The sequence below is a fragment of the Lysobacter antibioticus genome (assembly GCF_000731095.1).
Lineage (GTDB): Bacteria > Pseudomonadota > Gammaproteobacteria > Xanthomonadales > Xanthomonadaceae > Lysobacter > Lysobacter antibioticus_B.
Map to the genome: position 1 here is coordinate 57,672 of NZ_JMTZ01000018.1, position 57,105 is coordinate 114,776.

General features: G+C 68.4%; 48 protein-coding genes and 1 pseudogene (2 of these 49 running past the window's edge). 20 read left to right on the forward strand and 29 right to left on the reverse strand.

Annotation, left to right across the window (positions count from 1 at the left end; all coding sequences use genetic code 11):
• Window positions 1-542, reverse strand: the 5' portion of a protein-coding gene (gene tyrS / locus EX88_RS0107180) for a tyrosine--tRNA ligase (RefSeq protein ID WP_031371319.1). The gene continues 688 nt to the left of window position 1, outside the view; only the first 542 of its 1,230 coding nucleotides appear in the window; the start codon lies at window positions 540-542; its stop codon lies off the left edge, out of view.
• Window positions 543-734: 192 nt separating this feature from the next.
• Between tyrS and EX88_RS0107185 the strand changes: the two genes are divergently transcribed.
• Both EX88_RS0107185 and EX88_RS0107190 read left to right on the forward strand, forming a co-directional pair.
• Window positions 735-2,189, forward strand: a complete 1,455-nt coding sequence (locus EX88_RS0107185) for a M23 family metallopeptidase (protein WP_051884662.1) — start codon at window positions 735-737, stop codon at window positions 2,187-2,189.
• Between the two features lie 399 nt (window positions 2,190-2,588).
• Window positions 2,589-3,767, forward strand: a complete 1,179-nt coding sequence (locus tag EX88_RS0107190) for an anhydro-N-acetylmuramic acid kinase (RefSeq protein ID WP_051884664.1) — start codon at window positions 2,589-2,591, stop codon at window positions 3,765-3,767.
• Window positions 3,768-3,795: 28 nt separating this feature from the next.
• Here EX88_RS0107190 and EX88_RS26765 read toward each other — a convergent pair whose 3' ends face one another.
• The 3 genes from EX88_RS26765 to EX88_RS0107205 form a co-directional block, all read right to left on the reverse strand.
• Window positions 3,796-4,125, reverse strand: coding sequence for a hypothetical protein (locus tag EX88_RS26765; RefSeq protein WP_200875809.1), 330 nt, complete (start codon window positions 4,123-4,125; stop codon window positions 3,796-3,798).
• 117 nt (window positions 4,126-4,242) lie between these two features.
• Entirely contained in the window at window positions 4,243-5,646 is a 1,404-nt protein-coding gene (locus EX88_RS0107200) for an MFS transporter (RefSeq protein WP_031371323.1), read from the reverse strand.
• On the reverse strand, window positions 5,636-6,409 hold the full coding sequence (locus EX88_RS0107205) for an exodeoxyribonuclease III (RefSeq protein ID WP_031371324.1): 774 nt from the start codon (window positions 6,407-6,409) through the stop codon (window positions 5,636-5,638). Before EX88_RS0107205 ends, EX88_RS0107200 begins: the two co-directional genes overlap by 11 nt.
• A 55-nt stretch (window positions 6,410-6,464) precedes the next feature.
• Here EX88_RS0107205 and EX88_RS23580 point away from each other — a divergent pair, with 55 nt between their 5' ends.
• The 3 genes from EX88_RS23580 (at window position 6,465) to EX88_RS0107220 (ending at window position 8,480) form a co-directional block, all read left to right on the forward strand.
• Window positions 6,465-7,019, forward strand: coding sequence for a GNAT family N-acetyltransferase (locus EX88_RS23580; RefSeq protein WP_051884667.1), 555 nt, complete (start codon window positions 6,465-6,467; stop codon window positions 7,017-7,019).
• The gene (gene pyrE, locus EX88_RS0107215; protein ID WP_031371326.1) at window positions 7,016-7,678 is read left to right on the forward strand and encodes an orotate phosphoribosyltransferase; all 663 of its coding nucleotides are present in this window, start codon (window positions 7,016-7,018) and stop codon (window positions 7,676-7,678) included. The genes EX88_RS23580 and pyrE overlap by 4 nt, the downstream gene beginning before the upstream one ends.
• A 145-nt stretch (window positions 7,679-7,823) precedes the next feature.
• A complete protein-coding gene (locus EX88_RS0107220) occupies window positions 7,824-8,480 on the forward strand; it encodes a hypothetical protein (RefSeq protein WP_051884669.1) in 657 nt (218 codons plus the stop codon).
• A gap of 147 nt (window positions 8,481-8,627) precedes the next feature.
• Here EX88_RS0107220 and EX88_RS0107225 read toward each other — a convergent pair whose 3' ends face one another.
• The 3 genes and pseudogenes from EX88_RS0107225 to coaBC form a co-directional block, all read right to left on the reverse strand.
• Window positions 8,628-10,943 (reverse strand): phosphomannomutase/phosphoglucomutase, encoded by a 2,316-nt coding sequence (locus tag EX88_RS0107225; protein WP_031371328.1) that lies wholly within the window; start codon window positions 10,941-10,943, stop codon window positions 8,628-8,630.
• A 147-nt stretch (window positions 10,944-11,090) separates the two neighbouring features.
• The gene (gene dut / locus EX88_RS0107230) at window positions 11,091-11,549 is read right to left on the reverse strand and encodes a dUTP diphosphatase (RefSeq protein ID WP_031371329.1); all 459 of its coding nucleotides are present in this window, start codon (window positions 11,547-11,549) and stop codon (window positions 11,091-11,093) included.
• 47 nt (window positions 11,550-11,596) lie between these two features.
• Window positions 11,597-12,813: pseudogene (gene coaBC / locus EX88_RS23585) on the reverse strand (bifunctional phosphopantothenoylcysteine decarboxylase/phosphopantothenate--cysteine ligase CoaBC).
• 170 nt (window positions 12,814-12,983) lie between these two features.
• On the opposite strand from coaBC, the gene radC reads away from it, so the two are divergent.
• The 4 genes from radC to EX88_RS25800 all read left to right on the forward strand — a co-directional run bounded on the left by radC (window position 12,984) and on the right by EX88_RS25800 (window position 17,270).
• Window positions 12,984-13,658 carry a RadC family protein gene (gene radC / locus EX88_RS0107240; protein ID WP_031371330.1) on the forward strand — a complete coding sequence of 225 codons (675 nt, stop codon included), beginning with the start codon at window positions 12,984-12,986 and terminating at the stop codon, window positions 13,656-13,658.
• A 175-nt stretch (window positions 13,659-13,833) separates the two neighbouring features.
• A complete protein-coding gene (argS, locus tag EX88_RS0107245) occupies window positions 13,834-15,522 on the forward strand; it encodes an arginine--tRNA ligase (protein WP_031371331.1) in 1,689 nt (562 codons plus the stop codon).
• Window positions 15,523-16,467 carry an SPOR domain-containing protein gene (locus EX88_RS0107250; RefSeq protein ID WP_031371332.1) on the forward strand — a complete coding sequence of 315 codons (945 nt, stop codon included), beginning with the start codon at window positions 15,523-15,525 and terminating at the stop codon, window positions 16,465-16,467.
• A gap of 80 nt (window positions 16,468-16,547) precedes the next feature.
• Complete coding sequence (locus EX88_RS25800; protein WP_152566145.1) at window positions 16,548-17,270, forward strand: hypothetical protein; 723 nt, start codon at window positions 16,548-16,550, stop codon at window positions 17,268-17,270.
• Window positions 17,271-17,444: 174 nt separating this feature from the next.
• Here EX88_RS25800 and EX88_RS0107260 read toward each other — a convergent pair whose 3' ends face one another.
• The 3 genes from EX88_RS0107260 to speA form a co-directional block, all read right to left on the reverse strand.
• Entirely contained in the window at window positions 17,445-18,359 is a 915-nt protein-coding gene (locus EX88_RS0107260; protein ID WP_051884671.1) for an NAD(P)-dependent oxidoreductase, read from the reverse strand.
• 242 nt (window positions 18,360-18,601) lie between these two features.
• A complete protein-coding gene (locus tag EX88_RS0107265; RefSeq protein WP_031371335.1) occupies window positions 18,602-18,853 on the reverse strand; it encodes a YciI family protein in 252 nt (83 codons plus the stop codon).
• A gap of 9 nt (window positions 18,854-18,862) precedes the next feature.
• A complete protein-coding gene (gene speA, locus EX88_RS0107270; RefSeq protein WP_031371336.1) occupies window positions 18,863-20,752 on the reverse strand; it encodes an arginine decarboxylase in 1,890 nt (629 codons plus the stop codon).
• Between the two features lie 292 nt (window positions 20,753-21,044).
• On the opposite strand from speA, the gene speE reads away from it, so the two are divergent.
• The gene (speE, locus tag EX88_RS0107275; protein ID WP_031371337.1) at window positions 21,045-21,896 is read left to right on the forward strand and encodes a polyamine aminopropyltransferase; all 852 of its coding nucleotides are present in this window, start codon (window positions 21,045-21,047) and stop codon (window positions 21,894-21,896) included.
• A 230-nt stretch (window positions 21,897-22,126) separates the two neighbouring features.
• Here the strand turns inward: speE and EX88_RS0107280 are convergent, their stop codons facing one another.
• Both EX88_RS0107280 and EX88_RS0107285 read right to left on the reverse strand, forming a co-directional pair.
• Window positions 22,127-22,861: a tetratricopeptide repeat protein gene (locus EX88_RS0107280; protein ID WP_152566146.1), complete on the reverse strand. Its 735-nt coding sequence runs from the start codon at window positions 22,859-22,861 to the stop codon at window positions 22,127-22,129.
• A complete protein-coding gene (locus EX88_RS0107285) occupies window positions 22,848-23,876 on the reverse strand; it encodes a YeiH family protein (RefSeq protein ID WP_268745601.1) in 1,029 nt (342 codons plus the stop codon). Before EX88_RS0107285 ends, EX88_RS0107280 begins: the two co-directional genes overlap by 14 nt.
• A 145-nt stretch (window positions 23,877-24,021) precedes the next feature.
• Here EX88_RS0107285 and EX88_RS0107290 point away from each other — a divergent pair, with 145 nt between their 5' ends.
• Complete coding sequence (locus EX88_RS0107290; RefSeq protein WP_036148256.1) at window positions 24,022-24,963, forward strand: LysR family transcriptional regulator; 942 nt, start codon at window positions 24,022-24,024, stop codon at window positions 24,961-24,963.
• Between the two features lie 97 nt (window positions 24,964-25,060).
• Here EX88_RS0107290 and EX88_RS0107300 read toward each other — a convergent pair whose 3' ends face one another.
• Entirely contained in the window at window positions 25,061-25,399 is a 339-nt protein-coding gene (locus EX88_RS0107300) for a P-II family nitrogen regulator (protein WP_031371341.1), read from the reverse strand.
• Between the two features lie 276 nt (window positions 25,400-25,675).
• Between EX88_RS0107300 and ubiK the strand changes: the two genes are divergently transcribed.
• Both ubiK and EX88_RS0107310 read left to right on the forward strand, forming a co-directional pair.
• The gene (gene ubiK / locus EX88_RS0107305; RefSeq protein ID WP_031371342.1) at window positions 25,676-25,942 is read left to right on the forward strand and encodes a ubiquinone biosynthesis accessory factor UbiK; all 267 of its coding nucleotides are present in this window, start codon (window positions 25,676-25,678) and stop codon (window positions 25,940-25,942) included.
• 8 nt (window positions 25,943-25,950) lie between these two features.
• A complete protein-coding gene (locus tag EX88_RS0107310) occupies window positions 25,951-27,468 on the forward strand; it encodes a YifB family Mg chelatase-like AAA ATPase (RefSeq protein ID WP_031371343.1) in 1,518 nt (505 codons plus the stop codon).
• 248 nt (window positions 27,469-27,716) lie between these two features.
• Here the strand turns inward: EX88_RS0107310 and EX88_RS0107315 are convergent, their stop codons facing one another.
• The 5 genes from EX88_RS0107315 to EX88_RS0107335 form a co-directional block, all read right to left on the reverse strand.
• Complete coding sequence (locus EX88_RS0107315) at window positions 27,717-28,943, reverse strand: nuclear transport factor 2 family protein (RefSeq protein ID WP_051884673.1); 1,227 nt, start codon at window positions 28,941-28,943, stop codon at window positions 27,717-27,719.
• 276 nt (window positions 28,944-29,219) lie between these two features.
• Window positions 29,220-31,691, reverse strand: a complete 2,472-nt coding sequence (locus EX88_RS0107320; protein ID WP_235186213.1) for an ATP-binding cassette domain-containing protein — start codon at window positions 31,689-31,691, stop codon at window positions 29,220-29,222.
• 127 nt (window positions 31,692-31,818) lie between these two features.
• Window positions 31,819-32,046: a hypothetical protein gene (locus tag EX88_RS0107325; protein WP_031371346.1), complete on the reverse strand. Its 228-nt coding sequence runs from the start codon at window positions 32,044-32,046 to the stop codon at window positions 31,819-31,821.
• 239 nt (window positions 32,047-32,285) lie between these two features.
• Window positions 32,286-32,732: a VOC family protein gene (locus EX88_RS0107330; RefSeq protein ID WP_318025801.1), complete on the reverse strand. Its 447-nt coding sequence runs from the start codon at window positions 32,730-32,732 to the stop codon at window positions 32,286-32,288.
• Between the two features lie 487 nt (window positions 32,733-33,219).
• Window positions 33,220-33,870, reverse strand: a complete 651-nt coding sequence (locus EX88_RS0107335; RefSeq protein WP_031371348.1) for a hypothetical protein — start codon at window positions 33,868-33,870, stop codon at window positions 33,220-33,222.
• Between the two features lie 398 nt (window positions 33,871-34,268).
• Between EX88_RS0107335 and EX88_RS0107340 the strand changes: the two genes are divergently transcribed.
• A complete protein-coding gene (locus EX88_RS0107340; RefSeq protein WP_031371349.1) occupies window positions 34,269-34,646 on the forward strand; it encodes a hypothetical protein in 378 nt (125 codons plus the stop codon).
• A 62-nt stretch (window positions 34,647-34,708) separates the two neighbouring features.
• On the opposite strand, the gene EX88_RS0107345 is transcribed toward EX88_RS0107340, so the two are convergent.
• The 3 genes from EX88_RS0107345 to EX88_RS0107355 form a co-directional block, all read right to left on the reverse strand.
• Complete coding sequence (locus EX88_RS0107345) at window positions 34,709-36,895, reverse strand: tetratricopeptide repeat protein (protein ID WP_031371350.1); 2,187 nt, start codon at window positions 36,893-36,895, stop codon at window positions 34,709-34,711.
• Window positions 36,896-37,244: 349 nt separating this feature from the next.
• A complete protein-coding gene (locus EX88_RS0107350) occupies window positions 37,245-38,318 on the reverse strand; it encodes an NAD(P)H-dependent flavin oxidoreductase (protein ID WP_031371351.1) in 1,074 nt (357 codons plus the stop codon).
• Window positions 38,319-38,415: 97 nt separating this feature from the next.
• A complete protein-coding gene (locus tag EX88_RS0107355; protein WP_031371352.1) occupies window positions 38,416-39,612 on the reverse strand; it encodes a putative peptide maturation dehydrogenase in 1,197 nt (398 codons plus the stop codon).
• Between the two features lie 297 nt (window positions 39,613-39,909).
• Between EX88_RS0107355 and EX88_RS0107360 the strand changes: the two genes are divergently transcribed.
• Window positions 39,910-40,263, forward strand: a complete 354-nt coding sequence (locus EX88_RS0107360) for an NHLP-related RiPP peptide (protein WP_031371353.1) — start codon at window positions 39,910-39,912, stop codon at window positions 40,261-40,263.
• Between the two features lie 169 nt (window positions 40,264-40,432).
• On the opposite strand, the gene EX88_RS0107365 is transcribed toward EX88_RS0107360, so the two are convergent.
• The 4 genes from EX88_RS0107365 to aceB all read right to left on the reverse strand — a co-directional run bounded on the left by EX88_RS0107365 (window position 40,433) and on the right by aceB (window position 47,645).
• The gene (locus tag EX88_RS0107365) at window positions 40,433-42,973 is read right to left on the reverse strand and encodes a putative peptide modification system cyclase (RefSeq protein WP_036148280.1); all 2,541 of its coding nucleotides are present in this window, start codon (window positions 42,971-42,973) and stop codon (window positions 40,433-40,435) included.
• Window positions 42,974-42,996: 23 nt separating this feature from the next.
• Window positions 42,997-44,019, reverse strand: a complete 1,023-nt coding sequence (locus EX88_RS0107370; RefSeq protein ID WP_430536897.1) for a GGDEF domain-containing protein — start codon at window positions 44,017-44,019, stop codon at window positions 42,997-42,999.
• 547 nt (window positions 44,020-44,566) lie between these two features.
• Window positions 44,567-45,868: an isocitrate lyase gene (gene aceA / locus EX88_RS0107375; RefSeq protein ID WP_031371356.1), complete on the reverse strand. Its 1,302-nt coding sequence runs from the start codon at window positions 45,866-45,868 to the stop codon at window positions 44,567-44,569.
• Between the two features lie 142 nt (window positions 45,869-46,010).
• Window positions 46,011-47,645: a malate synthase A gene (gene aceB / locus EX88_RS0107380; protein WP_031371357.1), complete on the reverse strand. Its 1,635-nt coding sequence runs from the start codon at window positions 47,643-47,645 to the stop codon at window positions 46,011-46,013.
• Between the two features lie 150 nt (window positions 47,646-47,795).
• Here aceB and EX88_RS0107385 point away from each other — a divergent pair, with 150 nt between their 5' ends.
• Window positions 47,796-48,764 (forward strand): LysR family transcriptional regulator, encoded by a 969-nt coding sequence (locus EX88_RS0107385; protein WP_031371358.1) that lies wholly within the window; start codon window positions 47,796-47,798, stop codon window positions 48,762-48,764.
• Between the two features lie 130 nt (window positions 48,765-48,894).
• On the opposite strand, the gene EX88_RS23590 is transcribed toward EX88_RS0107385, so the two are convergent.
• Window positions 48,895-51,846: a collagenase gene (locus EX88_RS23590; protein WP_081930700.1), complete on the reverse strand. Its 2,952-nt coding sequence runs from the start codon at window positions 51,844-51,846 to the stop codon at window positions 48,895-48,897.
• 677 nt (window positions 51,847-52,523) lie between these two features.
• On the opposite strand from EX88_RS23590, the gene EX88_RS0107395 reads away from it, so the two are divergent.
• A complete protein-coding gene (locus EX88_RS0107395) occupies window positions 52,524-53,252 on the forward strand; it encodes a GntR family transcriptional regulator (RefSeq protein WP_081930702.1) in 729 nt (242 codons plus the stop codon).
• A 41-nt stretch (window positions 53,253-53,293) separates the two neighbouring features.
• Here EX88_RS0107395 and EX88_RS0107400 read toward each other — a convergent pair whose 3' ends face one another.
• Together EX88_RS0107400 and arfB are read right to left on the reverse strand one after the other, a co-directional pair.
• Entirely contained in the window at window positions 53,294-53,905 is a 612-nt protein-coding gene (locus EX88_RS0107400) for a 1-acyl-sn-glycerol-3-phosphate acyltransferase (RefSeq protein ID WP_031371361.1), read from the reverse strand.
• A 10-nt stretch (window positions 53,906-53,915) separates the two neighbouring features.
• On the reverse strand, window positions 53,916-54,329 hold the full coding sequence (arfB, locus tag EX88_RS0107405) for an alternative ribosome rescue aminoacyl-tRNA hydrolase ArfB (RefSeq protein WP_031371362.1): 414 nt from the start codon (window positions 54,327-54,329) through the stop codon (window positions 53,916-53,918).
• A 248-nt stretch (window positions 54,330-54,577) separates the two neighbouring features.
• Here arfB and EX88_RS0107410 point away from each other — a divergent pair, with 248 nt between their 5' ends.
• Window positions 54,578-55,162: a hypothetical protein gene (locus tag EX88_RS0107410; RefSeq protein WP_031371363.1), complete on the forward strand. Its 585-nt coding sequence runs from the start codon at window positions 54,578-54,580 to the stop codon at window positions 55,160-55,162.
• Window positions 55,163-55,267: 105 nt separating this feature from the next.
• Entirely contained in the window at window positions 55,268-55,846 is a 579-nt protein-coding gene (locus EX88_RS0107415) for a DUF2059 domain-containing protein (protein WP_031371364.1), read from the forward strand.
• 87 nt (window positions 55,847-55,933) lie between these two features.
• Here the strand turns inward: EX88_RS0107415 and EX88_RS0107420 are convergent, their stop codons facing one another.
• Window positions 55,934-56,695 carry a pseudouridine synthase gene (locus EX88_RS0107420; RefSeq protein ID WP_081930703.1) on the reverse strand — a complete coding sequence of 254 codons (762 nt, stop codon included), beginning with the start codon at window positions 56,693-56,695 and terminating at the stop codon, window positions 55,934-55,936.
• A gap of 173 nt (window positions 56,696-56,868) precedes the next feature.
• Here EX88_RS0107420 and EX88_RS0107425 point away from each other — a divergent pair, with 173 nt between their 5' ends.
• Window positions 56,869-57,105, forward strand: partial view of a M16 family metallopeptidase gene (locus EX88_RS0107425; RefSeq protein ID WP_031371366.1) — the start only. Its footprint extends 2,559 nt past the window's final position; 237 of the gene's 2,796 nt are visible here — the first part of the coding sequence; its start codon is at window positions 56,869-56,871; its stop codon lies beyond the right edge, outside the window.

Consider the following 57,105-nt stretch of genomic DNA (forward strand, 5'->3'; position numbering starts at 1 on the left):
TAGCCCTGAACCAGCGGATACAGGAATTCGTGGATCGCGATCGGCTGCTGGGCGGCGTAGCGCTTGGCGAAATCGTCGCGTTCGAGCATGCGCGCGACCGTGTGCTGGGCGGCGAGCTTGATCATGTCGGCCGAACTCATCTGGCCGAACCATTCGGAATTGAAGCGGACCTCGGTGCGCTCCTTGTCCAGCACCTTGAACACCTGGTCGGCATAGGTCTGGGCGTTGGCGAGCACGTCTTCGCGGGTCAGCGGCTTGCGGGTGACGTTCTTGCCGGTCGGGTCGCCGATCATTCCGGTGAAGTCGCCGATCAGGAAGATCACCTGATGGCCCAGGTCCTGGAACTGCCGCATCTTGTTGAGCAGCACGGTGTGGCCGATGTGCAGGTCGGGCGCGGTCGGGTCGAACCCGGCCTTGATCCGCAGCGGGCGGCCCCCGGCCTTCATGGATGCGGTGAGGCGGGCTTCGAGCTCCTCGCGCTTGAGGATTTCGTCGGCGCCGCGGGCGATCAGGTCGAGGGCTTCTTGTACGGATGAGGACACGTGGGGACTCGCTCGGCGGCCACGCCCCGGAGTGCGAACGCGGTCACGGATTCAGGTTAATTGGGAGTTAAACGAAACTGGGCCGGCTGGAGACAAAAACCCCATTCAGCTCAAGGGTTTGACGCGTACTACTCGTGTGACTATGGTAACGCCGCTACGCGGCCTTCACACCTCACGCGAGGGATTCATCCAATGACAGTACCCGAGCAGGCTTCCAGTGTAGGCGCGCAACGCCGCGAACGACTGAAAGCACTGCGTGAAGCCGCCTTGCGCCGCCCCGTGTTGGCGCGTCATCTTTCCGATGGATTCAACGGTCGCTGGTCGGGCCGCCAGTGGGTGCAGGCCGGTCTGTTCGCGACCCTGGGCATGATGGTCGCAGCCATCGTGCCGGGTTTCAGCCAGTCGACCGCCTCGGTGCGCGTGCACGAACCGCGCCAATCCCTGGCCTTGGCCCTGCCGCCGCTGCCGATCGCCCGCGTACGCGGCGAACACGGCGACAGCTGGCAGTTGGTGCGGATCAATCGCGGCGAGACCCTGGGCTCGGTGTTCAAGGACCTGGACATCCCGGCCTCGACGATGCACAAGATCCTCGAACAGCCCGGCGCCAAGGAAGCCCTGAAGCGCATGAAGCCCGGCACCGAGCTCGGGTTCGACATGCCGGTCAACGGCAGCCTGCGCACCTTCCGCTACGACCGCGACGACAGTCACCGCATCGAGCTGAGCCTCGCCGGCGACAAGATCACCCAGAAGATCATCACCCGACCGACCGAGAGCCGCACCGTGGTCCTCAGCGGCAAGGTCGGCAAGTCGTTGTTCCGCTCGGCGCGCAAGGTCGGGCTGACGCCGGCCAACATCAATACGCTGACCGACGACATCTTCAAGTACGACATCGACTTCAACGAAGACGTAGGCGCCGAAGACCGTTTCAGCGTCGTGGTCGAACAGACCTGGCGCGAAGGCGAACTGCTCAGCACCGGTCCGGTGCTTGCGGCGACCTTCACCAGCGAAGGCCGCCTGCATACGGGCTTCCGCTTCGAGCGCGGCGGCAAGGCCGAGTACTTCACCGGCGACGGCCGCCCGCTCAAGAAGAGCTTCATCCGCATGCCGATTCCGTATGCGCGTCTGACCTCGGGCTTCGGTTCGCGCCGCCATCCGGTGCTGGGCCGCATCCGCATGCACACCGGCGTCGATTACGGCGCGGGCACCGGCACGCCGATCATGGCCGCGGGCGACGCGCGCGTGCAGTTCGTCGGCTGGAAGGGCGGTTACGGCCGCGCGGTGATCCTCGACCACGGCCGCGGCTACACCACGCTGTACGGGCACATGTCGAACTTCGGCCGCATCCGGCCCGGCCAGCACGTCGGCCAGGGCACGGTGATCGGCTATGTCGGCAGCTCCGGCCTGGCGACCGGCCCGCACCTGCACTACGAATTCCGCATCAACGGCGTGCACCGCAACCCGCTGTCGGTGACGATGCCGCCGCCGGAGCCGCTGAGCGGCATGGCGCTGGCCCAGTTCCGCACCCAGACCGGCGTGGCTCTGGCGCGGATCCGCCAGGTCGAGAACATCATCTACGCCGATGCGGGCCCCGCTCCGGCAGCGACGCCAGCCAAGGCGAACGTGAAGAAGAAGACGACCAAGGCCTGATCGGGCCGCGGCAAGCGAAAGGCCTCTTCGGAGGCCTTTGTGCTTTTTGGGGATGGCGTCATGGATGCCATGCAAGGGCGGGAGGCGTTACCGTGGGGCGCTATACCGCATAGGAAACTCGTCGTGATTGGGAATTCGGCTACTTCAGGCCTTGGGAGCCCTCGTCGTGATTGAGAATTCTTCGGTCCCGACGGCCACTCGCGTCGTCTCCCTCACAGGAATCTTCACCATGGTCCCGGCTGCTGTTGGCGTCGCCAACTTCCATAGGAACCTTCGTCGTGATTGAGAATTCTTCGGTCCCGGCGGCCACTCGCGTTGTCTCCCTCACAGGAATCTTCACCATGGTCCCGGCTGCTGTTGGCACCGCTACGCCTGTTTCAGGCCTTTTGGAGCTCCGTCGTGGTTGAGAACTCTTCGGTCCCGCCTGCTGTTGGCACCGCTACGCCTGTTTCAGGCCTTTATCTTGGACTGATCTCCGGGACCAGCGCGGACGGCATCGACGCCGCGCTGGTGCGCTTCGCAGACGGCGCCGCGCCGACCCGCTGCGAACTGGTGCTCGGCCGCACCTACCCCTGGCAGCAGGCGCTGCGCGAGCGCCTGGTCGCGCTCGGCCAGGGCGGCGACGCGCGTTCGCTGGAAGAACTGGGCACGCTCGACGTGCAAGTCGCCGAAGCCTTCGCCGACGCGGCGCTGAGCCTGATCGGCGAGGCCGGCGTGGCCGTATCCGAGGTCGCCGCGATCGGCTCGCACGGCCAGACCGTGCGTCATCGCCCGGCCGGCGCCGGCTACGACGGCCGCCACCCTTTCACCTGGCAGATCGGCGACGGCGCGGTCATCGCCGAACGCAGCGGCATCGCCACGGTGGCCGATTTCCGCCGCCGCGACGTCGCCGCCGGCGGCCACGGCGCGCCGCTGATGCCGGCCTTCCACGCTGCCCTGCTGCATTCCGACGCCGAGGACCGGGCCGCGCTCAATCTCGGCGGAATCGCCAACTTCACCCTGTTGCCGGCGCACGGCGACGTGCGCGGTTTCGACACCGGGCCGGCCAATTGCCTGATGGACGCCTGGGCGCTGCGCCACCTGGGCACGGCGTTCGACGCCGACGGCGCCTTCGCCGCGCGCGGCACGGTCGATGCGGACCTGCTTGCGCGCCTGCTCGACGAGCCCTGGTTCGCCCTGCCGCCGCCGAAGAGCACCGGACGCGAGCAATTCCACCTGGCCTGGGTCGAGGCCCGCCTGAGCGGCGCGGAGGCGCCACAGGACGTGCAGGCGACCCTGCTGGAACTCAGCGCGATCACCACCGCCGATGCCTTGCGCGCGCACCAGCCGGCGACGAAGCGGGTGCTGGCCTGCGGAGGCGGCGTGCGCAATAGCGCCCTGCTCGAGCGGATCGCCGCGCATCTGCCCGGGGTCGCGGTCGAGTCGACCGTGCCTTACGGCCTGGACCCGGATTTCGTCGAGGCGATGGGCTTCGCCTGGCTGGCGCGGCAAACCTTGAGCGGACTGCCGGGCAACCTGCCCAGCGTCACCGGCGCGCGCGGTCCGCGCGTACTCGGTACGGTGCACCCCTCCGCCTGACCGCGGCCGCTGTCGGCGCGACCCGGCTTCAGGCCGAGTCGGTGTTGATGCGGAACTCTTCGAGCAGTTCCAGGCTGCTGAAATCCGGACCGCTCGGCTTGGGCTCGGCCGGTTCGGCGCGGCCGATCAGGGAGAACCCCGGGTCGCTGGGGATATGCTCCAACGCCGCGATCGCTTCCTGCAACGCCGAAGCGTCGGTGTCGCTGAAACGCCCGACCATCTCGGCCTCGACCGCGAACAGCCCGCTCTCGATCAGGTGCAGCGCGGTGCGCTGCAGACTCCAGCCACGCGTCTCCGCGACCCGGCGAATGCGGTCGGCCAGGATGGCGTCCAGGTTGTGCAGGATGATGTCGGCCACAGACGAGCAAAGTGCCATCGTTGCCGTATCGATAGCAACACGAAGTTGCTGGATTCGCGTTCAGGAACTCGACTGCACCGACGGTCGGCGCCTGCCGGCGGATACGAGGCGCCGCGATCAGGCCGTGGTTTGTACCGCCGTCGGCGGTTTGCGCGCCACCAGCACGATGCACAGCAGCAGGGCCGGGATGCCGACCAGCGCGGTACCGACGAAGAACAGCGAGTAGGCCTCGAGCAGGCTGCGATCGATCGCCAGGTGCTCTACGGCGACGCCGGACAAGCCCTTCAACACCTTGCCCAGCAGGGCGTAGAACGAGCTCAGCAAGGCGTACTGGGTGGCGGTATAGCCGACGTTGGTCAGGCTGGACATGTAGCCGACCAGGGCCACGCCGGCATAGCCGTTGCAGAAGTTGTCGATCACCATCGCCGCGGTGAACACGCCCGGGTCGTTGCCGTGCAGGGCCAGGTAGGCGAAGGCCAGGTTCGAGCCCGGGCCGAGCACCGCGCCGGCGAGCAGGGTCTGAATGAAGCCGAAGCGCACCGCGGTCAGGCCGGCCGCGGCGACCCCGGCGATGGTCGCGACCAGGCCGAACGAGCCACGCACCGCGCCGACGGTTTCCTTGGCCATGCCGAGGTCGGCGTAGAACGGATTGGCCATCGGCCCGAACAGGAAATCCGGCAGCCGGTACAGGCTGATGGTCAGCAGCATCAACAGCGCCCATTGGCCGTGCTGGCGGAAGAAGGCCACGAACGGGCCGACCAGGGCGTCGAACAAGCCTCGAGCGGAGAACAGCGCCGGGTGCGGGCTCGCCGCGGCGAGCACCGAAGCGGCCGGCTCGCGCGCCGACAGCGTCGCCAGCACGCCGACCCCCATCAACGCCGCCATCGCACCGTAGGACAGCGACCAGCCGGCCTGCGCGGCGAGGATCAGGATCAACGAATCTGTGACCAGCAGGGCGCCGCGATAGCCCAGGGTCGAGGTCGAGGTCAGCAGCCCCTGCTGCTCGGGGCTGGATGCGCTTTCGATGCGCCAGGCGTCGATGACGATGTCCTGGGTCGCCGAGGCGAAGGCCACCACCAGCGCCAGCGCGCCGAACACCAGCAAGTGGTTCAAAGCGACTCCGCCGAGCAGCAACTGGCCCTGGCGCGGTTCGACCAGGGCCATGCCGACCAGGGCCGCGCCGACGACCAGTTGCGATAGCAGCATCCAGCCGCGGCGCCGGCCGAGCCAGCGCCCCAGCACCGGCGCGTCGAGCTTGTCGACCAGCGGCGCCCACAGGAATTTCAGCGAATAGGCCAGCCCGACCCAGGACAGGAAGCCGATGGTCGACAACTCGATGCCGTTCTCGCGCATCCAGAAGCCGAGGGTGTTGCCGACCAGGTAGATCGGGATGCCCGAGCTGAACCCGAGCAACAGCATGACCAGGACCTTGGGCTCGCGCAGGTTGGCGAGCACCAGCCGCCAGCCCTTGCGCGCGGGCGGCGCCGCGCGCGCGGCCGCGGCGCCGGTCTCAGAGGTCATAGTCGACGCTGAAAGGCGCGTGGTCGGAGAAGCGCGGTTCCTTCAGGATCGAGCAGCCGCGCAGCCGGTCGCGCAGGCTCGGGGTGGCGAACTGGTAGTCGATGCGCCAACCGACGTCGTTGGCGCGCGCGGCGCCGCGGTTGCTCCACCAGGTGTAGTCCTGGCCCTCGGCGTTCAAGCTACGGTAGGCATCGACCCAGCCGCTTTCGTCCATGCACACGCCGTTGAGCCAGTCGCGCTCGGGCGGCAGGCAGCCGGAGTTCTTCTGGTTCGAGGTCCAGTTCTTGATGTCCAGGCGGGTGCGGACGATATTCCAGTCGCCGCACAGGACGTAGTCGCGGCCGCTCGCCAGCCATTGGTCGAGAATGGGCTTCAGCCATTCCATAACCTCGAACTTGAAGCCCTGGCGCAGCTCGCCCGACGAACCGGACGGGATGTAGAACGAGACCACGCTGAGGTTGCCGAAACGCGCCTCGATGTAGCGGCCTTCCTCGTCGAACGGCGCCCAGCCCAGGGCCGTGCGGACCTCGTCGGGCTCGCGCCGGCTGTAGATCGCCACGCCGCTGTAGCCCTTCTTGGTGGTGGCGTCGCGGAAATAGGCGCGGTAGCCGTCGGGCAGGAAGGCCGGCCCGGCCAACTGGTGTTCCTGGGCCTTGGTCTCCTGGACGCAAAGCACGTCCGCGTTCTGGGTCTTGAACCAGTCGAAGAAGCCCTTGGTCGTGGCCGAGCGCAGACCGTTGGCGTTGAAGCTGATGATGCGCATGCGCGCTCCACATCCGAAGTGCGCACGATCATAGCAACGGCCGGGCACGGGTATCATGTCGGCCATGACCGTGGCGACCTCCGTTTTCAGCGATTCCGCGGCCGCCGTGCGCGTGCTGCCGGTGAACGAGGCGCTGGCGCCCGCGGTGCGCGCGCTGCAGGTCGCCCCCGAGCAACTGCCCTTCGTCGGCGACACCGCGTTCAACCTGGCCGACACCTGGCGCGACCCGAACAGCGAGGCGATGGCGGTGCTGGCCGGCGACCGCGTGGTCGGCTTCTACCGGCTCGACTTCAGCGTCCAGGCCATCGCCGGGCGCTCGCTCGGCGAGCCCGGCGTGGGCCTGCGCGCCTATATGATCGACCGCACCCAGCAAGGCCGCGGCTACGGCACGCGCGCCATCGCCGCCTGCCGCGACGACCTGCGCCTGCGTCATCCGCAGCGCCGCCTGCTCGCCCTGACCGTCAACGTGCGCAACCGCCCGGCGATCTCGGCCTACCTCAAGGCCGGCTTCGTCGACACCGGCGAGCTGTTCCACGGCGGCAACGCCGGCCCGCAGCACCTGATGCTGTTGCGCCTGATTCCTTCTTCCCCCGACCCGACCCCGCCATGACCGACCATCGCCATCGCTTCCTCCAGCTCGCCCTGAACGCCGACGCCCTGCGCTTCGGCGAGTTCACCCTCAAGTCGGGCCGGGTCAGTCCCTATTTCTTCAATGCCGGCCGCTTCGACTCGGGCGCGGCATTGGCCGGGTTGGCGAGTTGCTATGCCGATGCGATCCAGGCCGCGGGCCTGGAGTTCGACCTGTTGTTCGGCCCGGCCTACAAGGGCATTCCGCTGGCGACCGCGCTCGGCTGCGAATACGCACGCCGCGGCCGCGACCTGCCGCTGGCCTTCAACCGCAAGGAAGCCAAGGCCCACGGCGAAGGCGGCATGCTGATCGGCGCGCCCCTGGCGGGCCGCCGCGTGCTGATCGTCGACGACGTCATCACCGCCGGCACCGCGATCCGCGAAGCGCTCGGCCTGATCGCCGAGGCCGGCGGCAGCGTCGCCGGCATCGTCATCGCGCTCGACCGCCAGGAAGCCGTGGACCCCGCACAATCCCGACGCTCGGCGGCAGAAACTGTCGCAATCGAACACGCTCTGCCGGTGGTCGCGATCGCCACCCTCGACGACCTCCTCGCCTTCACGGGCGAGAGCGCAGAGTTCGCCTCGCAGCGCGAGCGCCTGCTGGCCTACCGCAGCGCTTACGGCCGTAGCGCGGAAACCTGATCGCCGGACGGCGGCGCAGGAGACGGCGGCCGGCGTTGGACGACGCCCGCACTGTGATCGCAGGCACGAAAGAGGAGACCGACATGGCCCGACTCTTGCTTGGTTCTTTGCCGATTGGCCGACCGTTCGACGGCACGAGGGCGACATGAACCGACTCCATACCCTGCTGGCCAGCGCGCTGCTGCTGATGCTCGCTGCGCCACTGGCCAACGCCCAAGCGGACGCGGGAAGCCCGGCCAAGAAGCTTTACTGCTGGAACGAAGGCGGCCGCAAGGTCTGTGGCGACGCCCTGCCCGCGCATGCCGTCGACAGCGCGCGCACCGAGATCAGCGCACGCAGCGGCCTGCGGACCGGCCAGGTCGATCGCGCCCTGACCCCGGAAGAGCGCGTGCTTGCCGATCAGGCCGCTCGCGCCGCCCGCAGCGCCGCCATGGCCGAAGAGGCGCGCAAGCGCCGCGACCACGCCATGGCCGAGTCCTATGCGACCGAGCAGGAGCTGCGCGACTCGTTCCAGGAGCGGATCATCCTGCTCGACGAGACCGTCAAGGCCTCGCAGCTCGGCATCGACGGCCGTCGCCAGACCCTGTTGAGCCTGCTGCGCCGCGCCGGCGAAGCCGAGCTCGGCACCAAGCCGGTGAGCAAGACCCTGGCCGACAACATCCGTCACCAGCACGAAGAGCTGATGCACCAGCAGGAGATGCTCAAGCAGCAGTTGGCCGAGCGCAGCGTCGCCGACGACGACCTCGCCGCGGCTCTGGAGCGCTATCACACGATGAAGGCGCGCCGGCCCAACCAGGGCTGAGCCCGGCTGGTCCGGCGGCCGTAGCGAGCGGTCGCGGCAAGCAAGCCCATACAAGCACGCCCATGAACGAAAACGCCGCGGCAAGCCGCGGCGTTTTGGTGTGCGTTGTCGGCGATGCCGGTCCGGCCGGCGTCGCTTCGGTGCGGCTTAGAACGGCAGCTTCAGGTCCGGCTTCAGCGCCAGCAACTGGGCGCGGAACGCGTCCTGGATCCGCACCAGCGCCTCGTGAGTGTCGGCGTCGAAGCGCATGACCAGGATCGGCGTGGTGTTGGATGCGCGCACCAGGCCCCAGCCGTCGGCGAAGTCCACGCGCAGGCCGTCGATGGTCGACAGACGCGCGCCCTCGAACGAAGCCTCGGCGACGAAACGCTCGACGAAGCTGTGCGGGTCGCCGTCGGGCGCGTCGACCTTGATCTCGGCGGTGGCGACGCCGCTGGGCAGCGCGTTGAGGGTGTCGCTCGGGCTTTGCGGCTGTGCCGACAGGATCTCCAGCAAGCGCGCCGCCGAGTAGATGCCGTCGTCGAAGCCGTACCAGCGCTCCTTGAAGAAGAAGTGGCCGCTCATCTCGCCGGCCAGTTCGGCGTCGGTCTCGCGCATCTTGGCCTTGATCAGCGAGTGGCCGGTCTTCCACATGAGCGGGCTGCCGCCGTGGCGCAGGATGTGGCCCGGCAAGCGGCCGGTGCACTTGACGTCGTAGATGATCATCGCGCCCGGGTTGCGTTCGAGCACGTCGGCCGCGAACAGCATCAGCAGCCGGTCCGGGAAGATGTTCTGGCCGTCGCGGGTGACCACGCCGAGGCGGTCGCCGTCGCCGTCGAAGGCGATGCCGAGATCGGCGTTCAGGCGCTCGACCATCTTGATCAGGTCGACCAGGTTGTGCGGCTCGCTCGGGTCCGGGTGATGGTTCGGGAACTCGCCGTCGATCTCGCAGTACAGCGGCGTGACCTCGGCGCCGATCGCGGCGAGCACGCGCGGACCGACGTCGCCGGCGACGCCGTTGCCGGCATCGACGACCACCTTGAGCGGACGATCGATCTGGATATCGGAGGCGATGCGCTGGACGTAGTCCTCGGAGATGTCGCGCTGCGACAGCGTGCCGGGCTCGGCCGCGGTGTGCAGACGGCCTCCGACGATGCGCTGGTACAGGTCGGTGATCGTCGCGCCCGACAGGGTCTCGCCGCCGACCACGACCTTGAAGCCGTTGTAGTCCGGCGGGTTATGGCTGCCGGTGACCGAGACGCAGGAACCCGCGCGCAGGTGATAGGCACCGAAGTAGACCAGCGGGGTCGGCGCCAGGCCGATGTCGACGACGTTGCGGCCGGCCTTGCGCAGGCCGGCGATCAAGCCTTCGATCATCGCCGGGCCGGACAGGCGGCCGTCGCGGCCGACGACGATCTCGGTCAGGCCCTGGTCGTGCATCACCGAGCCGATAGCGTGGCCGATCATCTGGGCGACGCCGGGGTCCAGGGTCTGGCCGATCACGCCGCGGATGTCGTAAGCGCGGAAGATTCCGCCATCGATGGCCACGGCCTTGGGCGCGGCGGAGTTCTGGCTTTCGGTCACGTTGGCATCGGTCGCTTCGAGCGGAGAGACCGACATGGTCTCAGCCAAAGTCTGAACCGGGCCTTCGTCTTCGACCGGCACCGTGCGGTAGGCACGTTGACGCAGGCGCATCAGCACGAACGCCAGCAGGCCGAACACCACCGCGGCAATGAAGCAGCTCAGTGCCCCGAGCCCCAGCGGGCCGCCGGGCACGTCCGGCACCGCCGCGGCCAGGCGCAGGTCGCTGCCGGGGATCTTGGCCGCCATCGCCTCGGCGCCGTTGCCGAGCGAGGTGTCGCCGCGTTCGATCACGCTGAAACCGCCCTGGCGCAGGGCCAGGTAGCTGCTGCCGTCGACGTCGGCCTTTTCGATGCCGTCGCTGATGCGCTGCAAGGGCAACTGCAGATAGGCCACGCCGACCAATTGCTCGCCGGCGCGCGCCGGCGCAGCCAGCGCCAGCACCGGCTTGCCGCCGTCGCGCACGATCGCCGCGGTCGGCTTGTCGGCGACGATCGCCGCTTCCATCGCCGCGAGCCGGCCGTAGCCGCTCTTCGGCAGTTGCGCGTAGTCGCCGGCCAGGTCGGGCGGCAACACCGCGCCGGCCTTGGCACCGGGCCAGCTCTGGGTCAGCAGGGTCGCGGCGCGCTGCAGGTCGCCGGCTTGCAGCGCAGCCTGCATCTCCGGAGCCGCCATGCGCTCGCGCAGGCGCTTGTGCTCGATGCCGAGGGCGTCGTGGGCGGCGCTGACCGCCTTGTCGCGCGCACTGACCAGATCGGCCCGACGCGAGGCGTCCCGATGTTGCTGGATGCCGCTCCAGCCGAACCACAGGGTCAGCAGCAGGCAGACGAACGCCGCCGGCAGCAGCACGGGCTTGATTTGCGCCAGCGACAGCTGCGGCTTTTCCATTTTCACATCGACCATTGCCAGAACCTTTCCCCTGTCTGTGCCTTGCGCGGGCGATACCCCAGTCTGCACCGGGGCCGCGGATCATTCCGTCGACTGTGCCTCGTGGCGCGGTCGCTCCCGTGGTTGTCTAGCACGATGTGTGCCATGGCACCCGTTATTCGCTCAGCGCACCCCGGTATGGCCGAAACCGCCGCCCCCGCGCGCGCTGCTTTCGAACTCGTCGACCACCTGCAGGCTGGCCCGCACGATCGGCAGGACCACCAACTGGGCGATCCGATCCCCCGGCTGCATCGTAAAAGTCTCGCGGCCCCGGTTCCACACGCTGATCAGCAGCGGGCCCTGGTAGTCGGCGTCGATCAGGCCGGTGCCGTTGCCGAGCACGATGCCGTTCTTATGGCCCAGCCCCGACCGCGGCAGGATCACCGCGCACAAGGTCGGGTCGCCGAGATGGATGGCCAGGCCCGACGGCACCAGCGCGGTGTCGCCCGAGTGCAGGATCAGCGGCTCGTCGAGCGCCGCACGCAGGTCGAGGCCGGCGCTGGCCGGGGTCGCATAGCTCGGCAAGGGCCATTCGTGGCCATGCCGCGCGTCGAGGATCTTGAGTTCGAGCGTGTGGTTCATCGATTTGGAAGTCCGGACAGGGAGGGCGCCGCCGCGGCGCGCAAGGCTTAGGCCGGCCAGCGCGCGAGGATCAGGTCGAGCAGTTCGTCGGCGAGTTGGGTCTTCGGCGCCGGGCCCAGGGCGCGGGCGCCGTCGCGCCAGTAGACGGTGAGCGCGTTGTCGTCGCTTTCGAAACCGCTGCCGGCCACGCCGACGCGATTGGCCGCGATCAGGTCGACCCGCTTCTTTTCCAGCTTGCCGCGGGCGTAGAACTCGACGTCGTGGGTCTCGGCGGCGAAGCCGACGACCAGGGTCGGGCGCTGCGGATGCGCGGCGACCTCGGCCAGGATGTCGGGCGTGCGCACCAGCTCGAGGGTGAGCTGCTCGTCTTTCTTCTTGATCTTGCCGGACGCGACCTGCGCCGGCGCGTAGTCGGCCACGGCGGCGGCGCCGACGTAGGCATCGGCCGGCAAGGCCCCGATCACCGCCTCGCGCATCTGCCGGGCCGAACGCACGTCGATCCGCTCGACCCCTGCCGGGGTCGCCAGGGCGACCGGGCCGGCGACCAGCACCACCCGGGCGCCGCGCCGCGCCGCGGCCTCGGCGATCGCGAAGCCCATCTTGCCGCTGCTGCGGTTGCCGATGAAGCGGACCGGGTCGATGTCTTCGAAGGTCGGGCCGGCGCTGACGACGAGGCGCCGGCCGGCGAGGCTGGCGCCGCTCATGCCATCGCTCCGGCGAGGGCGGCGACCAGTTCCTGCGGTTCGAGCAAACGGCCGGGGCCGGATTCGGGTTCGGCCATGCGGCCCTCGCCCGGGCCGAAGAACGCCACGCCGCGCCCGCGCAGGGTCGCGACATTGGCCTGAGTGGCGGGATGACCCCACATGCGGTGATTCATCGCCGGGGCGATCGCGACCGGCGCTTCCGAGGCCAGGCACAGCGTGCTGATCAGGTCGTCGGCGAAACCGTGGGCCAGCTTGGCGATCATGTCGGCGGTGGCCGGCGCGATCAGGATCCGCTGCGCCCAACGCGCCAGTTCGATATGCCCCATCGCCAGCTCGGCCGCCTCGTCCCACAGCGAGCTGCGGACCGGATGGCCGGACAGGGCCTGGAAGGTCGCGGCACCGACGAAGCGGGTGGCGTTCTCGGTCATGGCCACGCGCACCTGGGCGCCGGCGTCTTGCAGGCGCCGCACCAGGTCGGCCGCCTTGTAGGCGGCGATGCCGCCGCAGACGCAAAGCAGGATGCGCTGGTCGTGCAGCGGCAGGGATTTGTCTTGCGCCATGGGCGGGCCGGAGCTCGTTCGGTTCTCGATGCAGGTTCGGAGACGATGAGTGACGCGGCCGCGACGAACGCCGCGTCGGCGAATCCCTACATCCTCTCGGCGGTCTAGCTTACCCGATGCCCCGCACGCCCCCGATGCCGCCCCCGGCCGGCACCGCGCAGGATGCAGCCATGAGAATCCACGAATGGCCGAGCGCGGAACGCCCGCGCGAAAAATTGCTCGCCCACGGCAGCGGCTCGCTGTCGGACGCCGAGCTGCTGGCGATCTTCCTGGGCTCGGGCCTGCGCGGCCAGGACGCGGTCGGTACCGCCCGCGGGCTGCTGACCGAGCACGGCCCCCTGCGCGACCTGCTCGACCAGCCGCCGGCCAAGCTGGTGCGCATGCGCGGCATCGGCACGGCCCGCGCCTGCGCGCTCAAGGCCGCGCTGGAACTGGCCACGCGCTGCCTGCGCGCCGAACTCGATCGCGGCACCGCCCTGACCGACCCGGAATCGGCCGGGCGCTACTTCGCCCAGCGCCTGCGCGGCCTGCAGCACGAGGTGTTCGCAGTCATGTTCCTGGACGCCCGTCACCGCGTGATCGGCTTCGAGGAAATGTTCCAGGGCACCATCAACGGTGCCGAGGTGCATCCGCGCGAGGTGGTCCGGCGCGCCCTGCAGCGCAACGCCGCGGCGGTCATCGTTGGCCACAACCACCCCAGCGGCAACGCCGAGCCCAGCCAGGACGACCGGGCGGTCACCGCCCGCCTGAAGCAGGCCCTGTCCCTGGTCGAGATTCGCCTGCTCGACCATTTCGTGGTCGGCGACGGTCTGCCGATCTCGATGGCCGCGCGCGGCTGGGTTTGAACCCCGGTCGGGACGATGGCCCGGGGGCCGACCGCTCCGCCCCGTACTCACGGCGCCTGGACGTGCCAGGCCGGAATATCCGCGGCCCGACGAAGGCGTCGATCGCCCGCGCAAGCCCGTTCGATACGGGTAAAATGCGCGGTTCCGTAATGCCCTGCGAATCGCAAAGTCCCCTGTGAAAGCCACCCTACATGCGCTCGTCGCGCAGGCCATCGACGCATTGCGCGCAGCCGGTACCGTGCCGGCCGACCTGTCCACGCCCGATTTCGTCATTGAGCGCCCCAAGAGCCGCGCCCAGGGCGACTTCTCGACCAACGCCGCGATGCTGCTGGCCAAGCCGGCGCGCAGCAATCCGCGCGAGATCGCGCAGAAGCTGATCGAGGCCCTGCCCGCCAGCGCCGATCTCGGCCGGGTCGAGATCGCCGGCCCGGGCTTCATCAACTTCCACGTCGACGAAGCGGCCTGGCGCCGCCAGCTCGGCGAGGCGCTCGCCCAGGGTGCGCAGTACGGCCGCAACGCCAGCGGCGCCGGCCGTCGCGCCGGCGTCGAATACGTTTCGGCCAATCCGACCGGCCCGCTGCACGTCGGCCATGGCCGCGCCGCGGTGATCGGCGACTGCATCGCGCGCGTGCTCGGCGCCAACGGCTGGAACGTCGCGCGCGAGTTCTACTACAACGACGCCGGCGTGCAGATCAACAACCTGGCGATCTCGGTGCAGGCGCGCGCGCAAGGGCGCACGCCCGGCGACACCGACTGGCCCGAGGACGGCTATCGCGGCGATTACATCGCCGACGTCGCCCGCGCCTATCTCGACGGCGCCACGGTCGAAGTCGACGGCCACAGCATCACCGGTGCCGGCGACGTCGACGATCTCGACGCGATCCGCCGTTTCGCCGTGGCCTATCTGCGCCGCGAGCAGAACGCCGACCTGGCTGCCTATGGCGTCGGCTTCGACGTGTACTTCCTCGAAAGCTCGCTGTACGAGCAGGAGAAAGTCGAGGAAACCGTGCGCGAGCTGATCGCCCACGGCCACACCTACGAAGAAGGCGGCGCCTTGTGGCTGCGCTCGACCGATTTCGGCGACGACAAAGACCGCGTGATGCGCAAGTCCGACGGCACCTACACCTATTTCGTGCCGGACGTCGCCTATCACCTGAGCAAGTGGCAGCGCGGCTACGAACGCGCGATCACCGAACTCGGCGCCGACCATCACGGCTCGCTGGCGCGCGTGCGTGCCGGCCTGCAGGCGCTCGACGCCGGCATTCCGCAAGGCTGGCCCGAGTACGTGCTGCACCAGATGGTCACGGTCATGCGCGGCGGCGAGGAAGTGAAGCTCTCCAAGCGCGCCGGCAGCTACCTGACCCTCCGCGACCTGATCGACGAAGCCGGCCGCGACGCGGTGCGCTGGTTCCTGATCGCGCGCAAACCCGATTCGCAGCTGACCTTCGACATCGACCTGGCGCGTTCGCAGTCGATGGACAACCCGGTCTATTACGTCCAGGTCTCGCATGCGCGCATGTGCGGCCTGATGCGCCAACTCGCCGAGCGCGGCCTGTCCTATGACGCGGCGCACGGCCTGGCCCAGCCGCTGGACCTGAACGACGCCGCCGCGCACGAGCTGATCGTGACCCTGCTGCGCTATCCGGACGTGGTCGCGGTCGCCGGCCGCGACCTCGAGCCGCACCAGATCGCCGGTTATCTGCTCGAATTGGCGCAGACCTTCCAGACGTATTACAACGACCACCAGTTCCTGGTCGACGACGACGCCCAGCGCCATGCTCGCCTGGTGCTGGCCGCGGCGACGCGCCAGGTGCTCGCGAACGGTCTCGAACTACTTGGGGTGAACGCCCCGGAGGTAATGTAAGTGGCAGCACGACGCGGAAAATCTCAGGCCAAGCGCAACCAGGGCAACGACAGCCTGCCGGGCTGGGCCTGGGGCGTGATCGGGCTGCTGCTGGGTGTCGTGTTGATCCTGGTCGCGCCCAAGTACCTCAAGTCCGACGGCGACGGCTTCTTCCGTCCGCAGCCGAACCCCGACGCCCAGCCGGCCGCGGTCACGGCCGATGAAGAGCCGGTCGCGCCCGAGGACAGCAACGCGGCGGCCAAGCCGGCGCGCAACGCCGATGCGGCCGACGCCAAGGCCAACGACGACAAGACCGGCAAGGACGGTAAGGACGGCACCGACTACGACTTCTACACCCTGCTGCCGGGCAAAGAAGTCGAGATGAGCGATGCCGAACTCGCCGCGACCGAAGCCGCCGAAGAGCAGCGCCGCGCCGCCCAGCAGCGCAGGAGCGCGCAGACTGCGGCGACCCAGCCGCAGCCGGTGCAGGCCGCGACCGCGGTGCAGACCGCGCCGCCGACGCGAACGCCGGCCGCCGCCTCGAGCACCACCGCGACCACCGTCAGCCTGCCCAAGCCGGTCGACACCATCGCCGTCGAGCCGGCCCGCACCGCCGCACCGCCGGTCCAGGTCGCCAGCGCGACCCCGCCGCCGGCCACTTCGGTCACGCCGAAGCCGCCGGCCGTCGCCGCGACCCAGGGCAACGTCGCCAAGCCCGCCGCGGCCAGCGACAACACCCGCTATCTGCTCCAAGCCGGCGCCTTTCAGGCTTCCGGACAGGCCGAGGAAATGAAGGCCAAGATCGCGATGCTCGGCCTCGGCGCGCGCGTGGAATCGGCGCAGATCAGCGGCAAGACCGTGTACCGCGTGCGTATGGGGCCCTACGGCACGGCCAGCGACCTGGCCGACGCCAAGCGCAAGCTCGCCGACGGCGGCCTGCCCGGCATGGCGATCAAGGTGCAGTAAGCCGGCGCCGCTGCGGCGGCGACAGGCGCAAAGGAAACAAGCGCAAAAGAAAAGGCCGGGCCGCAAACCCGGCCTTTTTGTTGGCCGCGATCCCCGCACAAGACCGCGATCCGGTACTCGCGCCATTGACGGCCTGCAACGCTGCATCGCCTTCCACCGCCCATTCGCCTCCGAGCGCGTGCGCATCCGGCGACCGGAGATTCGCCCGGCCCGGCATTCGCCGTACCCGAGTCGCCGACTCGCCGGGCAAAAACTGCCGCGATGCGTCACCGCGCGTCGGCGCAGCGCCACCTTCCGGCAGCGCGCCCGGCCACAGCGCGACGCCGGTCACCCTGCGTCGCACGAGCGTCGAAGTAGACTGCGCCCGCTACGTAGTCGTTGGGGATCGGATGGACAAGCGCATTCTTCTGGGCTGCCTGAGTGCGGCAGGCGTGCTGTTGTTGTTCGGCATTTTCATCAAGTTCCTGGGGTTGGACGCGAGCCAGGCGATCGAGACCGGCGTCGGCGCGATTCCGCTGCTCGACGTGTTCGGGGCCCTGATCGCCATGGGCGTCGGCGGCGCGATCGCGCGCCACGCGCATTTCCGCTGGATCGCCCTGTTGCTGATGGTGGCGATGTGGGTGCTGACCCTGTGGACGATCGTTTCGATGGCCCTCCCCGACAGCCCGCTGCCGATGCGGTCGCTGGCCGGCGCGCTGCGCTACAACGTGCTCGCCATCGTCCTGACCGTCATCGCCGCTTTCGCTGGCGCCATCCTCGGCGAACGCATCGCGCAACGACGCGGCCGGCCGGCCACGCGCTGATCCGCACCTCCACTCGGCCCTCGCGCCGCACGCTCCCAGGTTAGGGGCGGCGCAAGCCGCGACCGCGCACCGCCAGTCGAACGCAACGGTAGCGAACCGTATCCGCCACACAACAAAAAACCCGCACGCTGGCAGCGTGCGGGTTTTCGTTGTTCGCTGGAATCCGGCTAGCGCTCAGGCCTCGATGCTGGCCGCAGCCCCCGGCGCCGCATCCGATTCTTCGACCACCAGCGCCGGCCGCGCGCGCTTGAGCGCGATCAGGGCCGAGGTGTCCGACTCGCCGTAACCGCGTTCGATCAGCTCGGCGTAATCCGCCACGGCCTGGTCGATGGTCTGGGTGCGGATGCCGCTGTCGCGGGCGATGCCCTGGACGATGCGCAGATCCTTGAGCATGTGCAGGCACTTGAAGCCGGGCGCGAACTCGTCGCGCAGCATGGTCGCGCCGCGCTTGTCGAGGAACCAGTTGCTGGCCGCGCCGGCCATCAAGGTCGGCAACAGGCGTTCCGGATCCAGGCCGAGCTTCTCGCCAAGGGCCAGGCCTTCGCAGACCGCCTCGTTGATGCCGGCGACCAGGATCTGGTTGATGGCCTTGGTCGCCTGACCGGCACCGGTCGCGCCCATATGGGTGATGCGCGCGGCATAGGTATCGATGACGTCGCGCACGCGCTCGAGCTGGGCTTCGTCGCCGCCGACCATGATCGACAGCTTGCCGTTGCGCGCGCCTTCGACACCGCCGGACACCGGCGCGTCGAGGAAGCCGATGTCGTGCACCGCCAACAGCGCGGCGGCGCGGCGTGCGGTTTCGACCGATACGGTCGAATGGTCGACCACGATCGCGCCGGGCTTGAGCACTTCGGCCAGGGCGGCGACGTTCTCCAGCACGTCGGCGTCGAGCGACACGCACAGCACGACCAGATCGCAATCGGCGAAGTTGGCCGCCGAGCGCGCCGCACGCACGTCCAGCTCCGATGCCATCGCATCGGCCTTGGCCTGCGTCCGGTTGCCCACCGCGGTCAGCACGCCCTTGCTATGCACGTAACGCGCCATCGGCGCGCCCATGGCTCCCAGACCGATTACCCCTACTTTCATTTCGACCTTCTGCCCTACGGGCGCTAAATATTTCAAAAAACCATGATGTCGCGCCGTCGGCGGACCGCCCGACCGGATGTGGACAGTACCGCGATCCCGCCCGGCCGTCGTGCGACCGGCGTTGCCGGACGACGTCGATGCGTCCCAGTCTGGGTCTACAGGCTCCCCTGCTGCCTGAACGCGCCAAGCCGCGCGCGGTGAATGCGGCGTCTTGCGCTGCTCAACCCGGGCTCAGCCCTGGCTCAGGCCTGCCATTCGTAAACGTCGATCCGCGACGAGCCGCTGAGATGCAGCGGGTCGCGGAACGCCAACACCCGGGCCTCGTCGAGATCCGACGCGCGCAGCACGTAGGCGCCGCCGCTCTTGTCGCCGAAGCCGCCAGCCAGTTCCAGCCGGCCCTGCCCGCGCAACTCGTCGAGGAAGTCACGATGCGGACCGATCTGGGCCGTGTCGAACTGCGGCAGGCGCATGGCCATCACCAGATAGCGATTCATCGTCATCGCTCAGGCCACCGGCGAGTCGTCGAGATAGGTGTAGCCGGTCAGACCGGTTTCCAACGCCTCGTCGAGACGACGCGCCTCGTCGGCCGGCAGGTTGGCGGCGGCGACCTTGCTGCGATACGCCTCGCGCAAGTCGGCCAGCTTGTAGCCGACATAGTCCAGCATGACGTCGGTGGTGTCGCCGCGGCGCTGCTGGGCGAGGCGGTAGCCATCGCCGTCCACCCGCACTTCGACCGCATCGGTGTCGCCGAACAGGTTGTGGATGTCGCCGAGAATTTCCTGGTACGCGCCGACCAGGAAGAAACCCAGGCGATAGCTCTCGCCCGGCTTCAAGGCATGCAGCGGTAGCGAGGTGTCCAGGCCTTCGTTCTCGACGTAAGTGTCGACCTTGCCGTCCGAGTCGCAGGTCAGGTCGGCGATCACGCCGCGCCGGTCCGGCACTTCGTTGAGGCGCTCGATCGGCGCGATCGGGAACACCTGGTCGATCGCCCACACGTCCGGCATCGACTCGAATACGCTGAAATTGACGAAGTACTTGTCGACCAGGCGCTCGTTCAATTCGTCGAGCAGGTCTCGGTGGCTCTTTTCGCTGCCGTCCAGGCGCGCGCGCACCGCATGCGCGATCGCATAGAACAGATCGTCGATGCGGGCGCGATGGGTCAGGTCGATCTGGCCGAGCGCATACAGCGACAGGCCTTCGCCGTGGTGATGCTGGGCCTCGTGGAACAGCTCCACCGCCGGGCGCTGGTCGAGTTCGTCGTGGATCTCGCGCAGGTGGCGGATCACTGCCGGCTCGTCGTCGTGCGCGGGCGGCACGCGGCCTTCCGGCGCCTCTTCGATCTCCGAGACGTTGGCGACCAACACCGCGTGGTGCGCGGTCATCGCGCGGCCGCACTCGGTGACCAGGCGCGGCGGGGTCAGGCCGTATTCCTGGCAGGCCTCCGCGAGCGGTTGCACGATGTTCGAGGCGTACTGGTTGACGCCGTAGTTGATCGAGCAATAGCTGCGCGAACGCGTGCCTTCGTAGTCGATGCCGAGGCCGCCGCCGACGTCCATGTAGCGCACGTTGGCGCCGAGCTTGGACAACTCGATGAAATAGCGGGTCGCCTCGCGCATGCCGTTGGCGATGTCGCGCACGTTGGAGATCTGCGAGCCCATGTGGAAATGCAGCAGGCCCAGGCAGTCCTGCAGGCCGCTGTCGCGCAATTGCTTCCACAGGTCCAGCACCTGGCGCGGGCTAAGGCCGAACTTGGCCTTGTCGCCGCCGCTGTTCTGCCATTTGCCGGCACCGAGCGAGGCCAGGCGCATGCGCACGCCGAGGCCCGGCTTCACGCCGAGGGCCTTGGCTTCCTCGAACACGACCTGCAGCTCGGACGGCTTCTCGACGACGATGTAGGTTTCCATACCCAGCTTGCGGCCGATCAGGGCCAGGCGGATGTACTCGCGGTCCTTGTAGCCGTTGCAGACGATCAGGCCGCCGGGCCGGCTCAGCGCCAGCACCGCCATCAGCTCGGGCTTGCTGCCCGCTTCCAGGCCGAAGCCTTCGCCGGCGTGCGAGGCCAGCGTGCCGGCGACGCCCTGGTGTTGGTTGACCTTGATCGGGTAGACCGCGGTGTAGCCGCCGGCGTAGTCCCAGTCGCGCATGGCCTGGGCGAAGGCGCTCTGCAGCTTGCCGAGGCGGTCGCCGAGGATGTCCGGGAAGCGCACCAGCATCGGCAGCTTGGCGCCGGCGGCGCGGGCGGCGTCGACCACCTCGGGCAGCGCCACGGTGGGGCCGCGCTCGCCGCGCGGGCTCACCGCGATCCGGCCGGCGGCGTCGATGTCGAAATACCCTTCGGACCAGTGGGGGATCGAGTAGGTCTTGCGGGCCTGATCGAGCGACCAGTCGGACATCGGCGTGTTACCAGACAAAGTGGGGAAGGCGCATTCTACAGGCCGTACCCCCGGTGGGGACCCGCCGCGGGCGCCGGGATCGGCCGGATCGGCAAACCCGGGCCACTCGCGATATCCGTTCATACGGTCCGTTTCATATGGGTCCGCTACAATCCGCGCCCCCGGCCTCGAAAGCCTGGCCTCGAAACCCGCTGCCGGGCTCCGCACCGGCGGACCGACGCGACACCCGCGCAGCGACACCCGCCCCAGCAGCGACGCCCAACCCGCACGGCCTTTATCAGGAAGCAACGGCATGACTACCGAACCGACGTGGCACTACGAAAACTTCGAGCCGACCGGCTCGTCCATCGGCTACCGCGTCACCCGCAAGCTCGATGAAGTCCAATCGCCGTTCCAGAAGATCGAAATCTTCGAGACGACCGACTGGGGCAACCTGATGCTGATCGACGGCGCGGTGATGCTGACCACGCGCGACAACTTCCTGTACCACGAGATGATGTCGCACCCGGCGCTGTTCACCCATCGCGCGCCGAAGAACGTCGTCATCATCGGCGGCGGCGACTGCGGCACCCTGCGCGAAGTGCTCAAGCACGACGGCGTGACCGAAGCGGTGCAATGCGACATCGACGAGCAGGTCACGCGCATGGCCGAGAAGTGGTTCCCGGAACTGTGCGACCGCAACGACGACCCGCGCGCGCAGCTGCTGTTCGACGACGGCATCGCCTACATGGCCAACCGCGCGCCGAACAGCGTCGACCTGATCATCGTCGACTCTACCGACCCGGTCGGCCCGGCCGAAGGCCTGTTCAACAAGGCCTTCTACGAAAGCTGCTTCCGCGCCCTGCGCGAGGACGGCATCTTGGTCCAGCAGTCCGAATCGCCGCTGATGCTGATCGAGCTGATCAAGGAAATGCGCACCGAGATGGGCAAGGCCGGCTTCAAGACCTTCAAGACCCTGCCCTTCCCGCAGCCGTGCTACCCGACCGGCTGGTGGAGCTGCACCCTGGCGCGCAAGAGCGGTGACTTCGAGTTCCGCGAAGCCGACGCCCAGGCCAAGACCTTCGCCAGCAAGTACTACAACGCCGGCATCCACCGCGGTGCGCTGTCGACCCCGGCCTTCGTCGCCGAAGCGCTGGGCGAGTAAGCCCCGCGCGGCGCAATCGATCGCGCTTGGTGTCGGTTATAAAAAAAGCCCCGCTCACGCGGGGCTTTTTGTTGCGGCAACCGCAGGAACGTTGCTTTGCAGCGGTTTCGACTGAGCTGCGGAATCGCCCGTCGATCGACGGCGATCTATCCACCCGCCGTTGCCGCCAATTTCCGATGGCACAGGCACTAAATGGCGCAGGCACTAATCAGCCCCGCCATCGGCCGTGCTTACTCCTGCGGCTTCACCCCAAGATAAGCGCCCGCGACATATTCCGTGATCCACGGATTGTCGTTCTCCAGCTCGAACGCCCGATCGAACATGCGTTCGGCCGTCGCGCGATCGCCTTGCAACAGGTAATGCGCGCCGATTTCCGCATGCGCCTTGGCATCGTCGCGGTTGCCGGCGATGAACCGATCGAACAAGGGCTTGGCCTTCGCCCACTCCCCGGCCTCCGCGTACACGCGCGCGATGCGATACACATCGCTGTCCTCGTGCTTGCCCGAGAGAATCGCGTCGAACACCGACTGCCCTTGCGCCTTCAAGCCGCCGAGGTAATACACCCGGCCGGCGCCGATCCGCTCCCAACTGCCATTCTTGCCGGCCTGCACCAAGGCGATTTCCGTCAGCGCCTTGGCCGCCTCTTGAGGCGCTTTGTCGCGATAGGTCGCGGCGGTAGGTTGCGGCTTCTTCGTGGCGCCATAACTCGTCCCCACGCCGGCAACGAACAGGACCGCGGTGGCGGCCGCGATGATGTGTGCTTTCATGTATTCCGAACCCCCTGTGTGGACATTCGATCCTAACAGTGGAGATCGGCGGTTCGACACTGCCAAATGGATGTGCTTTTCAGCGGCATCCGCGCTTAGCGCCCTTCCGGGGCGGCCATTCGAAATACGCGAGCGCAGGAATGAAGGATGCTGCGGCGGATCGATGCCTGGCCGACTTGAGGGGTCAGCCTGCGGCACCGAACAGCTTCGCCACACCGACATTCAAGCCGTAACCGCCGATGGTCAGCACGGCGAACAGTACCGCCGCGAGCAGCATCGGCTTCGGGCCGGCCTGGCGGATCGCGCCGACATGCGTGCGCAAGCCCAATGCGGCCATCGCCATCGCCAACAACACGGTGTCGACTTGCACGATCGCCGCCTTCCACGGCGCCGGCAGCAGCTGCAGCGAGTTGAAACCGCTGACCGCGACGAACCACAGCGCGAACCACGGCAGGGCGATCTTCGACTTCGCCGCGCCCGGCGCAGCACCGATCCGCGACGACAGCAGCAACAGGAACGGCGCCAACAGCATCACCCGCAGCATCTTCTCGATCACCGCCGCCGACGCGGCCGACTCGCCAACCGCACGGCCGGCGACGACGACCTGGGCGACTTCGTGGATGGTCGAGCCGGCATATACGCCGTAAGCGTGTTCGCTGAGCCCGAGATAGGGATAAAGCATCGGATAAACGAACATGCCGAGCGTGCCGAACACCACCACGGTGGCGACTGCGACCGACACCTTGTGCGCCTGTGCACGCACCACCGGCTCGGCCGCCATCACCGCGGCAGCGCCGCAGATGGCGCTGCCGGCGCCGATCAGCATCGAGGTCTCGCGATCCAGCTTGAGCCAGCGCGTGCCCAGCCAGGTGGCCAGGCCGAACACGCCGGCCACCACGACCGCATCGATCGCCAGGCCGGCCACGCCGACCCCGGCGATCTCCTGGAAAGTCACGCGAAAGCCGTACAACACGATGCCGAGCCGCAGCAGCGTGCCCTTGCTGAAGTCCACGCCGCTGCCGGCGGCGGCCGCAAACGCCGGAAAGACGGTATTGCCGACGACGATGCCGAGCACGATCGCCAAGGTCAGCGCGCTCAGGCCCCAGGCCTGCAAGGCCGGCAGCGAGGCCAGCGCCATCGCCGCGCCCGCGATCGCCGCCGCCAGCGCCAACCCCGGCCAAAACCCCGGCGAGCGGGTCAGGCCCGATTGCAGGGACGAGGCGGACGAAGACGGGTTCAGGACGGACACGGCGGGGAACTCCAGGGCAGCGGCGGATCGACAGCGGCGCCAAGGTAGGCCCGCGCACCCGGGGAGTCCAATACATATAATTCAAGTATTCATGAATTGAACTCATGCCATGAACCTGCACCTGTTGCGCGTGTTCCTGACCGTGGTCGAACAGCAAAGCTTTTCGCGCGCCGCCGAAGCTTTGTTCGTCAGTCAGTCGGCGGTGTCCAAGGCGGTGCGCGAACTCGAACACCAACTCGACCTGCCCCTGATCGAACGCAGCGGCGCCGAAGCCAAAGCGGTGCGCGGCGTGCAACTGACCGATCACGGCAACGCGGTGTTCGAGCATGCGCGGGCGATCTTCGCCCTGGAACGCATCGCCAGCGAGGACGTGCGCGACCGCGTCGAACTGCGCCAGGGCAGCCTGCGCATCGGCGCCAGCACCACCGTCGCGGCGTATTGGCTGCCGCAGAGCCTCGGCCCGTTCGTGCGGCGCCATGCCGGGCTGACGGTGGAGCTGGTGGTCGGCAACACCGAGCAGATCAGCCGCGCGGTGATCGATTGCCGGGTCGACGTCGGTTTCGTCGAGGGCGCGGTCGAAGATGCGCGCATCCAGGCCAGCCTGTGGCGCAGCGAACCGTTGCGGCTGATCGCCGCCGCCGACAGCGCGCTAGGCGCCAAGCGCCGCCCTTCCCTCGCCGAACTTGCCCGCCAGACCTGGTTGGTGCGCGAACAGGGCTCGGGCACACGCCAGGTCGCGCAGTCGCTGTTCGCCGCGCGCGGCATCGAACCGGCGCGGGTGATCGAGATCGGCAGCAACGAAGCGATCGCGCACGCCGTCGCCGCCGACGCCGGCATCGCCTTGTTGCCGGAAACCGTGGTCGCCGACCTGGTGACGATGCAACGCGTGCGCACGATCAAGCTCGACGAAGACGCGTCGATGACGCGCCCGCTGTATCGGCTGGAATTGGTCAATCGCCCGCGCGCGCCGGCGCTGCAGGCCTTTCTCGATCAGGGCGAGGCCGCCGTCTCAGCCCCGGCGCGGGCACGCGGGCCGGTTCGACGACGCTAAGGTCCGACCTGAACGATGGCCGCTTCGTTCGCGGTCGATCGGCCGTCGCAGGCGCCCATCGTATGGAGCCGCGCCGGCAGCGCCGGGCGGCGTTCGCTCACAGCGCGTCGCCGTCCATCTCACCGGTGCGGATGCGCACCGCGCGTTCGAGGTCCCAGACGAAGATCTTGCCGTCGCCGATCTTGCCGGTGCCGGCCGCCTTCATGATCGCCTCGACCACGGTGTCGACCTGATCGTCGGTCACCGCCACTTCGAGCTTGATCTTGGGCAGGAAATCGACCACGTACTCGGCCCCGCGGTACAGCTCGGTGTGCCCCTTCTGGCGCCCGAAGCCCTTGACCTCGGTCGCGGTGATGCCGGCCACGCCGGCCTCGGCCAGCGCCTCGCGCACGTCGTCGAGCTTGAACGGCTTGATCACCGCCATGACCATCTTCATCGTCGATCTCCTTGCAATACCGCGCAGGATAACGTGCCACGCGGTCGCGACCTAGGTCCGACGCGGGTCACGCCGCCCGTCGGACGCCGTTCACACCGCCTCCGCGCGCTCCGTTGGACGATGAGGACAAAGCGCTTGCGGGCCTCGCCGGCGCCGTGATGTAGTGACCGCGTCATCCACTTCGGACTTTTCCGACAACCCGCCACGGCCCCGGCCGACGGCGAGGTCCCGGTCCGGCGGTCAAGCTGACCCCATTGCCGGAGGAGCTTTCCCCACATGATCGACCTGAACTACATCGACGACCTCGCCCGCCGCCTCAGCTCTCTGCTGCCCCCGGGCCTGCGCGAAGGCCGCGAGGAAATGCAACAGAACTTCAAGTCCGTACTGCAGACCGGCCTGTCCAAGCTCGAGCTGGTCACCCGCGAGGAATTCGAAGTCCAACGCGCGGTATTGCTGCGCACCCGCGAGAAGCTCGACGAACTCCAGCGCACCGTCGCCGAGCTCGAAGCGCAACTCGACAACGCTTCCACGCCCCAGCACTGAGCCCCGCCATGAACCTGGCACTCGTGCACAGCCGTGCGCGATCGGGCGTCCGTGCGCCTGCGGTCCGGGTCGAGGTCCACCTCGGCGGCGGCCTGCCGAGCATGTCGATCGTCGGCTTGCCCGAAGCGGCGGTGCGCGAAGCCAAGGACCGCGTCCGTGCCGCGATCCAGTGCGCGCAGTTCGAATTTCCGCAGCGGCGCATCACCGTCAACCTGGCTCCGGCCGATCTGCCCAAGGACGGCGGCCGCTACGACCTCGCCATCGCCCTGGGCATCCTCGCCGCGAGCGGTCAGATCCCGCTGGAAGCGCTCAACGAGTACGAGTTCCTCGGCGAACTCGGCCTGACCGGCGAGCTGCGCGCCATCGACGGCGTGCTGCCTGCCGCGCTCGCGGTGGCCGCGCTCGGGCGCCGCCTGATCGTGCCGGCCGGCAACGGCGCCGAGGCCGCACTCGCCAGCCGCGTCGAAGCGCGCACCGGCCGCACCCTGCTCGAAGTCTGCGCCATGCTCTGCGGCCGCGCCGACTTGCCGCAGGCCCAGGCTGCGCCGCTGCTGCGCGCGCCCGGCCTGGACATGCGCGATGTGCGCGGCCAGGCGCAGGCGCGGCGCGCGCTCGAAATCGCCGCCGCTGGCGGCCACCATCTGTTGCTGATCGGCCCACCCGGCTGCGGCAAGACCCTGCTCGCCTCGCGCCTGCCCGGCCTGTTGCCCGAGGCCAGCGAGGAAGAAGCGCTGGAGACCGCGGCGATCGCCTCGGTCGCGGGTGGCGCGCACGGCCACGGCCTCGACCCGGCGCGCTGGCGCGAGCGCCCGTTCCGCTCGCCGCACCACACCGCCAGCGCGGTCGCCCTGGTCGGCGGCGGCGCCGATCCGCGCCCCGGCGAGATTTCGCTCGCACATCAAGGCGTGCTGTTTCTCGACGAACTGCCCGAGTGGGAACGGCGCGCGCTGGAAGTCCTGCGCGAGCCGCTCGAATCCGGCGTGGTCACGGTGTCGCGCGCGGCGCGCAGCGCCGAGTTCCCGGCGCGCTTCCAACTGGTCGCGGCGATGAACCCCTGCCCTTGCGGCTGGGCCGGCGACTGCAGCGGGCGTTGCCGTTGCGCCGGCGAAGCTATCCGCCGTTACCGCGCGCGCATTTCCGGGCCCCTGCTCGACCGCATCGATCTGCACATCGAGGTGCCTCGCCTGCCCTCCTCGGCGCTGCGTCCCGACCAACCCAGCGGCGAAAGCAGCGCCGCCATCCGCGAGCGCGTCGTCGCCGCGCGCCAATGCCAGCTGGCGCGCAGCGGCAAGACCAACGCGCAACTCAGCCAGGCCGAGACCACCGCGACCTGCGGCCTCAGCCAATCCGACCACGCTCTGCTCGAACGCGCCGTCGACGCCTTGCAACTGTCGGCGCGCTCGATGCACCGCATCCAGCGGGTCGCGCGCACCATCGCCGACCTCGCCGAAAGCCCGCAGATCGCCACGGCGCATTTGACCGAGGCGATCGGGTATCGACGTGGCGAGCGCGAGGCCGCGGCCTAGAGCAGCTTGGCACTCATGGGGCGATCGGCGACTCAAAGAAAGCACGCCGCCGTTCTAGTGACGGAAGCTTCAAGCGTTCGATCTGAGTGGCTCGATGCGACGCGAGACCGTAAGCGCGCGGTCGCGACTCGCATCGCTCCTAGCCACGGAGCCAACGCCTCGGCGTTCGATCTGATCGTCCCCAATCGATGCGACTCACTCCGCTGGAGGTTTGCCGGCAAGCGTGGACTCGGCTTCGATGAGATCGGCTAGCGGCTCGAACCTTGCGATGTCGCTGCCGGCGATATCGCTGCCGGCGCGCCCGAGGCATCCAACTGCTGGAGGATGGCCTTGACGACGTCGCGGGTGGATTGCCAGTTCATGCCGGTGATGAGCCGGCCATCGATTTCCACGTGCGAGGTGTTGCGGGCACCGTAACGGAACAGACCCTTGCGCTCCTGCAGGCGCTGCTCGAGCGAGAACGGCAAGGCCTTGTAGTACGGCGCTTGCTTGTCTTCGAAGGCATCGGGATAGCCGGTGACGCGCTTGCCGCTGACCAGCGCCGTGCCGTCGGACAAGGTCAGGTTCGCAAGACCAGCGCTGCCGTGACAGACCGCCGAGACGATGCCCTGCTGCTGTTCATAGATGCGGGCCGCCAGGGCCTTGAGGCCGGGGTGATCGACGACGCCGTACATCGCGGCGCTGCCGCCGATGTACATCAGCGCGGCATAGTCGACCGCATTCACCTCCTCGGGTTTGCGCGTATTGGCCAAGGCCCACATGAAGTCGCCGTCGTAGATCCTGGCCGTGTGCTCCGGATCGCGGGTGTCGATATAGGCCAGCGGCACAGCCCCGCCTTCGGGGCTGACGAACTGCACGCCGTAGCCGGCTTCGCGGAAGGCGGTGTAGGCGTGGATCAGCTCCGCAAAGCTGTTGCCGGCGCTGAGGCGGGTGCCGGGTATCGTGCCGACATTGGACACGACCAGCAGCACCTGGCGGCCATGAGCCGGCGCCTGGTAGCGCGTCGCGGTCTTGCTGATGACCTGCCACGCGTCGCCGAGCTTCTTCAGCAGGAACAGGTCGACGTAGCGCGCCTGATCCTTGCCGACCAGGATCTCCGCCTTCGCGGTCGCGATGTTGCCGTCGACCTGCACGCTGATCAGACGGCCGGATCGCCCATTGAACTGGTCCGGGTTCTTGCTGAACCAGCCGACATACTCCTCGACGCCCACCTCCCGCATGCCGCTAGCCCCCTGGCTCAGATACAGGCGTGCACTGGGATGGAACGCGCGTCGAAGCTGCTCGGTCCGGTTGTAGGAACTCCCCTGCAGGTAGTCCTGGATCACCGCGGCGACCTGGCGGTCATCGACAGACGACCCGGCATGCGCCACGCCGCCGGACAACAGAAGCACGAAGGCGCAAGCCAGCAGTCGGACGAGGATCGCGCGTAGCGGTGCGGCACGGATGGTAGCTGGCGTGAACGGCAGGTTTGCCATGGCGGGTTCCTGTTTGGGAAGCCCGCATGCTGCCGATTTTCCTTTTGCGACAATATCTTGGCTCATGTTCCCGGAGTCCGGAAACGTGTTTCAGCAGTCGGCGTTCGGCCGCGGGTGCGCCTGCCGCCCAGCGACCGGCGTCGTGCCCTCGGTCTTTGTTGAAGCTCGACCTTTTCGAAGCCCGGTGTGGAACGTGGGCACGGACAGGAACCGCAGGCCACTGCCCGCGCTTGCCTCGATGGCTCGGCGCCGCGACGACGATCCGAGCCAACCCTCCTAGGACTTCTTCGACGACTTCGCCGGAGCGCCGACGTACTGCGCGAGATGCTTGCCGGTCAACGTGGACTTGGCCTTGACCAGCTCGGCCGGGGTGCCCTCGAAGACGACGCGGCCGCCGTCGTGGCCGGCGCCGGGGCCGAGGTCGATGATCCAGTCGGCGTGGGCCATCACCGCCTGGTGGTGCTCGATCACGATCACCGACTTGCCGGAGTCGACCAGGCGGTCGAGCAGGCCGAGCAGTTGTTCGACGTCGGCCAGGTGCAGGCCGGTGGTCGGTTCGTCGAGTATGTAGATACCGCCCTTCTCGGCCATGTGGGTGGCGAGCTTGAGGCGCTGGCGCTCGCCGCCCGACAAGGTGGTGAGCGGCTGGCCCAGGCTGAGGTAGCCCAGACCGACATCCACCAGCCGCTGCAGGATGGCGTGCGCGGCCGGGGTGTGCGCCTTGCCGGCGCCGAAGAAGGCTTCGGCCTCGCTGACCGGCATCGCCAGCACTTCGCTGATGTCGCGGCCGCCGAATTTGTACTTCAGCACCGAGGCCTCGAAGCGCTTGCCCTCGCAATCCTCGCAGGTGGTCGCCACGCCGGCCATCGTCGCCAGGTCGGTGTAGATCACGCCGGCGCCGTTGCAGGTCGGGCAGGCGCCTTCGGAGTTGGCGCTGAACAAGGCCGGCTTGACCCCGTTGGCCTTGGCGAAGGCCTTGCGGATCGGTTCGAGCAGATCGGTGTAGGTGGCCGGGTTGCTGCGGCGCGAGCCGCGGATCGCACCCTGGTCGACCGACACCACCGTCTCGTCGGCCGGCAGCGAGCCGTGCACCAGCGAACTCTTGCCCGAACCCGCCACGCCGGTGATCACGCACAGCACGCCGAGCGGAATATCCACATCGACCTTGCGCAGGTTGTGCTTGCTGGCGCCGCGGATCTTCAGCTGGCCCTTGGCCTTGCGCACGCTCGGCTTGAGCGAGGCGCGGTCGTCGAGGTGGCGGCCGGTCAGGGTGTCGCTGGCGCGCAGGCCTTCGACGGTACCCTCGTAGCAGACCGTGCCGCCGGCCGAGCCGGCGCCGGGGCCGAGGTCGACGACGTGGTCGGCGATCGCGATCGCTTCTGGCTTGTGCTCGACCACCAGCACGGTATTGCCCTTGTCGCGCAGTTGCAGCAGCAACTCGTTCATGCGCTGGATGTCGTGCGGGTGCAGGCCGATGGTCGGTTCGTCGAAGACATAGGTGACGTCGGTCAGCGACGAGCCGAGGTGGCGGATCATCTTGGTGCGTTGCGCTTCGCCGCCCGACAAGGTGCCCGACGGCCGTTCCAACGACAGATAACCCAGCCCGATTTCGACGAACGAATCCAGGGTGTGCAGCAGCTTGGCGAGCAAGGGCGCGACCGAGGGCTCCTTGAGCCCGCGCACCCAGTCGGCGAGGTCGCTGATCTGCATCGCGCAGGCGTCGGCGATGTTGATCTTGCCGATCTTCGACGAGCGCGCCGCTTCGCTGAGGCGGGTGCCGCCGCAGTCGGGACAGGCGCTGAAGGTGGTCGCGCGTTCGACGAAGGCGCGGATGTGCGGCTGCAGGGCATCGACGTCCTTGGACAGGAACGACTTCTGGATCTGCGGAATCAAGCCGGCGTAGGTCAGGTTGATGCCGTCGACCTTGATCTTGGTCGGCTCCTTGTGCAGCAGATCGTGCAGTTCTTTCTTGTTGAATTTGCGGATCGGCTTGTCCGGGTCGAAGAAACCGCAACCGTTGTAGATGCGGCCGTACCAACCGTCCATGCTGTAGCCCGGGATGGTGATCGCGCCGTCGTTGATCGACTTGCTGTCGTCGTACAACTGAGTCAGGTCGATGTCGGAGATCCGGCCCATGCCTTCGCAACGCGGGCACATGCCGCCGGTGCGGTTGAAGGTCTGGCGCTTGGTCTCGCCCTTGACCGTGATCGCGCCGACCGCCTGCACCGAGGCGACGTTGAAGGAGTAGGCGTTGGGCGAACCGATGTGCGGCTTGCCGAGGCGGCTGAACAGGATGCGCAGCATCGCATTGGCATCGGTGGCGGTGCCGACGGTGGAGCGGGCGTTGGCGCCCATGCGTTCCTGGTCGACGATGATCGCCGTGGTCAGGCCGTCGAGCACGTCGACCTCCGGCCGCGCCATCGATGGCATGAAACCCTGCACGAAGGAACTGTAGGTCTCGTTGATCAGCCGCTGCGATTCGGCGGCGATGGTGCCGAACACCAGCGAGCTCTTGCCGGACCCGGACACACCGGTGAACACGGTCAGGCGGCGCTTCGGCAACTCGACGCTGAGGTCCTTGAGGTTGTTCACGCGCGCACCCTGCACGCGGATCAGGTCATGGCGGTCGGCGGCGTGCGGCGCGGACGACTGCGTGTTCTTCCTCGTGGCCTTGCTCATCGTGTCTCCATCGGTGGGGCGGAACGCCTGCGCGGTCTGCGTCGGCGCGGTCGGGCTCGTGGGGTTCATCGCTGGATGCATTGCCCGCCGCATCGCCGCGGTTGCGGCGATGCGGCGGCGATATTGCGGCGAATCGATGCGGCCGCCGGCAGGGGCAGCCACCATACAAGGAGGCGATGCGCGGCGAGCGCGCGGTTTACGGCCCGCTTGCGCCGCCGCGTTTGCCGAACCACTTGCTCGCATACGGCAGCGCGAACAGATACAGCCCGGACAGCAGCAACAAGGCGAGCGGCGCCAGCGGCACGTAGGATACCCAGACGATGGGCTTTTCCTGCGCGAGGGCGATGAAAGTCGCGATCACGGTCACCGTAAAGATCATCGATAGCCAACGGTGGATCTGCCGAATCCATTTGTTCCAGTTCACGAGGACCTCCTGCGAAGACCGGCCACCCGGCCCCGGCGGGTTGCCGGGCGGACGCGCTCAGTCGGTGGTGGAAGCGTGTGACGGGGATCGACGGCCATGCCGAGCGATCGAGATCGACGACCGGCTCCGTCGCGTTGGCGCCGGCGCCGGCCAAGACGAGGCCGGCGCCGCACCGCTAGCGAGGTCGGTGGCCGTGCCGGCGACGTCGCTGCGGGTCATGACGGCATTCGCTCGGCGGCTCAGCGCAGTTGGTTGATGCGGATCAGATTGCCGGAGGGGTCGCGCACCGCGCAGTCGCGAACGCCGTAGGGCTGATCGATCGGCTCCTGGACGATTTCGGTGCCGGCGGATTCGAGCCGCGCGAAAGTGGCGTCGAGATCGGGCGTGGCCAGGGTGATGATGCCGTAGGTGCCCTTGGCCATCATTTCGGCAATGGTGCGGCGCTCCTCGTCGGTGATGCCCGGGCTGGCGGCGGGCGGATGCAGCACGATCGAGGTCGCCGGCTGGCCGGCCGGGCCGACGGTGATCCAGCGCATGCCGCCGTAAGCGACGTCCTTGCGCACTTCGAAGCCGAGGGTGTCGCGGTAGAAAGTCATTGCCGCGTCCGCGTCGTTATGCGGGAGGAAGCACGCGTGGATGCTGATGTTCATGGCAGTCGTCCTGTGGGTTGGGGTACGTGCTGTCATGCTAGGCGCGGGTCGCGTTCGGCGCTTCTCGATTCCTGATCGATTGGGTCGCCGGCCTCCCCGCACGGCAGGATCCCCGGGTCCCCAGCGCCGTGGCTTGCCGATGGCGGCGGGCGCCGCATCGGCCCGCGCGCTGTAACGACTGCCGCGAACCGAATCCATGGCGACATCTATCGCGACGCGTCCCGCGGGCGCGAACTCGTGCACGGCCGTGTCGCTGCGGCCTGCCGTTCACCCGCGCGATCCTGCCACGCCGCACCGCGGGGGCTCAAGCGCTGGGCGATGACCGGCGCGCCCGCGCGGTCAAGGCCGCACCGGCGCTCGCAGCAGCGCGATGCCGACCCGATTCGGGGTGCTCGTCCATCCGGCCCGCAAACGAAACAGCCCGGCCGCATCCTGCAGCCGGGCTGGTTTCGTCCTTCGATGTCGGCTCGCGGCAACCGACGGGGCCATGTATCGCCCGCGCTCGGTCGAAGCCGAGCCTTGCTTACGGGGTCAGAATGTCGTTGGCCGTGCTGGAGGCGCTGGCCGCGGTGCCGACGTTCTCCGACAGCAGGTAACCGCCGACGTCGACCGCCACGATGATCACCCAGTGCCACCAGCGGCGCTTGCCGGTGCTGGACACGCCGCCGGTCTCGGCCACGTGCTTGGCCCAGAACTGGCTGGAATGACGGGCGACGCTGAGCCCGCCGAGGATGGTCTTGCCGTTGCGCGACTTGGCGTCGAGTTGGGCGATGGCTTCGGCTTCCAGCTCGGCGAACATGGCGTCGGCCTGGTCGAGGTCCGCGGCCTTGGCGACGACCTGGTCGATGCGCTCGAAGAAGGAGAACTCGTAGGCGCTGTAACGAGCGCGCTGCGAGGCCATCTTCTGCGCCAGCGGCAGGGTCGGTTCGATCTCGAGGATCGGCTGGTTGGCCTTGACGAACTGTTCGGTCGACATGCCGGCGTCGAAACCGCACTTGTCGACCACGTAGGCCAACGAGGTGGCTTGGGTCGCTCCAGTGTCGAGCAGGCAGCCCAGGTACATGTTGTGCTGGATGCCGGCCGTGTCGACCGGGTTGCTGGCGGCGAATGCCGATGCACCGTAGGTGCTGCCCAACAGCAGGACGACTGCGGCGGCGAGAGACTTCGACTTCATTGGCGATTCCTTGCGAGGTGATGGATTCGGAGGGGCGATACGGACTGGAGTGCCGTCCTTGGACTCGACGCCTGGGGAAGCGGCACCCGTTCCCCGGCGTCTCGGCGCTGGTGTGGCGCCGAATCCAAGCTAGGCAGCGCCGCCGCCGCGGCCAAGGACGAAGCCGGGCCATGCCGGGCGCAAGGCGGGTCGAAAGCGCGGCGAGACCCGGCTGCGGCGCAGGCAGCGGCGCTTTCGCAAGGCATGGCGCCGTCCGGCGCCGAGCGCAGCGAAGGCGCGACGCCATAAGAAACAAGGCCTTAGGCGAATTGATTCCCGTTTTATACCCGCGACCGAACTGGCGTCCGCCGCGCCGCTGCACCTACTCTGGAGACACGCCCTTCTTCCTCGGATCGCCCATGTCCCTGTCCCGCGCAGTCGTCTCCCTCGCGTTCGGCGCCCTGCTCGCGGCGCCGCTTGCCGGCCGGGCCCACGAGGTCGTGCCGGCGGACTGGTGCATCAAGGAAAAGGAGACGCCGAAGATCGTCGCCAAGTTCGAATTCGACGGCCCGCAACTGCACGAGCTGATGAACAAGTGCGGCATCGTCGAGAAAGACGACGACTGGGCCACGGCCACCGCAACCATCGTCAGCTACTGCAAGATCGTCGCGCCGCTGAAGGACGCCGTGCCGTTCGTGCTCGGCCCCAAGGAATACCTGGACGGCAGCCACCACGAGCGCTATCGGCTCGAGCAGGGCCTGAGCGGCGCCTGCGCGGTCTGCCCGCCCAAACCCTGAGTACCCGTTGAGTGGCGCCGCGTTCGACCCACTGAACGACGCGACAGGGAACGTCGCGTCGGTCAGACCAGGGCGTCTCGCCGGGTGTAGGCCAGTACCGCATCGACGCAGTGCTGCAGCGAAACGCGGGTTTCCGGCGCCAAGCCGTCGCAACGGCCGAGCACGAAATAGGCCGAGCGCAGCACGTCGCGCCAGCGCGGGTTGCGCGGCAACTTGGCGACGGTGAGATAGCGCTCCAGGGCGCGCGCGCGTAACCGGCCGTCGTCGATGTTGACCCGCCAGATCCGGCTTTTCTCGGCGAACTCCAGGCGGCTGGTGCCGGTGGTGCGTTCCCAGGCCTCGATCGAGGCCAGCATCAGTTCGACCAGGCTGCGGCGGAAACCGTCGCGCACCGACGGCTCGGCGCTGGCATCGGCCGGCTCGGCTGCGATCTCGACCGGCGACAGCGAAGGCGCCGGCGGCGCGGCGGCTTCGCGGTCGTGCGGAGCGAGCAGGATCAAGCCGTCGCCACCCGCCCAGGGTTCGAGTGTCGCGACCAGGGGCGCGCCCTCGCGCGCGGCGATCTGCACGCGTTGCGCGGCGCTGTCTTCCATGCGCTCCAGCGCCGAGGCCAGGGCGGCGCGACCGGCTTCGCCGACGAAGGCCGAGACCGGCTGCCCGACCAGGACCTCGTCCTCGCGCGCCCCGAGCCAAAGCCGGCCGGCGCGGTTCGCCGCCAGCACCTGGCCTTCGGCGTCGAGCAGGCACAACGGCTCGTCGCGGCTGTCGAGCAAGCCCTGCAACAGACTGCGGTCTTCGGCCAAGGCATCCGCTTCGCGCCGGTAACGGGCGAGTTCCTCTTCGTGACGCACCCGCTGCGCCTCCTCGCGCAAACGCGCGCGCTGATGCCGGCGCTGCTGCAACAGCAAGAAGCCGAGCAACACCGCGACCGCCAGCGCCGCGGCGAAGCCCAACAGCAGGGTGCGCTGGCGGAACTGCGCGCTGCGCAGGCGGTTTTCGCTTTCGAGCGCGGCGATGGTGCGTTGCTGCTCGGCCGACTCGAAACGGACCCGCAACCAGTCCAGTTGGCGGTCGTGTTGGGCGTGCGCCAGCGCGATCGCCTTGCCGTAGGCATCGCGCAAGGTGGCGTTGGCGGCCGGCGCATCGCCGGCGCGTTCCTGCGCGGTGGCCAGTTCCTGCAGCAGCGGCACCCGCATCGGGTCGCCTTCGGGCATCGTCGCCAGAGCTTCGCGCAAGCGCGTGGTCGCCGCGGCGGTCGCCCCGGACAACTGCGCGGTGCGGGCGATCTGCAGCTGCAGCGCCGGCGGCAATGGCAGCTTCCAGGTATCGGACAGGGCCAGGGCGGCCGCGCTCCAACGCTGCGCCTGGGCCAGGTCGCCCTGCGCCAAGGCCACCCGGGTCAGGCCATCGTGCACGCGCAATTCGTAAACGCGGTTGCCGCCGGCGCGGTATACGCTCAGCGCCTCCTGCAACCAGGCCGAGGCCTGCGGCGCATCGCCGCTGTCGAGCGCCAGCTCGGCCATCGTCTCCAGCACGTGCGCGGCCTCGACCGGCTCGCCCTTGGCCCGATACGAAGCCAAGGCCTCGCGGTAATAGCGCATCGCGGTATCGGTCTCGCGCAGTTCGCGGTAGACGTCGGCGATGTTGTTCAAGACTGCGCCGGACACCTCGCCGCGCTTGCGCTGCAGGTCGAGGCTGGCGGTCAGGCTGCGCAAGGCGCCGCGGAAGTCGCCGAGACGGCGCAGCGCAGCGCCGACGTTGCTGAGGTCGCGCGCGGTCGCGGCCGAATCGTCGAGCGCGCTCGACAGGCTGGCCGCGCACTCGAACCGCGCCAGCGCCTGCGGGATCCACTCGCGGCGGAAGTCGAGGATGCCGCGCCGCCGCTCCAGTTCGTAGCGCAGGGCGGCATCGCCCTCGCCGCCGATGACCGCCTCGGCGCAATCGAGCGAGCGCTCGGCGTCCTCGATATGGCCGGCATCGAGTTGGGTCTTGGCTTGCGCGAACAAGGCCTTGGCCCCGCTCTCGCCCGCGGCCTGCGCCGGCGCCAGCTTCGCCCGTTGCAGGCACAGCGCCGGTTCCGGCAGCGCACGCGCCGGCATGGCGCCCGGACAACCGACCAACACGCCCTGCGCCCACGACCACTCGCACACCAGCAGCAGGGCCCACATCGCCCAAGCGCGGTGGCGCTTCGATCCGGTGCTCACTTCGGCTTCGCGGTTCAGGCGCGAGGCAGAACACGACAAACGCATCAGACCATCCTTATCCGATCCCGGCACGAGGCGAACGCCAGCGTCGGCATGCGCCGGTATCGTGCGCACGCCCGTCGCGTTCCCCTGCAGCTTCGATCAGCCCCGGGAAAAACTCAGCCCCATGCCGGTCCGCAGCGATCGGTGGACGACGACGGAACGACCTGCGGAATTCGGCCGCCGGCATCGCAGCCCGGAAGGCCACGACGCCTGCCGGCTTGCGCCTGACATGACGTCGCCGTCCGGCGGTCGTGCCGAGCTTAGCAGTCGCGCCGCTTGCGCAAACAGGCGCGAGAAGCCGCATTAAGTCTCAATTCGCAACGAGCGCGGCACGTCGCGCCGACGCCGGCGCTCAGCGCCGCAACCGCGCCAGGGTTTCCTCGGCGAGGGTCCGGGTCAGTTCGTAGGTCGACAGTTCGCGGCCCAGGCGCGCCGCCTGCCCCGACCACAACGACATGAAATCGGCGGCGCCGGCCGCCTCGGCCTGCGCGCGCAGCGGCGCGAGCGCGCCGCCGGCGAGCGGGAACGCCGGCGCCAGCGCCGACATCGGCCCGACTTCGCGCATCAGGCGGTTGACGATGCTGCGCGCCGGACGCCCGGTGAACAGATTGGTCAGCGCGGTCTGGTCGTCGCGCGCTTCAACCAAGGCCTGCCGATGCAGCGGCGACAGTTTCGCCTCCGGACAGAACAGATAGGCGGTGCCGATCTGCACCGCGGCGGCGCCGAGCGCGAACGCAGCGACGATGCCGCGCGCATCGGCGATGGCGCCGGCGGCGATCACCGGCACCCGCACCGCATCGACCACCTGCGGCAACAATGCGAACAGACCGACCTGGGTCGAGACCTCGAGGTCGTCGCCGAGAAACAGCCCGCGATGACCGCCGGCTTCGGCGCCCTGGGCGATGATCGCGTCGCAGCCCTGCGCTTCCAACCAGCGCGCTTCACTGACTGTGGTCGCCGAGGACACGATGCGCGCACCGGCGACGCGGACACGATCGAGCAGGCGCGGCTCGGGCAGACCGAAGTGGAAGCTGACCACTTCCGGCCGCACCTCTTCGACCAGTTCGCAGTAAGCGTCGCCGAATGGGGTGCGGTTCGACGCCGGTACCGGCATCGCCGGGTCGAGGCCCAACTCGCGGTAATACGGCGCCAGGCGCTCGCGCCAGGCCGATTCGCGCGCGGCATCGGCGGGCGCCGGGCGATGGCAGAAGAAGTTGAGATTAAGCGACCGATCGGTCGCGGCGCGGATCAGCCGGCATTGCTCGTGCGCCTGCTCGACGCTGAGCAGGGCGCAGGGCAACGAACCCAACGCGCCGGCCTGGGCGGCGCCGATCACCATGTCGGCGAGGGTCGGGCCGGCCATCGGCGCCTGCACGATCGGCAATTGGATGCCGAACAAGTCCTGGATACGACGGTCGGGCCACATGGCGTCGCGCCTCAATCGGGGGGATGCGAGGCCGCCAGGATGACACCGGTCGGCTGAGACCGTCGCGACGGCGATTGGCACGCTGCGTTGCAGCGCCTCATCGACCGGGCGATGCGCTCGCGCCCCAGACCGCGCCGGCCGGGTCGAATTCGGTATTGGCCATGCGCTGGCCGCGCCAACCGAAACCGCAGATCGCCAACGGCCCTTCGGCGAGCGCGTCGAGGCCGAAGGCTTGCTCGATGTCGACTTCGTTGATCGCCGAAGTCACGAACGCGCCGAGCCCGAGTTCGGTCGCGCTGAGATACAGGGTCTGCGACAAATGGCCGCTGTCGAGCACCAGGGCGCGATAGGCCTTGGCGTGCTGGCGGTATTTCCAGAAGCTGCGCGCGTAACGCGGCGTCAGCACCGCCATCGCCGGCGCGTCGGCGAACCAGTGCTGCCCGGCCAGCGCACGCAAGGCGAACTCGCGCAGCGGCGCCTGCGGTGCCGGCAAGGGTTCGAGCGCATGATCGATCGCGTGGTAGTGATACAGGCCCGGCTCGACACCGTCGACGCGCTGCACGATCAGATAGGCCTCGGTAGGGTGCAGGCCGCCGCCGGACGGCGTGTGCTTCTTGAGGAATACGGTGTCGTCCTCGACCTTGACCAAGGCCTGCGCGGCGAACACCCGTTGCAGCATATGCGCGAACAAGGCCCGCGATAGCGGGCGCTCGGCATCGAAATTGCGGCAGGTGGAACGGCGCGCGAGCAAGGCATCGAACTCGTTGCCGTCGGTGCGCGGCAGAGCGATGCGCTGTTCGGGCGGGCAACGTTCGGACACCGGCGCTGGCGGCGCGCCGAGTTTGCGGCGCAAGTCGGCGGCGGTATGCAGCTCGTTGGCGTCCATCGCAGCGACGGCATCCAGCCCCTGCCAACGCGCCAGACGATGCAGCATCGCCGCCGGTGCGAACCAATGGCCGCTGCGCAGTCGTTCGTCGCGCTCGCGGTAAGCGATGCGCTGCGGGCCCGCATCGGCCGCCTCGCACACCACCAGGCCGGCGTCGAGCAACGGCATCAGCACCGAGGCATCGGCCGCGCTCAACGCACTGGCTTCGATCCAGTCGCCCGGGCTCAGGCGCCCGAGCAGTTCGCGTTGTACGGCGTCGACTTCGACCTCGCCGTCGAGGTGGGCGGCGAGCGCCAGCCAACGCAATTGCCGCGACAAGCCGGCGCCGCCGGACAGCAGCGACGCCAGATCGAAGGCCACGTGCTCGCGCGGCTCGAGGAAAAGCACGGAGCAACGGCGGATGCGCATCGAGAGTCCTGGGCGGCGGCGACGGTCGCGGCGCGGCGAGCGGATCGCCGCCGGCCGGTCACGCGGGCTCCGTATCATGCCCATCGCCGCACTGCCGTTCCAGCGTGCGCATCGCAACTGAACAGGTACGGCGCAGGGGGCTCCGGACGCGCCTACGGTATCGCGCGAAGGCGCGAATGGCCGGCGATTCGGCGTTTTTGCGTGCTAGGCGGGTGAGCGGATGCTGTTCGCCGCTCCCCAACAGCGATAAATTCGGCCGCAGACAGACCCGCAACGGGTCTTCACAAGGGGAAACAGATGTCTATCGATAAGAATCCACAGAACGGGCACCCGCCGCTGGCACCCGAGGTCGCCGACCGCCTGCTCGATCTGCTCAGCTCGGACGACAAGTTCCGCACTGAATTCGCCAAGGACCCCGGCGCCGCATTGCAGAAGAGCCTCGGCCTCGCGCCGCAGCAGACCCAGGCGGCGCTGGCCGGCGCCAGCTGCCTGCGGGTCAACTCGCTGGCCAGCAAGGAAGAAGTGCAGGCTGCGCGCGACGAACTGCGCGGCAATCTGACCGCGGCCGGCACCCACACCGTCGTGTTCATGCTCGAAGTCGGTCAGGTGCAGGCCAGCCTCGGCGGCGGCTCGGGCGGCACTCTGGCTTGAGTGCAGGCGCGACGGGAGGCGGGGGCCTGCCGTCGCGCTGACCGATCCTGTCGGTCGCGAGCACCAGTTCGAAGCAACCGTTCGGAAAACGCGGTTCGGAGCGCTAGTCCGAGCACCAGTTCGAAACGACCGGCCTGCGCGTCCGCTCAGGCCGGCACCGCCATGCGGATCAGCCGCCCGGCTTGACCGCGGCGACGGCGACGGCGGCTTTCGCCGTGTCGCGCTGCGCCGCCGAAGCATCGGCGACGTTCATCGCCAGATACACCTGGCCGCCAGCCGGATCGGCGTAGGCGCGGCCACGATGGGCGGCGATCCAACGGGTTTCGGTCGCGGCCTCGTCCTTGCGGCCGGCCGCGAGCAGGGCGTCGCGCAAGGCGACGTGGGCCTGGAAAGGTTCGCTGCCGTCGCTGAGGCCGCGCAATTCGCGGATCGCCTCCTCGGGCTTACCGGCCAGGCGCAGTTGCTCGGCGCGCGCGACCTGCAACAACTTGCGCGACAGGCCGCTGCCGCTGCTGTTGACCGCCTTGATCACGCGCGGCAACAGGCGCTCGGCCAGGGCGCGGTCGCCCTGGCGTTGAGCCAGGCGCACCGCGGCCAGCGCATTCAAGGCCAGATCGTCGTGGTCGGCGCTGTTGGGTTTGCCGGCATCGGTCAGCACCGCGTCGGCGAACAACTCGATCTCGGCCGAGCTCGGCTGGTCTTTACCGGACACGCTGCGCACCAGCAACTCGGTGAAGCGCAACGGATGCCGGACCAGGATGCTGGCGCCGCGCGAAGTCCGCGCCGCTTCGCGCGCGATCTCGGCGGCCTTGGCGTACTGGCCCTGGTCCAGCGGCACGGCGATGCGCTCGAATTGGTCGGGCAGGTGCCCGCTGACGGACCGGCCCTTCTCGGTCAGCGAATCGAGGATGCGGTTGGCCTCGTCGAAGCGACGCATCGCCGCCAGCGCCGAGGCATGGCGGCGGTTCGGCGGGTAATGGCCGCTGAGTTCGGCCTGCTTGAAGGAATCCAGCGCCTTGGCATAGCGCTCCTGCGACAAGTGGATGCGCCCGGCGAGCTCGAAGGCGACGTTGCGCAAGGGCTCCTGCGGCGCGGTCGCGGCGGTGGTCGCGGCCAGCGCGCTGTCGAAGCGGTTGGCGAGGAACTCCGACCACGCGTACTGATAGCGCCCGGCGAAGTAATCCGGATACACCCCCGCCAGCAGCTTCCACTTGCCCGGCGCGTGCAGCGACGGTTGCGGGCCGAACTCGGCCGCCCAGGCGTCGAGGTACAGGGCTTCTCGCGGAGTCAGGTGGTCGCGCAGTTCCTGCGCGCGCTCCAGGTAGGGCCTTGCGCTGTCGGTGTCGGCGTTGCTGACGTAGACGCGCATGATGCCCATGTGCGCCAGGGCGAATTTCTGGTCGATCTGGACCGCGCGCTGGAAGTACTGCAGGGCCTCGTCGAACTCGCGATGCGCATAGGCCTTGCTGCCGAGCGCATAGGCGCGCAGCGCATCGAGGTTGCCGGTCGCGACTTTCGGCAACGGCTCGGAATCCTTGTCGATGCTCTTGAGCGCTTCGCCGAGCTTGCCGCGCAGCGCGGTGGTGACCTCGTCGATCGAGGTCAGCGCCGAGGCCGCGCCGACGCCGTCGGCCGACTCGGCGTACACCGTGGTCTGGGTGTGCGGGTCGATCACTTCGGCGCTGACCCGCACCCGCCCGCCGACCTCGGCCACCGTCGGCAGGATCACCGCGCGCGCGCCATCGCGCAACGCGATCTCCGAGGCAACCGCGCGGTCGAGCACGGTGTCGACCTTGCGCTGCATGCGGTCGAGGGTGTCGCGCGCCTTGAGGTCGGACAACACGTTGACGTAGCGCGATTGTTCCAGGCTGATGCGGAAGGCCTGCTCCAGCGAATCGTCGAGCACGGCCTGCCCGGTCAGGTTGCGCAGGTCGCCGACCACCACCCAGTCGCGCTGGTTGAAGGCGATCGCTGGCTGCGGCCGGGTCGCGAACCACACGCCGGTGCCGATCACCGCGAGCAAGGCGACTTCGGCAGCGAGCGCGGCCGGACGCCGCCACAAGGGAATGTCGCGCCAGGCCTTGGGCCCGTTCGGCGGCGCGCGCAAGGGCGCGATGCCGGGCTCGCCGACCTCGTAGATTTCCTGCGGCTCGGGCACGCCCTTGAAGCGCCAGCGGCCGTGCGATTTCCACAATAGTTGCTGGCCGCGCTCGCCGAGTTCGCGCGCGGCGCGGTGCGCCAGCGGCTCGGCGATCGCCGACAGCAGGATCTGGCCGGGACGCGCGGTCGCCATCAGCCGGCCCGCCATCGGCTTGGCCAGGCCTTCGACTTCGACCGGCTTGGCGCCGACCTGTACCGCTTCGTCGCTGTTGCGCCAGGTCAGCACTTCGCCGACGTGCAGGCCGGCGCGGGCCTGCAGGGTCAGTTTGCGCGGCGCGCCGAGTTCGCGCAGGCCGCGGGCATAGTCGAGGGCGAAGCCCAGCCCGTCGATGGGCCGCTCGAACAGCAACAGCAAACCGTCGGAGCGGTCGATCAGGCGGCCGCGCCAACGCTGCTGCAACTGCAGCACCAGGCGGTCGTGCTCGCGGAACAGCGACGCAGCCGGACCGTCGCCGAGGCGTTCGACCAGGGTGGTCGAATCGCACAGGTCGGTCAGCAACAACGTCCGCAATTGCGGCCCGTCGGCGTTGGGTCGGTGGGCGTCGTTCATGACGGCATCCTTGTCGACGCGGCTCATGCCGACGTCAGTTCCGCGTCCTGCCAATGCACGCGGTTGCCGCCCAACCGCTTGGCCTGGTACAGCGCGCCGTCGGCGTGCGCATACCAGTCATTCCATTCGTGCTTCGCGCTGACCAGACAAGCGCCGACGCTGACCGGACAGATGGTCGGCGGCGACTGCGGAATCAGCAGCAGGCCGTGCACGGTCGAGACGATGAAGTCGGCGAAGCGCATCACGTCCTGGCGCGTCGAGGCCGCGACCAGCAGACAGAATTCGTCGCCGCCGAGCCGGCAGGCGATGTCCTCGGGGCCGGCCACCGAGCGCAGGATGTTGGCGACGCTCTGCAGCACGCGGTCGCCGACCAGATGACCGTGATCGTCGTTGACCTGCTTGAAGCGGTCGCAGTCGATCAGGATCAGTCCCATGGTGTCGGGCATGCCGACGCTGCGGCTTTCCTGCAGGTGCAGGGTCAGGCCGCGACGGTTGTACAGGCCGGTCAGGTCGTCGGTACGGATCAGCTCTTCGGTCTGGTTGAGCTGATGGGTCGTCGCATACAGGCTGTCGAGCGCCGCTTCCAGGTCCTGGTTGCGACGGCGCAGGCGCCGGATCAGGCTTTGTTCGTTAAGCACCACGCGCATGATCGCGCGGCGCAGGAAATACGAGACCAGGGACGGGTCGCGGTCGACCAGCCTTTGAAATTCTTCGTGGCGCAGCTCGACCAGCAGGCCGTCGGTGGCGGCGATCGCATCGGCGCTGCGGGCGTGGTCGCCGATCAGCAGGCCGAGCTCGCCGAAGAACTCGCGCACGCCCAGGCGCTTGGTGACCAGGTCGTCGCCGAAGTCGAGGACGATCGCGCCGCGCGCGATCACGAACATGGTGGTGCCGAGCTCGCCTCGGCGGAACAGCACCTGCCCGGCTTCGACCCGGCGCGGCCGCCCGATCTCGGCGAACAGCTCGAATTCGCCAGGCGTCAGCACGGCCATAGCCACGTCCGTTGGCGCCGCGGTCGTCGTCGAGTTGTCGGTTTCGCGGCCCATCGAGGGCACCGCCATGTCGCGATTCATCCCGATCTCCCCACACCCCTCATCCTGTGGGGTTCCACCAGCAGGATAGCATCTGGTCTGAACTGCTAACGCGGGTTTGCCGCCGAAACGGCCAGCCCGCGCCGGCATCCGGGGACCATTGCGCCGCCATTACGTTGCAATAGCGTGGCCGCGGCGACAAGGTGTTGCGTGAAGGAAACAGCGCAAAGCTTGCGTTTTTCGCGGGAAGAGCCGGCCCGGACGAAGTCGCGGCGGCCTGTTCATGGTGATGGGCCGCGTAGCCTTCGACCCGCCCGGACCGGGTGCCCGCCAGCGCTCAAGCGCATCGACGGTCCGGCGCCGAGGGCTAGCGCCCACCGTCGCACACTTGAACAGGGCTACGGCGATCCGGATGCGGCACGCTCGCCGGGCACGACCTCCGAACGCCCTCCCCGGCGCTATTCCCTATTCCCCATTCCCGACCGTCGCTCGCCGCAACGAAAAAGGGCCCCTTGCGGAGCCCTTCCTCGTCCCTATCCCCTTGCGACGTGCGGACGACGGCTCAGGCGGCGGCCTTGCTGTCGTCGTGGAACTGTTCTTCCTCGGTCGACCCCTTCAGCGCCACGGTCGAGGACTGGTTGCCCTGGATCGTCTGCGTCACCGCGTCGAAATAACCGGTGCCGACCTCGCGCTGGTGCTTGACCGCGGTGAAGCCCTTCTCGGCGGCGGCGAACTCGGCTTCCTGCAGCTCCACGAACGCGCTCATCTGACGGCGCGCATAGCCGTGGGCGAGGTTGAACATGCCGTAGTTGAGGCTGTGGAAGCCGGCCAGGGTGATGAACTGGAACTTGTAGCCGTAGCGGGCGATTTCCTTCTGGAACTTGGCGATGGTGGCGTCGTCGAGGTTCTTCTTCCAGTTGAAGCTCGGCGAGCAGTTGTAGGCCAGCAGCTTGCCCGGGAACTTGGCGTGGATGGCCTCGGCGAACTTGCGCGCGAACTCCAGGTCCGGCTTGCCGGTTTCGCACCACACCAGGTCGGCATAGGGCGCATAGGCCAGGCCGCGGCTGATCGCCTGGTCGAGACCGTTGCGGGTCTTGTAGAAGCCTTCGACGGTGCGCTCGCCGGTGGTGAAGGGCTGATCGTTCGGGTCGATGTCGGCGGTCAGCAGGTCGGCTGCCTCGGCGTCGGTGCGCGCGACGATCAGGGTCGGCACGCCCATGACATCGGCGGCCAGGCGCGCGGCGACCAGCTTCTCGACCGCTTCGCGGGTCGGCACCAGCACCTTGCCGCCCATGTGGCCGCACTTCTTCACCGAAGCCAGCTGGTCTTCGAAATGCACGCCGGAAGCGCCGGCCTCGATCATGCCCTTCATCAGCTCGAAGGCATTGAGCACGCCGCCGAAGCCGGCCTCGGCGTCGGCCACGATCGGCTGCAGGAAGTCGACGTCGCCGCTGCCTTCCGAGCACTGGATCTGGTCGGCGCGCAGCAGGGTGTTGTTGATGCGGCGCACGACCTGCGGCACCGAGTTGGCCGGGTACAGCGACTGGTCGGGGTACATCTCGCCGGCGATGTTGGCGTCGGCGGCGACCTGCCAGCCCGACAGATAGATCGCCTTGAGCCCGGCCTTGACCTGCTGCATGGCCTGGTTGCCGGTCAGCGCGCCGAGCGCGTTGACGAAATCTTCGGTGTGCAGCGACGTCCACAGCTTGTTGGCGCCGAGCTTGGCGATCGAATGCTCGACCGGCACGGTGCCGCGCAAGCGCACCACGTCCTCGGCCGAATACGGACGGGTGATGCCGGCCCAACGCGGGTTGGTGACCCAGTCGTTACGGAGTTGATCGGCGGTCGGCAGGGTGTGGCTCATGACTTCGATTCCTTACGTATGGGTCGTGTGACGTGGGGTGTGGTGTGCTTGTGGATAGGAGCGGCGCCAGCCGCGACCTCGGGTTGGCCGACGTGGTTGCGGTGCCACGCTCGCGGTTCGCGCCGCGCCTACCCACAGCGGGTCAGTCGATGCGTTCGTAAGCCGGCAGGGTCAGGAACTCCGCGAGCGTGCCGGCGTGGGTCAGTGCATCGAGCATCGCGATGGCTTCGTCGAGCTTGCTGCCGCCCGGCAGCTTCATGCGGTCGGCGAGCTTGCTCGGCAGGCCGATCAGGGCGCGTTCGAGCAGGGCGAAATCGAGCGGCGTGCCGTCGTCGAGGAACAAGCCATCGGCGTGCAGCCATTGCCACAGCTGGGTGCGGGCGATCTCGGCGGTGGCGGCGTCTTCCATCAGCCAGTGGATCGGCACGCAACCGTTGCCTTCGAGCCAGGCGGCCAGATAACGCACGCAGACTTCGACGTTGCCTTCGAAACCGCTGCGGGTGATGGTGCCGAACGAGGGCTTGATCAGGTCGTCGCGGATGATCAGCACGTCGTCGCGCAGCACGTGCTGCTGGTGCGGGGTCGGCATGCGCTCGTCGAAGATGCGCATCGCCAGCGGAATCAGCGCCGGGTGCGCGACCCAGGTGCCGTCGTGGCCGGCGGTGACTTCGCGCAGCTTGTCGGCGCGCACCTTGGCCAGCGCGGCTTCGTTGGCGGCCTCGTCGCCGCTGATCGGGATCTGCGCGGCCATGCCGCCCATCGCATGCGCGCCGCGCTTGTGGCAGGTCTGGATCAACAGTTCCGAATAAGCGCGCAGGAACGGCTGGGTCATGGTGACTTGGCCGCGCTCCGGCAGGACCTTGTCGCGGTGCGCGCGGAAAGTCTTGAGGTAGGAGAACACGTAGTCCCAGCGGCCGCAGTTGAGGCCGGCGATGCGGCTGCGCAGCGCGTGCAGGATCTCGTCCATCTCGAACACGGCCGGCAGGGTCTCGATCAACACCGTGACCTTGATCTGGCCGGCAGCCAGGCCCAGCGCGCGCTCGACGTGGTCGAGCACCTCGTTCCACAGCTGCGCCTCTTCCATCGACTGCAGTTTGGGCAGGTAGAAGTACGGGCCGCGGTCCTTGGCGACCAGCGCGGCGGCGTTGTGGAAGGCGAACAGGCCCAGGTCGAACAAGCCGCCGGAGATCGGCGCGCCGTCGACGCGCAGGTGCTTCTCGTCGAGGTGCCAGCCGCGCGGCCGCACCATCAGCACCGCCTGCTCCTCGAAGGGCTTGAGGGTGTAGTGCTTGGAGCCGTCCGGTGCCATCCAGTCGAGGGTGCCGGCGACCGCCTTCTTGAGCGCACGCTGGCCGGTCAGCAGGTTGGCCCAGGTCGGCGCAGTGCTGTCCTCGAAGTCGGCCATGTAGACCTTGGCGCCCGAGTTGAGGGCGTTGATGACCATCTTCGGATCGCAGGGACCGGTGATCTCGACGCGGCGGTCGAGCAAGGCGGTCGGCAACGGCGCGACGCGCCAGTGGCCGGCGCGGATCGCGGCGGTGTCGGTGCGGAAGTCCGGCAGGCCGCCGGCATCGAAGAAGGCCTGGCGCTCGCGGCGGGCGGCGAGGCGGGCCTGGCGCACCGGCTCGAAACGGCGGTGCAGCCCGGCGAGGAACTCGAGGGCGGCCGGGGTCAGCAATTGCTCCTGTCCGGCCAGGCTGGCCGTGAGCTCGATGCCGTCACCCGGCTGACGTTGCTCCTGTTGCGGTTGCTGCCATTGCGCGATCACTGCCGACATCGGTGCGACTCCTGGGGGGATCATCCTTGGGGGGATCTGGCGGCTCCCGACGAGCCGGCCTCTTGCTCCAGACCATGCGCTGGCGTCTTGTATTTGACAATCAAGTTTTTTCAATGCATATCATTTGAATAACTTATAAGTACTTCTCATGTGGCCACGACACGCAGCCTAAGTCCGCGATTTGCTTACAAAGGCGACCGGCTCAAGCCGCTGCGCGCCTTCTGCCAGACCGCGCGCCTGGGCTCAGTCTCACGAGCTGCTGAGGCGCTATACCTGAGCCAACCGGCCGTGACCCTGCAATTGCAGGCGCTGGAGCGCGAGATGGGGGTGCGCCTGCTCGAGCGCAGCGGCCGCCGCCTGGCCCTGACCCGCGAGGGCCAGGAGCTGTACGAACTGGCCCGCCCCCTGGTCGAAGGCCTGGACGCCCTCGACGGCACCTTCCGCGAGCGCATCCGCGGCCTGGACGCGGGCGAACTCAATGTCGCCGCCGGCAGTTCGACCATCCTGTATCTGCTGCCGAAGATCGTCGAAGCCTTCCGCGCCGCCCACCCCGAGGTCCGCCTGACCCTGCACAACGTCACCGGCGCCGGCGGCCTGGACCTGTTGCGCTCGGATGCGGTCGACCTGGCGGTGGGTTCGATGCTCGACGTGCCCGGCGACCTCAGCTACGCCCCGGTCTACCGCTTCGAGCCGATGCTGATCACCCCGCGCGATCACCCGTTGGCCAAGCTCGACACCCTGACCCTGCAGGACCTCGGCCCCTACGGCCTGATCCTGCCGCCGCAACGGCTCACCACCTACCGCATGGTCGACGTGGTGTTCCAGCAGAACCGGGTGCCGTACACGGTCGCGCTCGAAGTCGGCGGCTGGGAGGTCATCAAGCAATACGTGGCGATGGGGCTCGGCATCAGCATCGTCACCGCGATCTGCCTGACCGACGCCGACCGAGCGCGTTTGTCGGCGCGTTCGCTGGCCGAGTATTTCCCTTCGCGCAGCTACGGCGTGGTGGTGCGCAAGGGCAAGTACCTGTCGCCGCAGGCGCGCGCCTTCACCGAGCTGATCCAGCCGGACCTGTTCGTGCGCGGCGATTACTACGCGACCGGCCAGTCCGACCGCTGATCGCCGATCGCTTACGCCCAAAAGAAAGGGGCTGGAGCTCGCGCTCCCGCCCCGTCGAAGTCACTCGGACTTCAGTCTTGCCCAAGCTCGCATAGTGCAAGCTCGCTAGTTCAAATTCGCTAGCGCAGGCTCAGTACTGCACGCTCACGCGCACGCCGCTGAAGTCGGTCGTGCCGTACAGGCTCACAAAGACATAGCCGACCGGCGGGTTGTTGACGGTCAGCGTCTCGGTGTTGCCGCTCGCGGTCGAACGATAGTTGTGCGCCGAGCGCGTGGCCCAGCTGCCCAGCGTGTTGACGTAGAGATCGGCGTTGCCGGTGCCGCCGGAGGTGGTGATGCGCAACTGCGTGGTGCCCGCCGGCACGTTCAAGAACATGTAGACATACCCACCCGCCGACGCAGCCAGGTTGCTGCGCGAGCAGTTCTTGCCGAGTTCGCGGGTATCGGCGGCACTGCATTCCGGCAGACCGCCGCCGCTGCTCACCGTCACGCTCTTGGCGAGCGTGGTGCGTGCACCGCGGTTGTCAGTCACCGTCAGCTGCACCGCATAGGTCCCGGCCGCGGCATAGGTCTTGACCGGATTCGTCGCGGTCGAGCTGGTGCCGTCGCCGAAGTTCCACGAACGCGAAGCGATGCTGCCGTCGGCATCGGACGAGCCATCGGTGAAGCTCACCTTCAGGCCTTCGATACGGGTGGTGAACGCCGCCACCGGCGGAGTGTTCGAGGTGCCGCCGGTAACCGTCACCGACTTGCTCGTGGTCGCCGTCGCACCGCGGTTGTCGGTGACCGTGAGCCGCACGGTGTAGGTGCCCGCGGTGGCGTAGGTCTTGCTCGGGTTGGTGGCGGTCGAGCTGGTGCCGTCGCCGAAACTCCACTGCCGCGAGGCGATGCTGCCGTCGGGATCGGACGAGCTGTCGCTGAAGTTCACCGTCAGACCGTTGGCGGCATGGCCGAAGCCCGCCACCGGCGGTTTATTGGGCGTGCCGCCGCAACCGGGCGCGTCCGGCGTGGCGACGCAGGGCAGCCAGGCACGGAAGGCGGCATCGTTGTTGCTGCCGATGCCGCCCATGAAGGTGGCGTAGCCGGTGTAGTTGCCGGGACGGAAGTAGCCCAGGATGCTGTTCACTTCGCTGCGGCGCTGCTCGAACATGAAACGCACCGCCAGATAACCCCAGCGATAGACCAGGTTCTGGCCGCTGTTGTAGTCGTTCTGATAGACCCGGCTGAGCGCGTAAGTACCGCGCGCGGCCTCGCTTTGCGCCGCCGTATTGGCCAGGTTGCGGTACGAGAACGACATGTACTCGGCGAAGCCTTCGACCCACCACACGGTCTTCTGCTTCATCGCCGCGTTGAAGTCGCCGAACATGTTGAAGCGGCCGTCGAGGTAATGGATGTATTCGTGGGTCAGGTTCCAGATCTCGAAGGTCTGCGGCCGCATCCATTCGGCCTCGTAGGCGATGAAGCGCGCCTGGTTGCCGGTCGCGGCCGGGTTGCCTTCCAGGTACATGCCGCCGTTGTTGGTGTTGATGCCGTACAGTGCGCCGGCATAAATGCCGTAGTCGGTGCTGCTGTCGAACACCACCATTTCCAGCGCGGCGTTCTGGTCGTTCGCGACCGGCACGCCGCCGGTGGCCATGGTCTGGTGGAAATAAGTCTCTTCGCCGGCGACGATCGCGCAGGTGTCGGCCAATTGCGCGGCGGTCATCGCCTGCGCGCGCAGGCGCAGGGTCGGACTGCAGGTGTGGCGGACCGGCAACGCCGCCGCGTCGACCCGGGCCTTGAAATCGCACAGGCCGTAGTAGCCGCAATTGGCCTTGTCGAAGTAATCGACCATCTCGCCGATGCCGACCCACAGGCGCGCGGTCGGGCCCGTCACCGAGGACCGGTCGAGCAGCGTCTTCGCCCGCGACTGGGCGATGCTCTTGACGTTGCCGGTGTATTGCAGGAAGCGGCCGATCTCGCGACCGGCGTTAGCCACCAGATAGTCGTCGGCCTGGCCCAGCATCGCGAAGTGGGTGTTGGCGAAGTTGTACAACGTGTCGACGATCGAGGGATCGGCCTGCACCGCGGTGCGGAACGCTTCGTCCTGGTGGCCGCGGAAGGTCACGTTGTAGGCGTTGTTGACCGCCACCTTCATCCAGTAATACGCGTTATAGCTGCTGTTGTAGCTGTCGAGCAGGCGCTTGACCACGTACAGATAGCGCGCGTTCTCGATCGAACTGTCGATCAGGGTGACGAACTCGGCCAGGGTTTCGCCGTGCACGTCGTTGACCAGGCCGAAATTCGCGTTGGCAGCGAAGGCGTCGAGCGCCGGGCGGATCGCATTCTTCAGCGGCGCGCCGTAGCTGCCGACGCTGGTGTCGTAGAACTGCACGTAGTAACCGGCGCGCAGGAACAGCACCAGTTGCAGGGTGCTGCCGGCGTTGGTGCCGTTGTAGTCGCGCGCGGACGTGGCCAGGGCGTTGGCGATGGTCACCATCTGCGCTTCGCGGAAGGTGCCGTAGGCGGTGGTGCCGCTCAGGCCGAACAACTGGTTGATGCAATCGGTGTCGGCGCTTTTGACCGCGGCGACCAGGGCGGCGCCGCTGAGGCTGGCGAACTGATTGGGGTCGCAAGCCGCCTCGGCCGCCTGCAGGCTGCGCGCGCTGAACTTGGCCAACGACGGCCGCTGCAGGATGTCGCGACGCGCGTCGGCGCCGTCGTAATCGGTGTCGGCGCGTTCGCGCAACAACGGCTGGTAGGGAATGCGCAGCGAGGGTTCGGCGGCGCGGTCTTGCTGGTGCGCATCGAAGATCTGCCGCTCCGTCGCTGGCGATTTACGCACCGCGGCGACGCGCGCGGCGGCCGTCTGCGCGGCCATCGCGCCATGGCCGACGGCGAAGCCGGAGGTTTGCAGCGGGGATCGAGCCGAGCCGGATTGAACCGAGTCGGATTGGATCGAACTCGATTGCAGCGGGCCCGATTCGGCGGACGCGCCGCTCAACGCGTCCCAGGGCAAGGCATAGCTCAGAAAGCTGACGGCGGTAACGACGGCGCCAAGCATGAGGGCTTGGGTCGGCCCCGGTTTGGGTGCAAAAGACATCGCATTCTCCTTTGATTGGACGTCGGGCCCGATGCGGCGGCGACATGCGGCCTGGCGATCGGGTCCGTGGCTCCGGATTGCGGAAAGTCATCGACGGTCGAACGAGTGGATGAGGGCTGCTCTCCTTGCTCGGTGAGTTGCGGCTCGGTGGTCGGGACGCGCGCATCGCGCACGTTCGTGGGGGACGGGACGGCCAGTGGCTCCAGGACAGGCGCGGCAGACGTCGCGAATCGGTCGGCGCGCGTTGGCGCAGCCCCATCCGCCGGGCAGCCGGGTTCGCGGTGCAGGCCTGGCCTGCCCCTCGATCGGTCCCGAGTCTGTTCACCGGCGGGCCCCCTGCCAGGCCGGTCACACGCCTGACATGTCGCCAGGCTATTTTGTATACCGTATACGGTATCTGCTAACTTGGACCGATTCCGTGACGTCAGTCTGTGGAGACGATCACCGTGCCAGGCAGACGCCCGTGCGCCGACGGACGGCGATCCGCGTCACCGCCCTGCCTGAGGCCAAGACCGCCCATTCGACGCCGGCCCCGGCCGCGCTTTCGCGAACCCGGATTCGAATCAGGCGACGCTCGCCAGCCTTGCTTTCCGACCCTACCCTCGCCCAGGCGCACGCAGGCGACCACCTCGCCCCCGGGCAGGCCGCAGGCGCTGGCGGTTGGGTAGACTGAACGCATGAGCATCGTCCCCCGTTCGCTATCCGACCAAGCCTTCGAAGTGGTCCGCGAACGCATTTTGTCGACGCAGATTCCGCCGCTCGCACCGATCCGCCAGGAGCTGCTCGCCGAGGAACTCGGCATCAGCAAGATCCCGCTGCGCGAAGCGCTGGGCCGGCTGGAACAACAGGGCTTGTTGAGCTCGCATCCCAACCGCGGCTTCTTCGTGCCGGCGATGACCGCCAGCGAGGCCGAGGAAGTGTTCGCGCTGCGCCTGAAGATCGAGCCCGACGCCGCCGCGCATGCCTGTCTGGAAGCGAGCGAGGACGAACGCAAGGCCGCGGGGACGGCGCTGGCCGCGCTGGAAACAGCCTCGAAGGCCGACGTCCACAGCGCGGTGCGCTTCAACCGCACCTTCCACCTGTCGCTGGTGCGGCCGGGCGGCCGCCACGTCACCACCCAGTTGGTCGAACGCCTGCAGGTGCTGGCCGAACGCTATGTGCGCAAGCACCTGGAGCCGGAAGGCCGCGAGGCCCGTGCGAGCAGCGAGCACCACGAGATCCTCGAGGCCTGGCTGGCGCGCGACTCCGCGCGCGTGGCCGACCTGCTGTGCGCCCACATCGTCTCGACCTTGAACGATCTGCGCCTGCAGCTCGAACAGATCGACAGCACCGGCGAGGCCGGCAAACCCGGTGGCAAACGCGCCGGGCGTCCACGCAAATTAACGCGCCGGCAAACGCCCGAATAAACGCGCAGAAACCGGCGCGCAGCCGGTCAGGTCAGATCGGGTCAGGTCGTGCCGTGGTGCTTGCCCTGCCAGGGTTTGTACCAGTCCCGGATGCGGCGCATGTCGGCATCCATGTCGTCGCCGAGCTGGAACGCCTCGCCGATGCCGATGATCTTGTCGGGGTAGTGGAAATACGCCGGCACCACCGGCACGTCCGCGGCCTTGGCGATCTTCCAGAACCCGGCTTTCCAGCGCTCGACGACTTTGCGCGTGCCCTCGGGCGCGAGACCGAACCAGAAATGTTCCTGGGCGCGGATCATCGCCGCGGCTTGCTCGATCACGCCGTGCGCGGCGCTGCGGTTGACCGGGATCACCCCGAGCGAACGCAACAGACCGCCGAGCAAAGGCACGCGGAACAGCGAGTCCTTGCCGAGGACCTTCACGTCCAGGCCCATCGCCGCCTTGGCCGCGAACCCCCAGACGCCGTCCCAGTTGGACGAATGCGGCGCGCCGATCAGCACCGCGCGCGGAATGTCGGGAAAGGCGCCGACCATGCGCCAGCCGCCGAGCCGCAGGATGGTGCGACCGACCCAGCGGGTGAAACGGTTGAAACGCACTTGCGGCACGTTCGGCGGCAAGGTCAGGACGATGTCGTCGCGGGCTGGCTGCTGCATGCGTGCTCCGTCAGTCCCAATTACTTTGCGAACGACCGCGCTTGGTCGTGCTGCGTTCGCGTTTGGCGCCGAGGCGGCGTTCCTTGGAAGCACGGCTGGGCTTGGTGGCGATGCGCGGCTTGGGCGCGCGCAGGCCGCTGTCGACGAAGGCGGCCAGGCGCACGCGGGCGTCCTCGCGGTTGCGTTCCTGGGTGCGGAAACGCTGCGCGCTGATCACCAGCACGCCCTCGGTGGTCACGCGCCGGTCGCGCTTGCTCAGCAAACGTTCGCGCACGGCGTCGGGCAACGAGGGCGATTGCGCGATATCGAAGCGCAATTCCACCGCTGTCGCGACCTTGTTTACGTTTTGCCCGCCCGGACCGGTCGAACGCACGAAGCGCTCGACCAATTCCTGTTCGGGAATCGTGATCGACAGATCCACCATGCTCTCCTCCGCCGGCGATTGTAGACCGGAGCGCGGTCGCGTCCATTACGCGGCATTGACGGGGCCCGGGCGAACCGCGGCTGAAGCCGGGCTTGACCGCGGCCGGCGGCTGTGCCGGCCGTCGTTGACGCGGCCGCAGGCGAGGCGGACCATGCCGGGACCGGTCCAAGGAGGAAGTCCGTATGCGCCAGCGCCTGCCCCGTTCGCTCGCCGCAGCCCCGCTTATGGCGGTCCGGCTCGCAACAGTCATGTTCGCCGCACTGTTCGCCGCCGCGCCTGCCGCGGCGCAGGACGCCTACCTCGACCCGGCCAATGTCGACGCCATCGCCTCGCCGCGTGCGCAGCGGCAAACCCTGCAATCGGCCCAGGCCATCGCCGAGGCGGTGGTCGGGCGGCCGGCGAATTCGACCGACCAGGAGATCCTGCGCAAGTACGCCGGCGTGCAGAGCGGCTTCATGCAGCAGCTGCAGAATGCCGCCAGCGCCGCCACGGCCAGCCAGTACGACGACGGTCGCCGGGACAACCGCTACGACGACAGTAACTACGGCCGCGACGCCTACGGCAACGTCTACGACCGCAACGGCTTCGAGCAGAGCAACGGCGGCTTCAGCGCCTCTGAGCTGCAGGCGCTGACCCAGCTGTCGCGCACCCCGGAGGGCCGCCGCGTGCTGGAGCAGATGGCGCAGCAGGGCTACGGCGCCGGCGGCGGCAACGGCTACGGCTCGGGCACACCGAAGCAGGTGTTGCGCGACGCCTTCCTGCAGGACCTGCTCAATGCGGCCTCCAACGCTGCCGCGCGTCCGGTCTATCGCCAGTACGAACGCCGCCCCTGATCGCCTCGGCGTTCGGGCGACCCCGGTAAACCCCACGACGGCGGCCGCGTTGACGGCCGGCGCGCGGCCACGGACGATGCCGTCCCCCTTCAAGGAAGAACACCCATGATCAAGCTGTCCCGCGGTCTCTCCATCGCCTTGCTGAGCGCCGCGCTGTGCGCGGCGCCGGCGTTCGCCGCCCGCCCGAGCGACGCCCAGATCGACCAGCTCATGCAGTCGATGAACTACGAGCGCATGAAGGGCGAAATGCTCAAGCAGATGCGCGAATCGGCCGAGATGATGGCCGTGGCCGAAGCCGGCGACCGGCTCGACGACAAGCAACGTGAAGCGCTCACGCGCAGCCTGACCCGACAGATGAGCATGGTCGAGCAGATGCTGGACTGGAAGGCCGTCGCGCCGATCTACCGCAAGGTCTACGGCGAAACCTTCGATGCCGCCGAAGTGCAGGCCATCATCGATTTCTACGGCAGCCCGGCCGGGCGCAGCATCATGGAGAAGATGCCGCAGGCGATGGGCCGGACCATGCAGGAAATGCAGCCGCTGATGAGGAGCATGTTCGAGCGCATGCAGCGCGAGCTGCGCGACGAGGTCAAGGACATCGTCGATGGCGACGGCAAGACCGCACCGGCACCGCCTGCACCGCCGGCGCCTCCCAGCGCGCCCCAGCCTGCGGCGGGCGGCTGAGCCGGCTTCGTCGCTAAGGCGCAGGAGCAGTCCCCCTGCCCCCTTTGCCAACGGAGGGAACTGCGCGCGGGTCGGGGCGCGTCGCCCTTAAACGGCGGGCGGCGCCTCGAACAAGGCCAGGGCCTTGGCGAACTCCGCGTCCGGCGGCGCCACCGCGACGATGCGTTCGCCGCTGAGCGGGTGCAGGAACGACAAGCGCTGCGCGTGCAGCAACATGCGATGGATGCCGAGCATGCGGAAGCTGCGGTTGTGGCGGCCGTCGCCGTGGCTGGTATCGCCGATCAGGTGATGCGACAGGTGTTTGAGGTGGCGACGGATCTGGCGGAAGCGCCCGGTCTGCGGCTGCGCCAGCAGCAGCGCATAGCGGGAGGTCTCGAAACCCGCCGACGGCAAGGCCAGCTCGGTACGACCGAGGCAACGAAAACGGGTCTGCGCCGGTTTCTTGACCGGCTTGCCGGGCCCGCCGTCGAGGTCGTGATCGACCTCGAACGCATCCTCGGCCGGCCAACCTCGGCAAACTGCCAGGTAGTCCTTCTCGACTTCGCGCGACATCAGCACCTTGCCCAGGGCCGAGGCCGCTTCGCGATCGAAGGCCAGCAACAGGCAGCCGCTGGTGGCGCGGTCGAGGCGGTGGACCAGGAAGATCGGCCGGCCGAACTGCGCGCGCAGGCGGTCGGCGGCGAAGTCGGTCTCGCCGCGCGCGAGCGCGCTGTCGTGAACCATCAGCCCCGCCGGCTTGTCGATGATTGCGATCGTCTCGTCGGCGTACAACACCGGCAAGCCGGCGGCGGCCACGTCCGCGCGCGGGCCGGCGTCTGAATCTGGGGTCGAACTGAACGTCGGGTTCATGAGGCCGTACACAGGCGCTAGGGTAATCAACCGCTATCTTCGTTTATTACGCCGAACGCTCACAGTGCGCCCATAAGACATTCAACGCTCACAGAGCGCCCATCGGGCATTCAACGCCCGCAGCGTCACCGAACATCAAGCGCTCCTGCGCCATCGAACATTTCAGGATTCTCATGCCTCACTACCGCACCCGTCTCGCCCCGCTCGCCGTCTCGCTCGGCCTCGCCCTCGGCCTGGCCCTGTCGCCGGCCCAGGCCGAATCGCCGAAGCCGCCGGCCGGGGTCAGCGCCGGCCCCTGCGTCGAGGGCATTTGCGAGTACCGCTTGAGCAACGGCCTGCGCGTGCTGCTGTTTCCCGATGCCAGCCAGCCCACGGTGACGGTCAACCTGATCTACGGCGTCGGCTCGCTG

Excerpts from the sequence above, each read along its gene's own strand:
- EX88_RS0107185 (WP_051884662.1), top strand. The coding sequence starts at position 735 with ATGACAGTACCCGAGCAGGCTTCCAGTGTAGGCGCGCAACGCCGCGAA.
- EX88_RS0107200 (WP_031371323.1), bottom strand. The coding sequence starts at position 5,646 with ATGACCTCTGAGACCGGCGCCGCGGCCGCGCGCGCGGCGCCGCCCGCG.
- EX88_RS0107205 (WP_031371324.1), bottom strand. The coding sequence starts at position 6,409 with ATGCGCATCATCAGCTTCAACGCCAACGGTCTGCGCTCGGCCACGACC.
- EX88_RS23580 (WP_051884667.1), top strand. The coding sequence starts at position 6,465 with ATGTCGGCCATGACCGTGGCGACCTCCGTTTTCAGCGATTCCGCGGCC.
- pyrE (WP_031371326.1), top strand. The coding sequence starts at position 7,016 with ATGACCGACCATCGCCATCGCTTCCTCCAGCTCGCCCTGAACGCCGAC.
- EX88_RS0107220 (WP_051884669.1), top strand. The coding sequence starts at position 7,824 with ATGAACCGACTCCATACCCTGCTGGCCAGCGCGCTGCTGCTGATGCTC.
- EX88_RS0107225 (WP_031371328.1), bottom strand. The coding sequence starts at position 10,943 with ATGGTCGATGTGAAAATGGAAAAGCCGCAGCTGTCGCTGGCGCAAATC.
- dut (WP_031371329.1), bottom strand. The coding sequence starts at position 11,549 with ATGAACCACACGCTCGAACTCAAGATCCTCGACGCGCGGCATGGCCAC.
- radC (WP_031371330.1), top strand. The coding sequence starts at position 12,984 with ATGAGAATCCACGAATGGCCGAGCGCGGAACGCCCGCGCGAAAAATTG.
- EX88_RS0107260 (WP_051884671.1), bottom strand. The coding sequence starts at position 18,359 with ATGAAAGTAGGGGTAATCGGTCTGGGAGCCATGGGCGCGCCGATGGCG.
- EX88_RS0107265 (WP_031371335.1), bottom strand. The coding sequence starts at position 18,853 with ATGAATCGCTATCTGGTGATGGCCATGCGCCTGCCGCAGTTCGACACG.
- speA (WP_031371336.1), bottom strand. The coding sequence starts at position 20,752 with ATGTCCGACTGGTCGCTCGATCAGGCCCGCAAGACCTACTCGATCCCC.
- speE (WP_031371337.1), top strand. The coding sequence starts at position 21,045 with ATGACTACCGAACCGACGTGGCACTACGAAAACTTCGAGCCGACCGGC.
- EX88_RS0107290 (WP_036148256.1), top strand. The coding sequence starts at position 24,022 with ATGAACCTGCACCTGTTGCGCGTGTTCCTGACCGTGGTCGAACAGCAA.
- EX88_RS0107300 (WP_031371341.1), bottom strand. The coding sequence starts at position 25,399 with ATGAAGATGGTCATGGCGGTGATCAAGCCGTTCAAGCTCGACGACGTG.
- ubiK (WP_031371342.1), top strand. The coding sequence starts at position 25,676 with ATGATCGACCTGAACTACATCGACGACCTCGCCCGCCGCCTCAGCTCT.
- EX88_RS0107310 (WP_031371343.1), top strand. The coding sequence starts at position 25,951 with ATGAACCTGGCACTCGTGCACAGCCGTGCGCGATCGGGCGTCCGTGCG.
- EX88_RS0107315 (WP_051884673.1), bottom strand. The coding sequence starts at position 28,943 with ATGGCAAACCTGCCGTTCACGCCAGCTACCATCCGTGCCGCACCGCTA.
- EX88_RS0107320 (WP_235186213.1), bottom strand. The coding sequence starts at position 31,691 with ATGAACCCCACGAGCCCGACCGCGCCGACGCAGACCGCGCAGGCGTTC.
- EX88_RS0107330 (WP_318025801.1), bottom strand. The coding sequence starts at position 32,732 with ATGACAGCACGTACCCCAACCCACAGGACGACTGCCATGAACATCAGC.
- EX88_RS0107335 (WP_031371348.1), bottom strand. The coding sequence starts at position 33,870 with ATGAAGTCGAAGTCTCTCGCCGCCGCAGTCGTCCTGCTGTTGGGCAGC.
- EX88_RS0107340 (WP_031371349.1), top strand. The coding sequence starts at position 34,269 with ATGTCCCTGTCCCGCGCAGTCGTCTCCCTCGCGTTCGGCGCCCTGCTC.
- EX88_RS0107345 (WP_031371350.1), bottom strand. The coding sequence starts at position 36,895 with ATGCGTTTGTCGTGTTCTGCCTCGCGCCTGAACCGCGAAGCCGAAGTG.
- EX88_RS0107350 (WP_031371351.1), bottom strand. The coding sequence starts at position 38,318 with ATGTGGCCCGACCGTCGTATCCAGGACTTGTTCGGCATCCAATTGCCG.
- EX88_RS0107355 (WP_031371352.1), bottom strand. The coding sequence starts at position 39,612 with ATGCGCATCCGCCGTTGCTCCGTGCTTTTCCTCGAGCCGCGCGAGCAC.
- EX88_RS0107360 (WP_031371353.1), top strand. The coding sequence starts at position 39,910 with ATGTCTATCGATAAGAATCCACAGAACGGGCACCCGCCGCTGGCACCC.
- EX88_RS0107365 (WP_036148280.1), bottom strand. The coding sequence starts at position 42,973 with ATGAACGACGCCCACCGACCCAACGCCGACGGGCCGCAATTGCGGACG.
- EX88_RS0107370 (WP_430536897.1), bottom strand. The coding sequence starts at position 44,019 with ATGGGCCGCGAAACCGACAACTCGACGACGACCGCGGCGCCAACGGAC.
- aceA (WP_031371356.1), bottom strand. The coding sequence starts at position 45,868 with ATGAGCCACACCCTGCCGACCGCCGATCAACTCCGTAACGACTGGGTC.
- aceB (WP_031371357.1), bottom strand. The coding sequence starts at position 47,645 with ATGTCGGCAGTGATCGCGCAATGGCAGCAACCGCAACAGGAGCAACGT.
- EX88_RS23590 (WP_081930700.1), bottom strand. The coding sequence starts at position 51,846 with ATGTCTTTTGCACCCAAACCGGGGCCGACCCAAGCCCTCATGCTTGGC.
- EX88_RS0107395 (WP_081930702.1), top strand. The coding sequence starts at position 52,524 with ATGAGCATCGTCCCCCGTTCGCTATCCGACCAAGCCTTCGAAGTGGTC.
- EX88_RS0107400 (WP_031371361.1), bottom strand. The coding sequence starts at position 53,905 with ATGCAGCAGCCAGCCCGCGACGACATCGTCCTGACCTTGCCGCCGAAC.
- arfB (WP_031371362.1), bottom strand. The coding sequence starts at position 54,329 with ATGGTGGATCTGTCGATCACGATTCCCGAACAGGAATTGGTCGAGCGC.
- EX88_RS0107410 (WP_031371363.1), top strand. The coding sequence starts at position 54,578 with ATGTTCGCCGCACTGTTCGCCGCCGCGCCTGCCGCGGCGCAGGACGCC.
- EX88_RS0107415 (WP_031371364.1), top strand. The coding sequence starts at position 55,268 with ATGATCAAGCTGTCCCGCGGTCTCTCCATCGCCTTGCTGAGCGCCGCG.
- EX88_RS0107420 (WP_081930703.1), bottom strand. The coding sequence starts at position 56,695 with ATGAACCCGACGTTCAGTTCGACCCCAGATTCAGACGCCGGCCCGCGC.